The organism is Aromatoleum sp., assembly GCF_036675785.1.
In the GTDB taxonomy this organism is placed as follows: domain Bacteria; phylum Pseudomonadota; class Gammaproteobacteria; order Burkholderiales; family Rhodocyclaceae; genus Aromatoleum.
The window spans coordinates 1-52,945 of record NZ_JAKFEF010000002.1 but is presented as its reverse complement, the minus strand read 5'-3'; the positions used below and the strand labels follow the sequence as shown (position 1 = coordinate 52,945).

Here is a 52,945-nt window from a genome sequence, read left to right as displayed (position 1 = left end):
GTATCGGTCATCGTGCCGCCGGCATCGATGCCCATCACCTGTACCTGTGATGCCTGTAGGACTTCCATGGTTATCTCCATCTCCTCTTGATTAGCGAGTCGCCGTTTGCCGGCCCCCGCATGTCCTATTGCACCGGTCATGCCAGCGCGCGGACGCTGCAACGCAGCAGCCACGAGACCCGCGACTCAAAAAGGGGATGGAAAAATTCATTCTGCGCCGCACAAGGGGCGTGCGACCGATCGGGCCGGACGGAAAACGGAGGCGCGTTCGGAAGTCGAACGTTCGCGGATGGGCGAGCGCGGCGCGGGGAGGCGGCGGGCGGACGGGGTCCCCCCCCAGGGCGCCGTTCAGCGAATCAGCCGCGCAGCAGGAACAGCAACGCGGACAGCGTGACGATCGACACGACCGTCGACAGGAACACGGCCGACGCAGAGGTTTCGAGGCTCACGCCGTAGCGCTGCGCGAACAGGTACGGCGTGACGCCGGTAGGAAGCGCGGCGAGCGTCACCGCGACGGTCGCCCACAGCGGCGGCAGGTCGAACACTTGGCTCGCGAGCAGCCACACGAGCAGCGGATGCACGATTGTCTTCAGCACGACCATCAGCATCGGCTCGCGCAGCCTGCCGGCGAGCCGGTAACGCGTCAGCGACGCGCCGAGTGCGAACAGCGCGCACGGGGCCGCCGCGGCACCCATGCTCTTCACGACGGCATCGAGCGGACCTGGAATCACGGCGCCGAGCAGCGCGAACGCGAGCCCCGCGGTCAGTCCCCAGATCACAGGCGTGGTCGCGATGCTGCGCACGAGCCCGAGCAGCAGCTTGCCTGGCGACTGCTTGCCGCCCTGCGCGGTTTCGATCAGCGCCGTCGTCGGCGGCAGCATGATCAGGCTGTGACACGCGATCAGCACGAAGAGCGGCAGCGCCGCGGACGAGCCGTACGCGGTGACGACCAGCGGAATCCCGAGCATCCCGGTGTTCGAGAAGCCGGCGCCCAGCCCGAGCACCCCCTGCTCGTCGAGCCGGCGCCCGAAGAGCACCCGCCCGCCGAGCATCGCGAGGCCGAACACGCCGAACGCGCCGATGAAATACGACAGCAGGTAGCCCCACGGCAGGCTCGCGGGCAGCTCCGTCTGCGCAATCGCGCGGAACAGCATCAGCGGCAGCGCGAAGTTGAACACGAACACCGACAGGCCGCGGTTCGCCGCCTCGTCGAACAGGCCGAAGCGCGCCGCGCCATAGCCGAGCGCGAGCGTGCCGAACACCGGCAGAATGATTCCGAAGATGAGGTCCATGATGCGTTCCGTCCCGCTGCTGCACCGAACGGCGGAACTCGCGGGGCGGCAAGGATGCCATAAGTCCTCGCGGACCGACCGCGTCCCGCCGTTCGAGCGCGTACCATCCCCGAAAACGGGGTCTGTCCCCGGTTTCACGTTTAAAAGCATGGCCTGTCCCCGGTTTCACTGTCCCCGGTTTCACCCCCCGGTTTCACCCCCCGGTTTCACCCCTTTTTCGCCGACTGCCAATGACCCCGAAATCGCTGATCGCCCGCCTCGCGCTGCTCGCCGGCCTGTTCCCGCTTCACGCCGCCGCGGACCCATCGTTCGACGCGTGTCTGGTCGGCCTGCGCGACCAAGCGCAGGGCCGCGGCGTCGGGACGGAGACCTTCGACCTGCACACCCACGGACTCGAGCCGGATCTCGCCGTCGTCGGGTTTCTCGACTACCAGCCGGAGTTCCGCACACCGATCTGGGACTATCTCGCCGGCGCGGTCGACGAGGAGCGGGTCGCCGACGGGAAGGGGCTGCTGCGCGAATGGGCGCCGACGCTGCAGGCGATCGAGGCGCAGTTCGGCGTCGATCCCGCGACGGTCGTCGCCGTGTGGGGCGTCGAGAGCAACTTCGGCCACAACTTCGGCAAGCGCCCGCTCGTGACCTCTCTCGCGACGCTGTCGTGCTTCGGCCGGCGCCAGGACTTTTTCCGCGGCGAGTTCTTCACGGCGCTGAAGATCCTCGAAGAAGGCCACGTCGACGCCGCGCGCCTCGCCGGCTCGTGGGCCGGCGCCTTCGGCCATACGCAGTTCATGCCTTCGACCTTCACGCGGGTCGCAGTCGACTTCGACGGCGACGGCCGGCGCGACCTGATCGGCAGCATCCCCGACGCCCTCGCATCGACGGCGAACTTCCTGGCGAAGGCTGGCTGGAATCCGGACCAGGTCTGGGGCTACGAGGTCGCGATCCCGGACGGTCTCGATGCGGCGCTTATCGGCCGGCGCAACAAGCGGCCGGTGTCCGAGTGGGCCGCGCTCGGCGTCACCCGCCTCGACGGCAGCCCCCTGGGCGACAACGCAGCGCCGGCCGGGCTGCTGCTGCCGGCGGGCGACCCGGGCCCCGCCTTCCTCGTCTTGCGCAACTTCGATGCGCTGCACTCGTACAACGCGTCCGAAAGCTACGCGCTCGCGATCGCGCACCTTTCCGACCGCCTGCGCGGCGCCGGCAACTTTGTCACGCCGTGGCCGACCGACGACCCGCCGCTGTCGCGCGCCGAGCGTCGCGAACTGCAGACGCTGCTCGCCGGACGCGGCTATCGGATCGGCGAGATCGACGGCATCATCGGGTCGGCGACGCGCGAAGCGGTCCTCGACGTGCAGCAGCGCTATGGCTTCGAAGCCGACGGCCGTGCGGGCGCGAAGCTGCTCGAACAACTGCGGCACGACGCCATCCCGTCGGCCCCGTCGCCCGACACCGCTTCGCCCGACACCACATCCCCCGCGACCGCCCCCGCGACCGCGTCACCCTAGCCGATCGTCTCCGATCGCATCGCGCGCAATCGGCCTCGTCCAACCCGCAGCGCGCTCGACTTCCGTCCGTGCCGGCGACGGCGAAGCCGATCGGCGGCCGGCTGCACCGCTGCATGCGACCTCGACCTCGCCTGCGAAGGCGGGCCGGCCTTCGTCCGGTCACCGCGGCCGATTGGCCGTTTGTCGAGTTTTTTTACAGGTTTTCGCGGGGAATCTTTGCGTGGATTGCCCGCCCGACGATGAGCGCCCGTCCGGCGGCTGCGGCCCGGCGGGAAGATTCCGACGCGGTGCGTCATCGGCTGAAGCGGGTACGCTCTTTACGCTCTCGCCGCTGCGCCTGGCGAACGGACGGTAGCCGCACGCGCTGTGCGTCGCGCGCAATTCGGGGCTCGACGCGCCGGTTTTCGCGCCTGATTCCTGTCGGTGTTTTTGACAGCCTCGCACCCGCTAGCCCATTCGGACTCACCCGCCGGCTCCGCGCCGCGATTTGCGTCCCACCGCTTTGCTCGATTTCCACGGACGTAGTGCGTGTCCGATTTCCGGCGCCGACCCGCACCGGTTCCGTCTTCACCGCGAGGGCCGGGCCGAGTTTTTTGCGCGCTAGACGCTGACGGGCGCGGATCCGCCGAGAAAAACCGCCCATTCAACGCGGGAATCCCCGGCAAAGCCCCCCGTTACGGGGAATTTCGCCAGCAACAGGCGTTCGTCGCCATCGCTCGCCGCGCAGTCAGGATGACCCCGCTACCGCAGGGCACTCGCCAGAGCACGGTCACATCCGAGGATTCCGCTGAATCTCCGCAGCGCGCGTCGGCCGACAGTCCGACCGACGCCGAAGCGGCCCCGGAATATTTCCGCTTCGGCGGTTTTCCGTTCGAATTGGCACGTTCGTTGCGGACGAATGTTCTCGCCCTCCCACGCGCGGCGACTCCCGCACGTGCGCACCCGGAAGAGAGAGGAATCAGTCGATGGCGAAACGCAAGGGCTTGCTCCTGGATCAGACCGGCGACGTCGGCAAGGCGCTCAAGGCGCTCGACCTCTCCGATTGGGAATTCCAGGCGATCAGGACCATCGACGAAGCAAGGAAGACCCTCGCCGCCGACTCGCCGCTCGTCGGGCTCGTCGCCTTCGATTCCGCGCATCCGTGGCCCGCGCGCGAGATGGAGTCGCTGGTGTCGAGCTACGACGTCGAATGGATCGCGGTGCTCGGCGCCGACCTGCTCCGCAACCAGAGCCACGGCCCGATGATCCTGCGCAGTTTTCACGATTTCCACACGCTGCCGCTGGACCGGCAGCGCCTCGACGTGACACTCGGCCACGCGTACGGCAAGGCTGCGATCTTCAAGGCCCTCGACGACAAGAGCGTCACCCACGACGAAGGCCGTTTCGGCATGACCGGCCAAGACCCGAAGATGGCCGAGCTGTATCGGCAGATCGAGAAGATCGTCACCGTCGACGCGCCGGTGCTGATCGGCGGCGAGTCGGGAACCGGGAAGGAACTCGTCGCCGCGGCGATCCACCGCCATTCCGAGCGCGCAAAGCGTCCGTTCGTGACGATGAACTGCGGCGCGATTCCGCCGAACCTGATCCAGTCCGAGCTCTTCGGCTACGAGCGGGGCGCGTTCACCGGCGCCAACCAGCGCAAGATCGGCAACATCGAGGCGGCCAACGAGGGCGTGCTCTTCCTCGACGAAATCGGCGACCTGCCGCTCGACCTGCAGGCGAACCTGCTGCGCTTCCTGCAGGAAAAGACGATCGTCCGCGTCGGATCGACCGAGCGGGTGCGGGTGAATGTGCGCGTGATCGCGGCGACCCACGTCGATCTCGCCCGCGCGGTCGAAGCGGCGCAGTTCCGCGAGGACCTTTACTACCGGCTCAACGTGCTGCACCTGAAGGTGCCGCCGCTGCGCGATCGCGCGAGCGACATTCCGCTGCTGGCGGACCACATTTTCCACGAGCGGCAGCACCAGAAGAGCCCGCAGGTGCGCGGCTTCAGCTCCGAGGCGCTGCACGCGATGCGCGAATACACGTGGCCGGGCAACGTGCGCGAACTGATCAACCGCGTGCAGTACGCAATGATCATGACGGAGCACAAGCTGATCGGCGCGGCGGATCTCGGCATCCCCGCGCCCGAAGTCGCCGCCGGCAACCCGACGCTGGACGAGGCGCGCGCGACCGTCGAGAAGGAGATCATCGTCCGCAACATGCACAAGTACCAGAACAACGTTTCCGAAGTCGCGCGCCAGCTCGGGATCTCGCGCGTGACGCTGTACCGGATGATCGACCGCCTGAAGATCGATCTCTAGCACGTCGAAGAACGGCCGTTTCGTGCCGCACGGACACAGAGGGGAGGTAGCGATGAAGATGCGAACGTCGCGGCGACGGGCCGCGTTCGGCAACGGCCTTGCGGGGATCGTGCTCGCCACGTCGGGCGGTTTCGCCCACGCCGAGCCGGACGCGACCCCGGCTTCAGTCGATTCGTTGAAACAACGCGTCGAGGAGCAGAGCCAGCAGATCGAGCTGTTGAAGCGCAGCCTCGCCGAGCAGCAGGCGGTCCTCGACCAGATGCGCCGCTCGCTCGACATCGGCAGCCTTTCGGGCCGCGGCCCGTCGCCCACCGCGACGGCACCGTCGAGTCCTGCCGCCACCGGCACGCCAGCCGCTCTCACGAGTGCGCCGTCGATTCCGGCCGCGTTCGCGAATGCACCCTCCAATCCGGGCGGCCCGGCGGCGTCCCCCCCGCAGCAGGTCGCGCAGGCGTCCAATCCCATCGGCCGGACCCCCGGGCGCCGCGAAGTGAACCGTCCGCCCCCCGTCGCACCGATCTTCGAACAGCCGGGCGTACTGACCCCGCGGGACCAGTGGATCTTCGAACCTTCACTGCAGTACGCATACTCGTCGAGCAACCGCATCGCGCTGATCGGCTACACCATCATCCCGGCGCTGCTGATCGGCCTGATCGACATCCGCGAGGTCAAGAGCAATTCGCTTGTTGCGGCGGTGACGATGCGGCGCGGCATCACGAACCGATTTGAGCTCGAAGCGAAGATTCCGTACGTCCATCGCTGGGATTCGAGTCTCAGCCGCGAGGTTGCGTCCGGAAGCGCGAACCCCGAGGTCTTCGACACCGACGGCACCGGCATCGGCGACGTGGAACTGACCGGCCGCTATCAGCTCAACGACGGCGGTGCCGACAAACCGTATTACATCGCATCGTTGCGGTTCAAGACGCGAACCGGCAAAGACCCGTTCGAAGTGGAGATCGACCGGACCATACGGTCCACGACCGGCGGGACCGGCCTGCAAACGGAAATTCCGACCGGCTCCGGGTTCTATTCGCTGCAACCCGGCCTCACGGTGCTGGTTCCGTCCGACCCGGTCGTGTTCTTCGGCGGTATCAGCTACCAGTACAGCTTCAAGCGCGACGACGTGAAGCAGAAGACCAACGAAGGGAGCGTGCCGCTGGGTGAGGTGCAACCCGGCGGGGCCTTCGGCTTCAACTTCGGCATGGGTCTGGCGCTGAACGAGCGTTCGTCGTTCAGCATCGGCTACGACCACCTGTCGGTCGGGAAAGTCAAACTGAACGGGAGCACCGCAGCGACTTCCGTGCGCATCCAGCTCGGCACCTTGTTGCTAGGGTATTCGTACCGGCTCGACCCGACGCGGACATTGAACCTGTCGCTCGGCGCCGGCCTGACGGAGGACACCCCCGACCTCCAACTCACCTTGCGGATGCCGATCACGCTCTGACCGCTTCGCCGGCCCGGCTTCGCGAGTGGCCTTCGCCCGCAAGGGCCGCGCGGTTGCCTTCCCGCTCGTGGCTGCGGCCGCGACGCGGGGCTCTATCTCAGTAGCGATGAATTCACTGCATTCCTCAACGATTCCCCGAAGCGGCTCGCCTGCAGCATCTGCAGGCTGTTGACCTGCGCGTTGATCGTCGTGACAGTCTGGATCTTCTGGTTGTCAAGGCTGTTCTGAATGACTGTTGCGAACGCCCCGGATGCGAGCGCACCCGCGTCGAAGGTGTTGTTCGGCCCGTTCTGGATCACCGCGATGCTCGTCCCGACTGGCAGCGGCTGCACCCCGGCCGCCCCGCCGACAAGCTGGCCGAGGTCCGCAACATTCAGCGTCGTCGTACTCGACAGCTCGCCGTTGACATAGACAAGCCGTTCGATCCCAAACGAAAGCGCCAAGCCGCCGGGCGTCTCGAACCCGCCCCGCAATTCGCCCAGCGTATCGTCCGCGACGAGTTGGCCGGCAAACATTGGGAGCTCCACGCCCGTACCGGCGCCCGCGGGTGCCGTCAAGGGCAGGCCCGCGAACGGTTCAGGTGCGACGCGCGTCGGATCGACGGGCAGTGTCCTCTGCAAGTCCGGAAGGCGCGAGCCCGCGTTTTCGCCCGACCCCAGAACCTCCGGTTCCAGGTTCGGCACGGCGAACACTTTCGCCACGGCCGCGCGATCCGGCGTCAGAGGCGCTGGAAAGGTCCGCGTCCGCCCAACAGCTGTCTCCCCGGCAGTACCGGCGCCGGCCAGGGCGGACTTCGCCGCGTTCGCGTCGGGAACCGGCTCGAGCGACAGCACGTACTCGGCGAGCACGCGCGATATCGCACCCGGTCGTTCGCCGGCAGTGGACGTGGCCGCTACCGCATCGAACACTCCCGGGTGCGGCCGACAGCCGATTCCTTTCGCATCGAGCGGCCAGTTCGCGAGGGCCAGTAATTCGGCCGGCGGCATGTCGCCCTCGCACAGCGCCGGAAAGAAGCCCTCGACGACATCGTCGGCGCCCTGCGCATGCTCGAAGACACGCAGCGCAGGCACCGAAAGCCCCGCTCCGGTCACCGCGAGGGCGACCAGACCGACGATGTGATTTTTTTGCAAGATGATCATCGGATGGGCTCAAAAATCCATCGGGCCGCGGCGCAGCAGCAAGACGTCGACGCCGCCGCTCGCACCGATCGCATTACCGATCGGCGCCTTCGGTCTCACGCTCCAGTCGCGATCGTTGTTGAATTGCGCGAGATCGACCCGGTTGTTGATCACGAGCAGGATGCCGTTGGCCCAGTGTTTCTCGAAATCGCTTCGCGCGAGCACCCGCGTTCCCATCGCCGGGTCCCCGATGACGACTCGGCCCTCGCGTACGCCCTTGATCACGACAAAGTGCGAATAACCGTTCTCCCTGACGAGTGCGATCGCCGGCACCTTGGCTGCCGCCAGTTGATCCAGGTCGACCTTCACCCCTTCGGCGCGGAATCCCATCCCGTCGAGGTACAGCTTCATGTCGAGCATCGAAAAACCCTCGCGGCGGATCTTCGCCTGATCGCCGCGCTCGTACATGTGTTTGAAAACCGCGATTTCATCAACTTTCTTTCCGTATTGGTGCGTCAGCAGGGTCGCCACGGCGGCCGAACCGCAACTGAAGTCGTATTGCTGGCGAATCGTAGAAAGGAAGCGCGTGCCCTTGAGACTCGTGATCGGCACGGTGTAGCTTCCGCCTCCCGGGGCAAGCATCTGCGGCGCCCCTCCGAAAGCGGTCGCGCAGAGACAATGCGCAAGGGCGATCGATGAGAGCAGACGGCGGACATGCATCGCATCCTCGTCAATTCATATCGAGATTCACGATCGTGGCGTTCTGGATCAACACGCCGTTGCCGCTGTTCTGGATCACCATCGGCAGTCCGCTGGCGCCGGCGAGGGCACCTTCGGTGATGGTGTTGTGGCCGGTAGCGGTGTTCCACACGCTGACATCGTTCACCGTACCCACGGCGCGGATATCACTGAGATGCATGTCCGCTCCGCCTCGGTTCTCCGCCAGTTCCGCGTCATCCAGCACGGGGCCCGCGAACAGAACTTCCGTCGTCCTCGACGTGAGCGCATCGACGGGGGCGTCGTGAGGCACGGCTTCTTCCGCCCACGCCCGGCCCGTTCCGCCCAACGCGGCAACCGCGATTCCCAACGTCAGCAGGGGCAGTACCTGTTTCATGGCTCCTCCTCAGCTGCACCACTGGGCCGGAGGGACGCCCGTCCCGCCGGCCCGATGGCTGTCGCTTACTGAACCGTCAGGTTCGCCTGGACATTCACGCTTTGCTGCACGAGCGAGCCCATCCCGCTGTTCTGGGAAACGGCATTGATGCCGGCGCTGTTCGCGAGGCTGCTGCCGCTGATCGTGTTCGACAGGTCGAACGTGCCCGCGTCGACCATCATCGAGCCGCCTGCTCCGCCCGCACCGCCGGTGCCACCTTCGCCCGTTCCGCCATTGCCGGCGGCCGCGGTGTTCGTGCCACCGTCGCCGCCCGCGCCCGCGGTGTTCGAGCCGCCGTTGCCGCCGTTACCGCCGTTACCGCCGGTCGCGTTGCCGCCGGTCGCGTTCCCGGCCGTCGCGCTGCCCGAGGTGCCGCTGCCGCCGGTCGCATCACCCGCGGTCGCCGCACCTCCGGTCGCGTCGCCGACCGTCCCGCTGCCCGCCGTGCCGGCGCCGGCCGTCCCGGTCCCGGCAGTCGCGTTGCCCGCGGTCGTCGTACCACTGGTCGCCGATCCGCCTGCGCCGCCCGCACCGGCGGTGTTCGTCGAGGTGCCGCCGGCTCCGCCCGTGCCGCTACCGTCGCTGTTGCCGGCTGTCGCATCACCCGCGGTGCCGGATCCGCCCGTCGCGCCCGCGGTCGGGTCGGGGGTCGCGCCCGAAGTCGCGCTGCCGCCGTTGCCGCCGTTGCTCGCGGTGGACGCCCCGCCTGTCCCGGCGCCCGAGCCACCGTTCGAGTTCGCATCGCCAGCCGCTCCGCCTTCCGCGCCGGTCGAAGCATTGGCCGCGCCGCCAGTCGCGCCGCCGGCATTCGCCGCACCTACCATCGACTCACCACCCGTCCCGGCGCCACCAGTCGCGGCGCCGCCGCTGCCTGCGCCCGCGGTCGCGGTGCTGCCCGTCGCGCCACCACCGGTGCCGGCACCGCTTGCAGCCGCGCCGCCGGTTGCACCGCCGGCATTCGCCGCGCCGCCTGCCGCGCCGTTACCGCCGTCGGCACCCGATGCACTACCACCGGTGCCGCCCGCTCCGTTCGCCGAGCCGCCGAAGCCGTCGCCGCCGATCCCACCGTTGCCGGTCCCGCCCGCGGCACCGTTCGCATTGCCGTTGATCGTCGCGATGTTGCCGAGGCTATTGACCGTGATCCCGCTAACGGTACCCGACAGCGACGACATGGCCGTCACGGTCGTCGTGTTGAAGGCGTTCGTGAAGGTGGCGGTGGACGTGCCGCCGTTGTTCGCTGCTGCGGTCCCAGTTCCGCTCGCCGAGGCGGAGGAGTTGTCCGAGTTGTCGGAGTTGTCCGAGTTGTCGGAATTGTCCGAGTTGTCGGAATTGTCGGAATTATCGGAATTATTCGAGTTGTCCGAATTGTTCGAATTATCGGAATTATCGGAGTTATCGGAATTGTTCGAGTTGTCGGTCGAGGAATTGTCCGAACTGTCCGTTAGGGTGGCCGTGGAAAATTCGTTCGCCTGCGGGGCCGCGTCACCCCCCTGAGCCGCAGTGGCACTCGCCGTCTGCGTGTTGTCCTCACCGACGTCGTTTACATTGTTCGTCGGGTTCGCCCAGACCTGGCCGGCCACACCAAAGGCAAGCCCGATCGCCGCGGAAATCAATGTTTTTCTCATTGCACGTTCCCCTTGCTGAGCCAAAGCCGGCACCATGCCAAGCCCGGTACCGGAGGTGTCAGCAAGATCTGATCCAAGTCAAAAACAACGCGCAGACAGCTGTTTTAACTCGTTTTTTTTGTTTGGCGTTGCGAATCGAAGCGGGATCGAGGCGAAAACTGTTCAGCTTCTGTACAAGGATGCGGGGCAGCAATTCCGGCCCCCTTGAAGATTCCGGCGTTAAGCGTTGATTTCCGGCCGTTTTATCGATCTTCGCCCACCGGTGGGGTGTTTCGCGGGTGAAACACCGTAGCGGAATGGCGGGTGCGGCAGCCGCCGGAATGGGGGGGCGCGAACTGCCGCGGGAAGAGCCGGAAGAACGGCCTCGCGGGCTCGAAACCCGGTCCCGCCGGCTTTCGGGGGAACGGCCGCCCTTCGCGCCTGTGGTCAGGGTCGCCCTCTCGCGGGCGCCACGCTGGTCGCCCCCGCTGCACAGGGGCCGACGACAGCGATCAGCGGCAGATCAGAACTTCGCTGCCCCGCGTTCCCGCCCGGACTTCGAGCCGCACGTCCATCCGCTCCTTGAGCTCGGCGACGTGCGAGATCACGCCGACGAGCCGGCCGGCCTGTTGCAGATCGATCAGCGTGCGCAGCGCGAAGTCGAGGCTCTCGGGGTCGAGCGTGCCGAAGCCCTCGTCGATGAAGAGCGTCTCCATCTGGATGCCGCCGGCCCGCGATTGCACGACGTCGGCTAGCCCGAGCGCGAGCGACAGCGACGCGAGGAAGCCCTCGCCGCCGGACAGCGTGTTCGCCGGACGGGCCGTGCCGGTGAAGTGGTCGAATACTTCGAGTTCGAGGCCGCCGGCGGTGCGCTGGTCGAGCACGCCGATGACGCGGCGCAACTCGAAGCGGTTGCGGCTCATCCGCGTCAGGCGCAGCGACGCGGCTTCGAGCACCTCGTCGAGCAGCGTCGCGAGGACGAAGCGCTGGAAGGTCATGCGCAGCGGATTGGCGCCGTTTGCGACTTCGGCGAGGCGGCCGAGCACCGCGTAGCGGGCATCGACGTCCTGCCCTTCGGCGGCGAGTGCTGCGAGGGCGGCGAGCGCACGGTCGATGACGCCGATCTGCGCCGATAGTTGCTGGAGGCGTGCGAGCAGCCCTTCGAGCACCGCCGCGGATTCGGCGCACTCGCGTTCGAGCGCGACGAGATCGGGCGCGGCGAGCCCTTCGGCGGCGGCGCGCGCCCGCGCGAGGCGGTCGTGCGCGGCGGCGGCGGCCTGATCGTACGCGGTAACGTCGCGTTCCAGCGCCTGGAGCGCGTCCTGCGCGCGCAGCGCGACGCGATAGTCGCGCTCGCCCCGGAAATCCTCGGCGGCGAGCGCGGCGGCGAAGCGTTCCCGGGCGAGTTCGAACGCGTCGCCGGCCCGGGCGCGTTCGCCGGCGGCGCCCTTGTCCGCGGCTTCCGCCGCCGCGAGGCGCGCGGCGGCCTGCTGTTCACGCCGCCGCGCGGCGTCGAGCGCCAATTCGAGCGCCGCGCGCTGGGCCTGCGCGGTGTCGATCGCCTTGCGAAGCGCCGCCGGCGAGCGCAACGCTTCCGGCACGCTGTCGCGCAGCAGCCGGACCTCGCTTTCCGCCGCGGCCGCCTGCGTCGCCGCGTCGACGCGCGTCGCCTCGCGGCTCGCGAGCAGCGCTTCGCCACGCGCGATCGCGGCCTTGAGCTGCGCGACTTGTTCGTCCAGCGCCTTGGCCGCGCCGGAGGCCGCCTCCGCCTCGGCAAGTTCGCGCCGGAGCCGGGCGAGCCACGTATCGACGACGTCCGCCGTCTCCGGCGCGTCTTGCAGCGCGTGCTCGAGATCCGCGAGCCGTGTGCGCGCCTGCACGCACGGCCCTTCCGCCTCCTGCCGTTTCCGCTGCGCCGCGTCGCGGGCGGACTCGGCTCGCCGTGCGGCGTCGCGGGCGGCGTTCAGCGCCGGCTCATCGATAATCGCCTCCGAGCCCGGCGCAGCATGGGCAGGCGCAGGATGATCGCGGCTGCCGCATACCGGGCACGGCGCGTCGGCAACGAGCGCGGCCGCAAGCTGCGCGGCCCGGCCCGCGACCCAGCGAAGCTCGAGGTCCTCCCGCGCAGCGCGGGCAGCGACGAACTCGCGCTCGACGGCGGTCGCGCGCGCCTGCGCCGCCACGAAAGCGCGCTCGGCCCGTCCGGCCGCGGTGCGGATCTCGACGAGCCGCGCGAGCTGTTCGCGCTTCGATTCGGCGAGCCGGATCTGCAGGCCGAGCGCTTCGAGACGGTTCGCGGTCTGCCGCAGCGCGTCGCCGCCGCGGCTTCGATCAGCCAACAGTTCCCGCTGCCGCTCGAGATCGACGGCGAGACTCTTCACCCCGGTAGTCAGTTGGTCGCGCTGCCGATCGGCCGCCTGCTGACGCTCGACCGCCGCGGAGAGTCGCGTGACCGGATCCGCAAGCCCGGCGAGTTCCGTCGCCCGGCGCGCAGCCGCTTCCCGCTCCGGTTCGCGGACGAGTTCGGCACTGAGCGAGGCGGCGGCGAGCGCACGCGCCTCGCTTGCCGCCCGAAGCTCGATCCGCGCATCGCGCTCGCGTCCGGCCGCTGCCTCCTGCGCGCGGCCCGCTTCGGCAAGCGCGAGATCGAGCGGGCGCACCCGCTCCGCATGGCGCGCGGCATCGATCTCGCCGCGCCGCCGGTCGATGTCCGTGCGACGGCTCTCGACCTGCGCCGCGGCGGCGGTCGCGTCCGCTGCCTCCTTCAGCGCGGCCTGCGCGAGGCGTCCGCCCTCGAGCCGTTCGCGCACCGCTTTCGCCCGCTCGCGCGCGGCCCGCTCCTGCGGCTGCAGCGCGCCGCGGTCGGCATCGAGACGCTCGCGCCGCTCGCCGAGCGCCTCGGTCGATTCGGCGTCCGCCTGCTGCAGCACCGCCTGGCGTTTCGCGGCAATCGTCTTCGCCTGCTCCTCGACGGCGCGCGCCTCGCGTTTGAGCGCGTCGCCGAGGTCGCGGTAGCGCTCGGTGCGGAACAGCGCCTGCAGGATCGCCTCGCGCTGGTCCGAGCGCGCGCTCAGGAGTTCGCGGAAACGTCCCTGCGGCAGCACGATCACTTGCCGGAACTGGACGCTGTCGAAGCCCAGCCGGCTTTCGATCGCGGCGGTGACCTTGCCCGGCTGCGTCGCGACGCTCGTCCAGTTTTCGCCGTCGAGGCGATCGAGCTGGGCCGTCGCCGGCGCTTCGGTTTGGCCCGAGCCCCGCTGCTTCGGGCGCCGCTGGGCCGGCTGCCGCGTCACGCGGAAACGCTCCTCGCCGAGCGCGAACGTGAAACACACTTCCGTCGGCAGCGCGGGCGGCGCGTGGTCGCTGCGCATCGCCCGCGGATCGCGCTCGCCGCCGGACGTGTCGCCGTACAACGCGAAGCACAGCGCGTCGAGCAGCGTCGTCTTGCCGGCGCCCGTGGGGCCGTGGATCAGGAACAGCGCGCGCTCGCCGAGCGCAGTGAAATCGACCGTCTGGCGCTCGGCGAACGGGCCGAACGCCTGCATCGTGAGGACGAGCGGCTTCATTGCGCCTCCCGCCCGGCGACTTCGAGCCGGTCGATGAGCGCGAGCAGCGCGTCGCGTGCCGGGTCGGCGAGCGGCTCGCCGGTGACTTCGCGGAAGAAGTCGCCGAAGAGTTCGCCGGTGTCGAGTTCGCGCTGCCGTTGCGCCGTGCTTCGCGCCGCGCCGGCCTGACCGAGAACGACGCGCTCGCAGCCGAGCACGTTCGGGTAGAGCTCGCGCAGGCGCGCGACCGGGTCGAGCAGCGCGCCGCTGTCGGTCAGCGACGCGAACACGTAGTCGTCGCGGGCGGCGTCGTCCCGCCCGGCCGCGATCAGCGCCGCGAGGTCGCCGCGGATCACGCGCAAATCGCGCCGCGGCTTCAGCCCGATGCGCTCGACGCGCACGTCCCCGCCGGCGCCGAGTTCGACGAGCGACACGCTCTTGTCGTGGTCCGCCTCCGACAGCGAATACTTCAGCAGCGACCCCGAGTAGCCGATGTTCTCCGCCCCGAGTCGCTGCGGCCGGTGCAGATGGCCGAGCGCGACGAAGTCGAAGCCGGCGAAGCGCGTGCTGGCGACCGCGCCGCTGCCGCCGATCGACAGCGGACGCTCGGACTCGCTCGACGCCGCGCCGGCGACGAATGCGTGGGCGAGCACGACCGAGCGGTCGCCCACGCGATGGCACGACCGGATCGCGTCGAGCTGGCGGCCGAGTGCGACGTCGTGATCGGCGGTATCGAGCGCGAACGCGTCGCGCACGACCGCGGGCTCCGAGTACGGCAGCGGATAGACGACGACGCGGCCGTCCGCATCGTCGAATGCGACGCCCTCGACGTCCGCCCGCGGCCGGCTCGCGATCGTCAGCCGCCGCGCGGCGAGGAGCCGCGAGCCGAAGCCGAGCCGGTCCGGGCTGTCGTGGTTGCCGGCGATCAGCACCACCGGCACGCCTTCGCCGATGACGATCCGCGACAGCGTCTCGTCGAGCAGATTCACCGCCTCGGGCGACGGCACCGCGCGGTCGTAGACATCGCCGGCGACGAGCACGGCGTCCGGTCGGGTGTCGCGGACGAGCGCGACGAACTGTTCGAGCACGTGCGCCTGGTCGTCGACCAGCGAACGCGCGTGAAAGAGACGGCCGAGATGCCAGTCGGCGGTATGCAGGAAACGCAAGGGAGAAGCTCCGGACGGGGGGCAGGCGCGGATCATCGGCTGTCGCGGGCGTCCTTGGCAACCCCGCCCGGCCCCTCGACGCGACGAGACCCAACCGCGTCCTGCCTAAAGCGCGAAGTCCGGCGCAGCCGGAACTGCCGTTGCCGGCGTCGCCTCCAATGGCCCATAGCCACGACAGACGTTTCCCTCGCACAGCGCGCCGGCTCGCGTTTTCCCGGATGGCCGATCGGCCGAATGTCGGCGATGCTGACTCTCGACTCGCACACTCCGCAGGGTGCTTGCAAGATGAAAGACGACGTCGACTCCCCTTCCACAGAAATCGCCCGGCTGGAGGCCGAACTCGCGCGGAGCCGCGAAATCGAGCAGCGCGCGTGGGTGCTCATCGAGACCGCGCCGGACGGTATCGTGGTCGTCGATCAGGCCGGCAATATCGTCCTCGTGAATGCGCAGACCGAGAAGCTTTTCGGCTACCGACGGGACGAGTTGGTCGGCAAGGCGATCGAGATTCTCGTGCCCGCCCGTGTCCAGGCGGCCCATATCGGGATGCGCGGCGGTTTCATTGCCAATCCGGCGGTCCGCCCGATGGGCAGCGGCCTCGATCTCACCGCGCGGCGCAAGGACGGCAGCGAGCTGCCGGTCGAAATCAGCCTCAGTCCGCTGCACACCGACGACGGGGTTCTGGTGTCGGCGTCGATCCGCGACATCACCGAGCGCCGCGAAGTGCAGCGCGCGCTGCGCGAGGCGCGCAACGAGCTTGAACAGCGCGTGCAGCAGCGCACTGGCGAGCTCGAACGCGCGAACCTCGCGCTGCAGACCGAAACGGCCGACCGCAACGAGGCCGAGAGCAAGCTGCACCAGGCGCAGAAGATGGAAGCGGTCGGCCAGCTCACCGGCGGCGTCGCGCACGACTTCAACAATCTGCTCACGGTCGTCATGGGCAACCTGCAACTGCTCGCGCGCCACCTCCGGAACGACCCGCTCGCGGACGAGCTGATCAGGGGTGCGCTGAAAGCCGCGCGCCGCGGCGCCGATCTCAACCGGACCCTGCTCGCGTTCTCGCGCAAGCAGCGGCTCGCGCCGGTCCCCGTCGACTTCAACGAGATGATTTCGAGCATGGCGCCGCTGCTGCGCCGCTCGCTCGGCGAGCAGGTGCAGATCAACGTCGTCGAGGCGCCGAACCTGCCGCTGGCGATGGCCGACGTCACACAGCTCGAAACCGCGTTGCTGAACCTCGCCGTCAATTCGCGCGACGCGATGCCCAACGGCGGCACCTTGACGATCGAGACCACGGCGACCCAGCTCGACGAGCACTACGCGTCGCTCGAGGTTGACGTCACGCCGGGCCGTTACGTGATGCTCGCGGTCTCCGACACGGGGACCGGCATGAGCGACGACGTCGCGAGCCACGCGTTCGAGCCGTTTTTCACGACCAAGGAGACCGGCAAAGGCAGCGGCCTCGGGCTCGCAATGGTGTATGGCTTCGTCAAGCAGTCCGGCGGGCACGTGAAGATCTACAGCGAACCCGGGATCGGCACCACGGTGAAGCTCTTCCTGCCGGAAATCGTAGAGCCCGCCGAGGCGGGCGCGGAATCGGGCGAGGCCGAATCGCCCCAGCCGGTCGGGCGCGAGACCATCCTCGTCGTCGAGGACGAGGAGGACGTGCGCGATCTCGTCTGCCGCCTGCTCACCGCGCTGGGCTACCGCGTGCTGCCGGCGGCGGAGGGCCAGACAGCGCTCGCGCTGCTCGACGCGGAGCCCGGCGTCGCGCTGCTGTTCACCGACGTCGTGCTGCCCGGCGGAATGAACGGCCCGGACATCGCGCGGGCTGCGCAATCGAAACGCCCGGACCTGAAAGTGATCTACACCTCCGGCTACACGGGCAACGCGATCCAGCAAATGGAGGCGCTCGGCGCCGACGTCAAGCTGCTCAGCAAGCCCTATGCGATCGAGGATCTGGCGCAGACGGTGCGCGACACGCTGGATGGATGAGCGCGGCCAGGCCCATGCGCTCGAACACAGGAAACCCGAATGCCGATTCTGCAAACCATCGAAGGACGCGAAGTGCCGGTCAAGGTGTGGACCGGCGAAATCGAGGCGAGCGCGCGCCAGCAGCTCGCGAACATCGCCCAGTTGCCGATCGTCCATCACCACGTCGCGGCGATGCCCGACGTGCATACCGGCATCGGCGCGACCGTCGGCAGCGTGATCGCGACGAAGAAGGCGATCATCCCGGCCGCCGTCGGCGTCGACATCGGCTGCGGGATGATCGCTGCGCGCACGTCGATCAGCGCGGACGCTTTGAACGAAAAGCTGCTGCGCCAGATCTTCGACCAGATCAGCCGCGACGTGCCGGTCGGGCGCGACCAGTACAGCGGGCGCGACGTGCCGACCGAAGCGGCGAGGCCGTTCGCGCCGGGACTCGAGCGCATCTACGCGAAGCATCCCGGCCTGCGCAAGGGTGTCGCGAACGCGAACGCGTGGGTCTGCCAGCTCGGCACGCTCGGCGGCGGCAACCACTTCATCGAGCTGTGCCTCGACGAGGCCGACCGCGTCTGGGTGATGCTGCATTCGGGGAGCCGCGGCATCGGCAACCGCATCGGCAGCTATTTCATCGCGCTCGCCCGCGAGGACATGGCGCGGCTCGACGCGCACCTGCCCGACAACGACCTCGCGTACCTCTCCGAAGGCACGCGGCATTTCGACGACTACGTCGAGGCGGTGTCGTGGGCGCAGGGCTACGCGCGCGAGAACCGCAACGAGATGATGCGCCGCGTGCTCGCCGCGCTCGCTCGCCACCTCCCGCCATTCGAAGTCACGACCGAAGCGGTGAACTGCCACCACAACTACGTCGCACGCGAACGCCACTACGGCACCGACGTCTGGGTCACGCGCAAGGGCGCGATCCGCGCCGGCCGCGGCGAACTCGGCATCATCCCGGGCAGCATGGGCGCGAAAAGCTACATCGTGCGCGGCAAGGGCAACCCGGAGAGTTTCGAATCGTGCGCCCACGGCGCCGGCCGCCGCATGAGCCGCACCGAGGCGAAGAAGACCTTCACTAGCGCCGACCTCGCGCAGCAGACCCGCGGCGTCGTCTGCCGCAAGGACGTCGGCGTCGTGGACGAAATCCCGGGCGCGTACAAGGACATCGACGAGGTCATGGCGAACCAGACTGACCTCGTCGAGGTCGTGCATACGCTGCGGCAGGTGCTGTGCGTGAAAGGCTGATGGCGCGGCGGCGCCGTGAGAATTTCTCCGGCCGCAGGATCTCGATCCCATGCAGGAACGCGACCATCGCGTAGTTCGCGTAGTAGCGTTCCTGCACGTGTGCGAGCAGCGTCTCGGCGAGCGGCCGAGCGCAGATCACTTCGATGCGGACGACGTCGATCACCGGCGCTTCCGGAAGGGGATTTCAGGAGCGGATACGTCCGTTGCGCCGCGTCGCGATCACGCTCGCGACGACGCTCGCGCCGATGAGCACCGACACGGTCGCGAGCGACGCGCCAACCGGCACGTGGTACCACGGGGCGACCAGCATCTTCACGCCGATGAAGGTCAGCACCATCGCAAGGCCGTACTTCAGCAGGTGGAAGCGGTTCGCGACGTCGGCGAGCAGGAAATACAGCGCGCGCAGGCCGAGAATCGCGAAGATGTTCGACGTGAAGACGATGAACGGGTCGGTCGTGATCGCGAAGATCGCCGGGATCGAATCGACCGCGAACATCAGGTCCGACGCCTCGACGAGGATCAGCACCAGGAAGAGCGGTGTGACGTGGCGGACGCCATCGCGCACTACGAAGAAGTCCTCGCGGTGCTCGCCTTCCGAGACGCGCAAGTGCCGCCGCGCGAAGCGCAGCACCGGGTTGCGCCCGAGGTCCGGCTCCTCGTCGGCGGCGGCGAGCATCCTGAGGCCGGTGACGACGAGGAACGCACCGAACACGTACAGCACCCAGTCGAACTCGCGCACGAGCCACGCGCCGCCGAGGATCATCACCGCGCGCATCACGATCGCGCCGAGCACGCCGTACAACAGCACGCGGCGCTGGAATTCGGGCACGACCTTGAACGCCGAGAAGATCAGCAGGAACACGAACACGTTGTCGACCGACAGCGATTTCTCGATCAGGTAGCCGGTCAGGAACTCGAGCGCCTTTGTGTCGGCGATGTCCCGGCCGAGCGTCGCGTCGAGGTGCCACCACAGGCCGGCGCTGAACAGCAATGCCAGCGAGAACCACGCGAACGACCAGGCCGCGGCCTCCTTCACACTCACGCGATGCACCTTGCGGCCGCCGAACACGAAGAGGTCCAGCGCGAGCATCACCAGCACGAAGCCGACGAACGCCGCCCACATCCACGGCTCGCCGACCGACACATCGGAATTCATGGGGGAAAAGAGGAATTTGTTTGCGGGAAGCCGCCGGGCAAGGCGCGCAGGCGCGACGCCACGCCCGGGGCAGCGGAAAGACGGTCAGTAGGCGACCGCGGCGCCGCGACCGTCCTCGTTGTCGGCGAACAGCGGCCAGCCTTCCTCGTCATCCGCGCTCTCGCCGATCCGCGGGTCGAAGCTCGGGCGGGCTCGCTGGAGTTTGCGCCGCAGCGTGCGGGCGACGCGCTCGGTCGCGCGGTTCACGGCGGCGTACAGATCGGCCTCGGTGTCCTCGACGACGATGTCCGGCAGGCCGCCGACGCGCACGCGGATCGCGCAGTGCTTGTCCTCGCCGCCGCGCGGCCCGTTGATGTCCGACAGCCGCACCGTCACACGCAAAGGCCGCTCGTCGAACCGCCCGAGCGCGAAGCGAAGCCGCCGCTCGACCGCCTCGCGGCGGCCGTCGGTCAGCACGAAGCCACGCGCATGGATTTCGATCTGCATGGCAATCTCCCTTGAAAATTCCCACATGGGACGACCCCATGATGGCTTCGCTTCACCATCAAGAAAAGCAGATAATTCTTGTCGCTTTGTTCGTCACAGACTGATAGCAGAATCCCCCGGACATGCTGAACTACAAGCAGCTCTACTACTTCTGGAACGTCGCCCGCCACGGCAGCATCACGCGCGCGGCCGAGCGCCTCCACCTGACGCCGCAGACGATCAGCGGCCAGCTCGCCGAGCTGGAGCGCTCGCTCGGCGCCGACCTCTTCCGCCGCGTCGGACGCCGGCTGGACCTCACGTCCGCCGGCAAGCTCGCGCTGTCGCACGCCGACGAGATCTTCCAGATCGGCAACGAGCTCGAGCAGTCCCTGCGCAGCGGCTCCGCGGGCGGCGATCTGCTGTTCCGGGTCGGCATCGCCGATGCGGTGCCGAAGTCGATCGCGCATCGCCTTCTCGCGCCGGCGCTCGATCTCCCTGAGCGTGTCTGCCTCGTCTGCCATGAGGAGAAGCTCGACCGGCTGTTCGGCGAACTCGCGATCCACAAGCTCGATCTCGTGATCGCGGACCGGCAGCTGCCGTCGGAACTGGGGGTGCGTGGCTACAGCCATGCGCTCGGGCAGAGCGCGGTCGCGTTCTTCGGCGTGCCCGCGCTCGCCGCGCGCTATCGCCCGGCCTTTCCCGCCTCGCTCGACGGCGCGCCGATGCTGCTGCCGGGCGATCGCGCCGCGGTGCAGGCCCCAGTCGCGCGCTGGCTCCACGACAACCGCATCCACCCGCAGATCGTCGGCAAGTTCGACGACACGGCACTGATGAAGGCTTTCGGAAAAGCCGGCGCGGGCGTCTTTCCGGCGCCGGCGATCCTAGAGGAGGAGCTGCGCACGCAGTACGGGACGGAGCCGATCGGCCTCGCCCGCGACGTCGTCGTCCGCTTCTACGCGATCTCGGTCGAACGCCGGCTGACCCACCCCGCCGTCGTCGCGCTGCGCAATGCCGCGCAGGAGTCGATGTTCGGGGAGGCGCCAGCGGCCGACGGGCGATGACCTCGCATCGGCGAGCCCTGGATCATTGCGGCTACCCGCCTGCTTTCCGCAACCACGCCAGCCGCTGCTCGATCTTCTCGCGCCAGCGCGCACCGATGCCGGACATCCGCGCGAGCCGCTCGAGCGCGGCAAGCGGCGGGCGATGTTCCTGCCACAGCAGCATCGCGTCCCGCAACGTCGGCGCGTCGAGTGCCGGCGTCAGCAAGTCGAGCGTATCGCCGGGTGACACCCGGCCGGGTTCGAGAACGCGCCAGTACCAGCCCGTCAGGAGGTGTTCCGCGACGAATGCGGTCATGCCTTCACAGCCGAAACGTTCGTCGATCTTCCAGCACGGCGTGCGCGGCTGGGACACCTGCAACCGGGCCGAACCGAGGCGCCAGATGTCCCCGACGCGAACGTCGCGCTCGTCGAGATCGGGCGACGAGAGATTTTCGCCTATCGATCCCGGCCGCAGCTCGTCGCGGGCCTTGGGAAAGCGCGCGGCGAGCGCCTCGTAATGACGGGCCGGATAAAAATGGACGGCCTTGTCGGGCCCGCCGTGAACCCGCCGGTCCGCCTGCTGGTCGCCGACGAATCCTTCGCGCCCGACATCGACGGGACCGTTCGGCGGCGACTTGTACATCCCGGTCGGACGCCCCGATTCGGGCAGCGGACGGATGCCGCCGATGAAGACGGATACCTGAGCCATCAGCGAATCCTCCGATGTCGCGGCAACTCAGCCGGGGAAGGCGCGCAGCTTCGGCGTCATCGAGCCGCTCGGCCCGGGCGTGCGCGCGACGTTCATGATCCAGCACACCATCACGAAATAACCGACGAGGGCGGTGAGTTCGACCGCGCCGGGCTCGCCGAAGCGCGCGGTCGCGTCGGCGAAAGTCGCATCGCTGACGCCATGCCGTTGCATCAATTCGGTGACGAAATCGCACACGCACGCATCCTCGGCGGCGAGGTTCCGGGGCGTGCGTCCCGCGGCCAGCGCATCGATCGCCGAAGCCTCGACGCCCGCCTTCACCGCGAGCGGCGCGTGCGTCTGCCATTCGAACTGGTTGCCCGTCTCCCTCGCGACGATGCAGACCGCGAGCTCGCGCACGCGTTCCGGCAGGATGCCTTCGAAGCGCAGCGCTTCGCCGGTTTTGCCGATGCGCTCCATCAGCGCCGGCGTCTGCAGCAACGGCACGAACGGGCCGAAGATCGCCTTGCGCGGACCGTTGATGATCGCGTCGGCCGCGGCGCGCTGCGCCTCGTTCATCACGCTGCGTTCGGGAATCGGCAAGCGCTCGGCGTTCGATTCGCCGAAGCCTTGCGGAGTGGGACGTCGAGTTTCGCGATCAGGCATGGCAGGAGTCCTCCAGACGATGTTGATGGACTTCGTAGCGGAGATAGAGCGCGCTAGCGATGAGACCACACGCCGCCGCGAGCAGCGCAAGATTCAGCGCGGTCGAGAAATCGGTCGTCACGCGGGCGAGCGCGGCCGACACGACCGGCCCCATCAGCTGCCCGAACGCGAATCCGGCTGTCATCCGCGCGAGGATCGCGGTCGCGTTGTGTTCGGCCCGCGCACGCGCTTCCTGCATCGCGACCATCGTGATGACCATGAAAGTGCCGCCGACGCACAGCGCCGCGACGAGGATGCTCGCGAGCGACGCCCAGACGGCCGGCAGCAGCACCCCGACCGCCATCACCGCATGGCTGGTCGCCCAGACGTTGCGCCGGTCGAACCGCCGCAGGCCCCACGCCGCGATCAGCGTCGAGATGGCCGCGGCAGCGCCGAACACCGGCCACGCCCAGCCGAAGATCTGCGGATCGTCGATCAACTGGCGCGCCTGCGCGGGGAGGTAGGTCGCAGGCAGGATGTAGCCGAAACCGAACAGCGTGTAGGCGAACACGATCCCGCCGGTGCCGGCCGGAGGGGGACGGTTCGGCCTGCCGGTCGTGCCCGCCTCGGCGGATGCGGCGGGCGCCAAATACCGGCGGCTCGCCGCCAGCGGCAAGACGATCGCGACGGCGGCGAGCGCGGCGAGCTCGATCCACATGCGTTGCGCACTCACGTCCGGCCGCGCGGCGAGCGCGCAATACACGCCGGCGGCCACGATACCGACACCGACGCCGGCGAAGACGGCACCGGCGAGTTGCGGCCGGCCGTGCGCGGCGAGCCACGCGAGCGCCCAGGCCGAAGTCGCGACGAGAGTCCAGGCGCTCAGCACGCCGGCGACGAAACGCAGCAGAGCCCACGCGGGCAGCGACGACGTCCACCCGATCGCGCCGGTCACCGCGACGGTGCCGACAAGCCCGAGCGCGAGCAGGCTCGCCGCCCGCAGGCGCACGCGCGCGGCAAGCAAAGCGCCGGCGAGATAGCCCAGATAATTGGCGGCGGCGAGCCACGCGCCGCTCTCGTTGCCGAGCAGCCCGTCGCGGACCATCAGCGGGAAGAGCGGCGTAAAGGCAAAGCGGCCAACGCCCATCGCGACCGCGAGCGACAACATCGCCGCGACGACGACCGCCGCAATCGCGCGCACGGCGGCAGCGTCGGAGTGCATTTCCGGAATTTTCGGGTTCATGCCTTCATTAGGCCACGGGACGATGCGTGCTGACTAATGAATAAATGTGAACTAACATTCACAAAATGAGAACAGTCGACCTCGAATCCCTTGCGATTTTCAGAACCGTCGTCGAGGAAGGCGGCGTCGTGCGGGCCGCCGAAAAGCTCCACCGCGTCCCGTCCAACGTCACGACGCGGGTGCGGCAGCTCGAGGAATTCCTCGGCGTGCGCCTGTTCCGCCGGGAGGGCCGGACGCTGGCCCTGTCAGCCGAAGGGCACACGCTGCTGAACTACGCGGTGCGCCTGCTGCGGCTTGCCGACGAGGCAGTCAACGAGATGCGCAGCCGCAAGCCGCAGGGGATCTTCCGTCTCGGCTCGCTCGAAAGCACCGCCGGCAGCCGCCTCGCACCGATCCTGTCGCGCTACCACGCGGACAACCCCGGCGTCGTCGTCGAACTCGTCACCGGCACCACCGGCGCACTGATCAGCCGCGTCAACAACTTCGACCTCGAGGCCGCCTTCGTATCCGAACCCTTCACTGCGCCGGACCTCGCGGCGACGCCCGTGTTCCGCGAGGAACTCGTGCTGATCACCGCGAAGGCCGTCGATCGCATCCGGTCGGCGAAGGACCTCGGACACAGCACGATGATCGCGTTCGCGCACGGCTGCTCCTACCGCAAGCGCCTCGAAGACTGGCTGAGCGCCGACAACGTGATGCCCGAGCGCGCGCTCGAATTCGCCTCCTACCAAGGCATGATCGCCTGCGTCGCCGCGGGCACCGGTTTCGCGATCGTCCCGAAATCGGTGCTCGCCGCGCTGCACGCGGCCGACAAGGTCAATCAGCACGGCTTGCCGGAACATGTCGCGACGAACCGGACCCACCTCGTCTGGCGCGGGCAGCCTTCGCTGGCGCTGGAGAGCCTCGTCGGGCTGCTGACCGCAGCGGAATGATCCCGGCGGACCCATCCGGGAAGTTGCGCAAAACGCGAGCGAACACGCGGCATCGGAAGTCCGCCCGCGACAACCTGCGGACGGCGGGGAATTCCCGCCGTCATTCCGCCCGACGGCACGCCGAACCCCGTCGTCGCGCTGCCCGAAGTCAAGCGCCGAGCGCAGTCCGCCGCGATCGTCGGGAACCGCCCCGGCCTTCGGCGGCGTCAGCCGAGCGAGTCCGCCAGGTAGCGCATGTCGCCCCGGACGAAGCCCGGTCCGCTGAAAGCTCCCAGCCAGTCGAGGTCGTCGGCCAGCGCATCCTCGCCACGCTCCCACGCACGGAATGCGACGCCGCCCTCCCAGCGCGGGAAGCCATACCCGTTGGTCAGGACAACGTCCACGTCGCTCGGGCGCTGCGCCACGCCTTCCGCTAGCAGCAGCGCCGCTTCGTTGGTCATCGCGAGCAGCGCGCGGCGGCGGATTTCCTCGTCATCGAACGGACGGCGTGCGATGCCCTTGGCGGCGCTCGCGTCGTCGATCAGCCGGCGCACTTCGGGGTCGGCCTTGCGGCGTCCGTCGGGGCCATAGGCGTAGTAGCCGCCGCCGGCCTTGCGCCCCAGTCGCCCCGCCTCGCAGAGCATGTCGGGAATGCGCACATAGCGATGTGCGGGGTCGCGGGTGGACGCCGTGTTCTGTCGCATACGCCACGCGATGTCGAGCCCGGAAAGGTCGGCGACCGCGAACGGGCCCATCGCGAAGCCGAAGGCTTCCAACGCGGCGTCGACCTGTTCGGGATAGGCGCCTTCCTCGATCATGAACTCGCACTGCTTGCGATAGGCGGAGTAGATGCGGTTGCCGATGAAACCGAAAGCGTTGCCGGCGAGGACGCAGGTCTTGCGCAGACGTTTTCCCACTCCGAGCGCGGCGGCGAGCACCTCGGGCGCCGTCGCGGCACCGCTGACGACTTCCAGCAGCCGCATCACGTGCGCGGGGCTGAAGAAGTGCAGGCCGACGACATCCTGCGGCCGCGACGTGACGTTCGCGATGGCGTCGAGATCGAGATAGGACGTGTTCGTCGCGAGGATCGCGCCGGCGCGCGCGACACGGTCGAGGCGGCGGAAGATGTCCTGCTTGACCGCAAGGTCCTCGTACACGGCCTCGATGACGAGGTCCGCCGTGGCGACCCGGTCCCAGTCGATGCTGCTGTCGAGGCGCGCCAGCGTGGCGTCGGCGCGGCGCGCATCGAGCTTGCCGGCGCTCACGCGGCTGCGGTAGTGCTCGGTGATGCGTGCCGTGCCGCGATCGAGCGCGGCCTGATCCTGTTCGAGCAGGAGGACGTCGTAGCCGCCTTCGAGCGCGGCGATCGCGATGCCCGAGCCCATCGTGCCTGCGCCGATGATCGCGACGCGAGCGACGGGACGGGGAGCGAGGCCCTTGAGTTTCGGGTGACGCGCGGCGTCGCGCTCGGCGAAAAACTGGTAACGCAGCGCGTGCGCTTCCCGCGACAGGCGCAGGCTTTCGAAAGAGGCGCGTTCCTTTGCCAGCGCTTCTTCGATCGGCAGGGTCGCCGCGGATTTCACCGCTTCGATCGCGGCGATCGCGGCGGGACGGTTCTTTGCGGCGCGCAGCGCGTCGCGGGTTGCGGCTTCGATTTCCGCTGATTCCGCCGGCGGCGGCGCCACCGCACGCAGCGGCGATTTTCCCTTCAGGCCGCGGGCGTGCGCGATCGCCGCGGCCGCGAGCTTGCCGGCGGCGACTTCGTCCACGAGTCCCGCGGCCAACGCCGCCTCACCCGAAATCCGTTCGCCGCTGCAGATCATGCGGATCGCGCGCGGGATGCCGACGACGCGAGGCAGCCGCTGGGTGCCGCCCGCCCCCGGGATGATGCCGAGCGTGACCTCGGGAAGGCCGACGACGACGCGCGCGGTCGCGACCCGGGCATCGCAGCCGAGCGCGAGTTCGAGGCCGCCGCCGAGCGCGGCACCGTCGAGCGCCGCCACCACCGGCTTGCCGCAGTTCTCGATCGCCGCGATCACGGCGGGCAGCTGGGGATGTTCGAGCGGCTGGCCGAACTCCTTCAGGTCCGAACCCGCGATGAAGGTGTCGCCGGCGCCGATGATCACGGCCGCCGCGAGCGCGTCGTCGCGCTTGAGCAGTTCGATGCCTTCGAGCAGGCCGCGACGAACCGCGGCGGAGCCCGCATTGATGGGCGGATTGTCGATCACGAGCACGACGACGTCGCCGTGCCGTTCGATGGATACTGCTTGTGTCACTTCGATCTCCCGTTTTCCCGATTCGCCGCGGCTCAGCAATGCGTGAAGCTCGCGCGGCGCTTGGCGACGAAGGCCGCCATGCCTTCCTTCTGGTCCTGCAGGCCGAAGCTCGCGTGGAACGTGCGTCGCTCGAACAGCAGCCCCTCCGACAGTCCCGATTCGAAGGCGCGGTTCACCGATTCCTTGATCATGATCGCGACCGGCAGCGAGAAGCCGGCAATCCGCGCGGCCGCTTCGAGGGCCTCGTCGAGCAGGCTCTCGACCGGGACGACGCGCGACACGAGCCCGGCGCGCTCGGCTTCCTGCGCATCCATCATGCGTGCGGTCAGGCACAGGTCCATCGCCTTCGCCTTGCCCAGCGCCCGCGGCAGTCGTTGCGTGCCTCCTGCGCCCGGCAGCACGCCGAGGCGGATTTCAGGCTGGCCGAATCGCGCGTCTTCGGCGGCGATGATCATGTCGCAGGTCATCGCCAGCTCGCACCCGCCCCCGAGCGCGAAGCCGCGAACCGCCGCGATGACGGGTTTGCGGACGCGGGCGAGGCGGTCCCAGTTCCGCGACACGTAGTTCGTCTTGTAGACGTCCATGTAGCTCCATTGCGCCATCGCGCCGATGTCGGCGCCGGCCGCGAAGGCCTTGCCGGCACCGACGATGACGATCGCGCCGATCGACTCGTCGGCGTCCATCGCCTCGAGCTCGTCGCCGAGCAGGTCGATGACGGCATCGCTCAGCGCGTTGAGGTGGTCGGGGCGGTTCAGCGTGAGCAGGCCGACACGGCCCCGGCGCTCGGCCAGGACCAGCGGTTCGGCAAGCTTGTCCTTTGAATCGTGGAGATCGGACACGGTATTTCTCCCATTTTTGGTGACGGGCATCACATGCCCAGATAAGCCTTCTTCACCTGTTCGTCGTGCAGCAGCTCGGGGCCCGGGCCGCTGAGGATCGTGTGGCCGGTCTCGACGACGTAGCCGATGTCGGCGATCGCGAGCGCGGCGTGCGCGTTCTGCTCGACGAGGAAAATCGTGATGCCTTCGGCCTTGAGGCGCCGGATGACGCGGAAGATCTCCTCCACGAGCAGCGGAGCGAGACCCATCGAAGGTTCGTCGAGGAGCAGCAGCTTCGGCCGTCCCATCAGCGCGCGCGCCATCGCGAGCATCTGCTGCTGGCCGCCGGAGAGCGTCCCCGCCGGCAGCGCGCGCTTCTCCTTCAGGATCGGGAAGATGCCGAACATGCGCTCGATGTCCTGCTCGATCTCGCGGTCGCGGCGCGAGTAGGAGCCGAGGCGCAGGTTGTCCTCGATGCTCATCGGGCCGAACACCTGCCGCCCTTCGGGTACCTGGCAGATGCCCGCGCGCACGCGCTTTTCCGGCGCGACGCGGGTGATGTCCTCACCGCCGAAGCGCACCACCCCGCCCGACGCCGGCTGCACGCCGGAAATCGTGCGCAGCAGCGTCGTCTTGCCGGCGCCATTCGCGCCGACCAGCGCGACGAGCTGGCCCTGCTTCACGTCGAGGTCGATGCCGTGCAGCGCCTGGATGCGGCCGTAGTGCGAAGTCAGGCCGCGGATTTCGAGGATGGTCTCGCGCACCGGCTTCGGCGCGGGCACGAAGGACGTGCTCTCGCGCCGCCCGCCGAGGCCCATCGGCTCGGGCGCGAGCGCGATGATGCGTGCCTTCAGCGCGTCGAGGTCGCCGCGCGAACGGACGCCGAACAGCGGGTCCTCGTCGGCGGCGAAAGCCGCGTCGATCCGCTCCCAGTCCTCGGGCGCCAGCGCACGTCGCGCGGCGGGGATGACGGCCGTCTCCTCCAGGCGCATGTGCTGGCGCAGATGCTCGGCGAACTCGCGCAACGTGTCGAGGAAGGTTTGCTGCTCGCCACGCTGCCCGTCGCGGAACGCCACCGCGAGCGCATGCACACCGTCGCGGTGGGCCGGCCCGTCGCGGTGCTCGGCCTCGAGCCGCGCGATGGCGGCCGCGGCGGCGGGGTCGCGCCGGCTCAGGGCCGGGAACAGGAACTCGTCTTCCTTGCGGTGGTGGATGCGGTCGATGTACGCATCCAGGTATTCCAGCAGTTCCACCGTCGTCTCTGCGGCGGCCTGCACCTCGCGTCCTTCGCCCATCGCCTCGGCGAGCGCATCGATGGCTGTGGCGACGCGCCACATGCCGCGATGCTCGGCCTGGATGATGTCGAGAGCGAGCATCCGCGATTCAAGAACTTCCATGGTCGTCTCCTTCAGGCCGATGCGCCGAGGTAGGCGGCGATGACGTCGGGGTTGTCGCGGATCTCGGCGGCCGTGCCTTCGGCGAGCTTGCGGCCGTAGTCGAGCACGAGGATGTGGTCCGACAGGTTCATGACGAGCTTCATGTCGTGTTCGACGAGGACGACCGTGATGCCCGAGTCGGCGATCTTGCGGATCAGCGCCTCGATCTCGCCCGTCTCGGTGTGGTTGAGGCCGGCGGCCGGCTCGTCGAGCAGCAGCAGCTTCGGTTTCGCCGCCAGCGCTCGGGCAATCTCCAGGCGCTTCAGCGCGCCGTAGGACATCTGGCTCGCATGGGTGTCGCGATACTGGCCGACGCCGACGAAGTCCATCAGGCGCGCGGCTTCGTCGCGGCATTCGGCGTCCGCCTTCGCCAGCCCCGGCAAGCGGAACAAGCCGGCGAGCAGGCTCGAACCGAGCCGCAGGTGCGCGCCGACCATGACGTTCTCGATCGCGCTCATGTTCATGCACACCTGCAGGTTCTGGAACGTCCGGCTCATACCGCGGCGCGCGAGGCGGTCGGGGCTCTCACCGCCCGCGGGCGCGTCGTCGAACAGGATCTCGCCGCTGGTCGGCGTGTAGATGCCGGTGATGAGGTTGAAGAGCGTCGTCTTGCCGGCGCCGTTGGGGCCGATCACCGCATGGATCGTCCCCGCCCGCACGGTGAAGGACACGTCCTGCACCGCCTTCACGCCGCCGAAGGTCTTCGAGAGATTGCGCACTTGCAGCATCACGCGGCCCTCCCCGCGAACTTCAGGCGCAGCGTCGGGACGATGCCGCGCGGCAGGAAGATCATCGTCAGCATCAGGATCAGGCCGAAGACCACCGTCTCCCAGCCCTCGAACGCCGACAGCAGCTGCGGCAGCAGCGTCAGCACGACCGCGCCGAGGATCGAGCCGAACACCGACGCCATGCCGCCGAGCACGACCATCGTGACGAGCTCGATCGAATGGAAGAAGCCCGCCGCGCCCGGCGTCAGGAAGCCGACGTAATGGGCGGTGACGCTGCCCATCACGCTCGCGACGACGGCCGAGAGGACGAAGACGCGCACCTTGAACGAGGTGGTGTCGATGCCGGCGACGCGCGCCGCGATCTCCGAGCCATGGATCGCCTGCAGCGCGCGTCCGGCCGGTGCGTCGATCAGGTTCAGCGCCGCGCGCGTGACCAGCAGCAGCATCACCGCGACGACCGCATACCAGGTCTGCTCGCCGGTGATCTGCCAGCCGAACAAGCTGAAGGCGTCGACCGGCATGCCGTCCGGCCCCCCGGTGAAGTCGGTCTCGTTGACGATCAGCATCGACAGGATGATGCCGAGCCCGAGCGTCGCCATCGCAAGGTAATGCCCTTTCAGCTTCAGGATCGGACGCGCGACGGCAAATGCGAGGAGCGCGGTCGCCGCCGCTCCGGCGATCAGCGCAACTCCCGACGGCCAGCCGTAGCGGCTCGTCAGGATCGCCGACGCGTAGGCGCCGATGCCGAAGAAGCCGGCGTGTCCGAGGCTGATCTGGCCCGTGTAGCCGATCAGCAGGTTGAGGCCGACGGCGATGCTGGCGTTGATCGCGATGCGGATCGCGAGGTCGTAGTAATACGCGTTCGGCAGCGCCAACGGCAGCACCGCCAGCACGAACGCGAGGAACAGGAATCCACGTGTGGTCGGTTTCATGGTCATACCCGGTCGGTGGTCTTCTTCCCGAACAGGCCCTGCGGCAGGAAGAAGAGGATGAGAAGGATCAGCACGAAGGGCATCGCGTCCTTGTAGGCGGACGAGATGTAGCCGGCGGTCATCGCCTCGACGACGCCCAGCAAGAGGCCGCCGACGATCGCGCCGACGCCGCTGCCGAGACCGCCGAGGGTCGCCGCGACGAAGCCCTTGAGGCCCATCATGATGCCGACGTCGTAGCTGGTGTAGGTCATCGGCGCGACGAGGATGCCGCCCAAGGCGCCGAGCGCCCCGGACAGGCCGAACGCGAGCAGCAGGATGAAGCGCGTGTTGATGCCGACGAGCTGCGCGGCGAGCTTGTTGCACGAGGTCGCGAGCACCGCCTTGCCGAGGGTCGTGCGGCCGAAGAAGAGCGCGAGCGCGACGACCACGACGAGCGTCACACCCATCACCCACAAGCTCTGCGGCATCAGCGTCGCGCCCAGGATCGCGATCGGTTCCTCGCCCGAGAACGCCGGCAGCGCGTGGTTGCCCTTGCCGAGGAACACTTCAGCGAGCCCGCGCAGCGTGAGCGATGCGCCGATCGTGATGATGACCAGCGTGACGACTTCGGAATTGCCGGCCGGCTCGATCGCGAGCTTCTCGACGATCAGCCCGGCCACCGCCGCGGCCAGCACCGCGAGCGCGATTGCCAGCGGCAGCGGGACGCCCGCCTGCACGAGCAGCGCCGCGGACATGCCGCCGAGCATGATGAACTCGCCCTGCGCGAAGTTGATCACGCCCGAGGCGCTGTAGATGAGTGAGAAACCGACCGCGGCCAGCGCATACATCGCGCCGACGGTAAGTCCGGAAAAGAGGAACTGCAGCAGTTCGGACAGCACGGAATACTCCTTCGGAATTCGGGACGAACGGGTTCCCGCCGCCCCCGGGGAAGCCCGGGGGCGTTTCGATGCACAGGCAGCGGGAGGCGGCCGCCGAAGCGCCCGCCGTGGGGAATCGCGGCGCTTAGTTCAGCAGCGTCCAGTCACCGTTACGGATCTCGAGCATGCGGAAGGCCGAGAGGCTCAGGCCCATGTGATCCGACGCGGACATGTTGAAGGCCCCGCTCGTCGCGACGAAGTTCGTCGTCGCCTCGAGCGCGTCGCGTACCTTCGCCTTGTCGGTGGAACCGGCCCGGCGGATCGCATCGGCGGCGAGCATCAGGCCGTCATAGGCATAACCGCCGAAGGTCGAAGGCTCGGACTTCCAGCGCTCGGAGAAGGATTTCGCGTAGTCGCTGACGACCTTCTTCTGCGGATCGGTGGCCGGCAGCTTGGCCGCGATCGGCAGCGCGGGCGACGGCAGGCGCACGCCTTCCGCGGCGGGGCCGGCGAGGCGGATGTACTCGCCCGAGGCCACGCCGTGCGACTGGTATAGCGGCAGCTTGATGCCGAGCTGCGCGAAGTTCTTCGTCACGACCGCCGGACCCTGGCCGAGGCCGAACACGAAGACCGCCTGCACGCCCGGCGCGCCCTTGATCTTCGTGAGCTGCGCCGTCATGTCCGTGTCCTTGGGACCGTAGGTCTCGTCGGCGACCAGCGTGATGCCGTACTTGCCGGCGACCGCCTGCGCTTCCTTGCGTCCCGACTGGCCGAAGCCGCTGTTCTCGGACAGCAGCGCGACTTTCGTCAGGCCGGCCTTCTTCATGTCGTCGAAGACCCGCTCGGCCGCCATGCGGTCCGTGTGCGGCGTCTTGAACATCCACTTCTTCGTCGGCTCGACGATGACCACCGCGCCGGCGAGCGAGATGAACGGCACTTGTGCCCGATCGACCAGCGGCGCGATCGCCATCGTCGCCCCGCTCGTCGTGCCGCCGATGATGAGATCGACCTTGTCATTCTCGATCAGTCGCTTCGCGAAACCGTTCGCCTTGCCCGATTCGCTGCCGTCGTCGTAATGCACGAGTTCGAGCGGACGACCCAGCACGCCGCCGTTCTTGTTCAGCGTTTCGACGTACATCTGCAGCGTCTTCAGCTCGGGGTCGCCGAGGTAGGCCGCCGGGCCGGTGACCGACAGCACCGCGCCGATGCGGATCGGGTCCGCGGCGTAAGCCGTGCCGAGGGCGGCGCAGGCCGCCGCAGCGAGTGTGAACTTGATGAAAGTGCGCTTTTCCATTGGGAGTCTCCTTCAATATCTTTCTTGTTACCCCGTCAACGAAATCCCGTCCGTGCCGGGCCCCTGGAAGCCCGGCCGCAGCCTTTCGACACGCTTGTCTCAAACCGTGTCGAAGGGCCCGCAGCGAACGGAGATCGTTGCCTCGGTATGTTTGCGGCCTATGTGGCCCGTCGCTGGGTCACACGCGCTCGATGATCAGCGCGATGCCCTGCCCCACGCCGATGCACATCGTGCACAAGGCGTAGCGGCCGCCCGTGCGTTCGAGCTGGTTCAACGCCGTGGTGACGAGGCGTGCGCCGGAGGCGCCGAGCGGATGGCCCATCGCGATCGCGCCGCCGTTCGGATTCACGTGCGCGGCATCGTCCGGCAGGCCGAGGTCGCGCGTGACCGCGAGCGCCTGCGCGGCGAACGCTTCGTTGAGCTCGATCACGTCCATGTCGGCGAGCGTCAGGCCGGCCTTCGCGAGCACCTTCTTCGACGCCGGCGACGGGCCGAAGCCCATGATGCGCGGCGCGAGTCCCGCCGCGGCCATCGCGACGACTCGGGCGCGCGGCTTCAGGCGGTAGCGATCGACCGCGGCTTCGGACGCGAGCAGCACCGCGCACGCACCGTCATTGACGCCCGAGGCGTTCCCCGCGGTGACCGTGCCGTCCGGGCGCACCACGCCCTTCAGCTTCGCCAGCGTCTCTAGCGTCGTTTCCGGCCGCGGATGCTCGTCCGTCGTGACAAGCTTCGGATCGCCCTTCTTCTGCGGAATCTGCACCGGCACGATCTCGTTCGCGAAGAGCCCCGCCTCGTTCGCGGCCGCCCAACGCTGTTGCGAACGCAGCGCCAGCGCGTCCTGGTCGGCGCGGCTGATGTTGAACTCGGTCGCGACGTTCTCGGCGGTTTCAGGCATCGAGTCGATGCCGTACTTCGCCTTCATCAAGGGATTCACGAAGCGCCACCCGATCGTGGTGTCCTCGATCTTCGCGCTGCGCGAGAACGCCGTCTCGGCCTTGCCCATCACGAACGGGGCGCGGCTCATGCTCTCGACGCCGCCGGCGATCAGCAGGTCGGCTTCGCCGGACTTGATCGCCCGCGCGGCCATGCCGACCGCGTCGAGGCTGGAACCGCACAGGCGGTTCAGCGTCGTGCCGGGGACGTCCTGCGGCAGCCCCGCCAGCAGCGCCGCCATGCGCGCGACGTTGCGGTTGTCCTCGCCCGCCTGGTTCGCGCAACCGTAGATCACGTCATCCACCGCGGACCAGTCGACGCCGGGGTTGCGCTCGACCAGCGCACGGATCGGCAGTGCCGCGAGGTCGTCCGCGCGGACCGCGGACAGCGCGCCGCCGTAGCGGCCGAAGGGGGTGCGGATGGCGTCGCAGATGTAGGCGTTGTTCATCGTCTCCACCTCCTCAGGCCGTCACGTTGCGCTTGTCGATCAGGCGCTTGGCCTTGCCGACCGAGCGGAACAGCGAACCGGGCTGGGCCATCGTCGTCTTCGTGCTGATGCCGATGTAGGACTTGATGTTGTGCTGCAGCAGCTTCGCGAGCTCCTGCTGGCGCAGCGGACCGAGGTCGGCCGCTTCGGTCGAGAGTTCGACGACGACTTCCATCTTGTCCATGTGGCCGTCGCGGGTCAGCTCGATCTGGTAGTGCGGCGACAGCTCCTTCTGCTTCAGGATCAGCTCCTCGATCTGGCTCGGGAACACGTTCACGCCGCGGATGATCAGCATGTCGTCCGAGCGGCCGGTGATCTTGCCGATGCGGCGCATCGAGCGCGAAGTCGGCGGCAGCAGGCGCGTGAGGTCGCGGGTGCGGTAGCGGATGACCGGCAGCGCCTCCTTCGACAGCGAGGTGAAGACCAGCTCGCCCTCCTCGCCGTCGGGCAGCACTTCGCCGGTCTCGGGGTCGATGATCTCGGGGTAGAAGTGATCTTCCCAGATCACCGGGCCGTCCTTGCTCTCGATGCACTCGCTCGCGACCCCCGGTCCCATCACTTCGGACAGGCCGTAGATGTCGACCGCGTCGATGCCGGCGCGCGCTTCGATCTCGTGGCGCATCGCCTCGGTCCAGGGCTCCGCGCCGAAGATGCCGATCTTCAGCGACGACTCGGCCGGGTCGAGCCCCTGGCGCACGAACTGCTCGAGGATGTTGAGCATATAGGACGGCGTCACCATGATGGCCTTCGGCTTGAAGTCCTGGATCAGCTGGACCTGGCGCTCGGTCTGGCCGCCGGACATCGGCACGACGGTGCAGCCGAGGCGCTCGGCGCCGTAATGCGCGCCCATGCCGCCGGTGAAGAGGCCATAGCCGTAGGAGATATGCACGACGTCGCCCTTGCGCACGCCCGCCGCGTAGATCGAACGCGCGACGAGGTTCGCCCAGTTGTTGATGTCGTTCTGCGTGTAGCCGACGACGGTCGGCTTGCCGGTCGTGCCGCTCGACGCATGCACGCGGACGACTTCTTCACGCGGGACGGCGAAAAGGCCGAAGGGATAGTTGTCGCGGAAGTCCTGCTTCACCGTGAAGGGGAATTTGGAAAGGTCTTCCAGCGTCTTCAGGTCCGACGGATGGACGCCGGCCGCCTCGAAGCTGCGGCGATAGTGCGGGACGTTGTCGTAGGCGTGCTGCACCGTCTTCTTCAGGCGCTCGAGCTGCAGGGCGCGCAGTTCGTCGCGGCTGGCCGTCTCGATCGGGTCGAACCCGATGCCATGTTCCATGCGTGCGTTCATTCCAGTACTCCTCTCTCTGTGGGGTTGGGACGGCGGCGGACCTTCCTGTCCGGGTCCGCTTCGCCGTCCTGTCTGCTAGGTATGTTGTGGTTATGTTGTCGCTTACGCGGTGAAGCGATGCTGGATCACACGGAAGCGGTTCGCGACGAAGGCGCTGTCCGAATAGCTCGCGTTGGCCGACGGATTGGCGCCGGTGCCGTGGTAGTCCGAGTACGCCGCCGACTGGTTCACATAGACGCTGCCGGTCAGGTTCAGCGACAGCGCCACGCCCGCGCGCTGGGTCGCCGCGACGACCTGCTGCACGAATTCCGGCTTGCTGCTGTAGGCGCCCACGGTCAGCGCGCCGTGCTCGGTCGTGATGCGCTCCGACAGCGCGACGGCTGCCGCAGCGTCCGCGGTGCGCACGACGAAGGCGATCGGACCGAAGCGCTCTTCCATGTAGACCGCCTCGTCCGCAGCGTCGCACTTCAGCAGCACCGGCGTGCGCACGGTCGCTTCTGCGAAATCGGGATGCGCGACCGGCTTCGACGCCAGCACCACCTCGCCCCAGCTCGCCGCCTCGTCGAGGCGGCCCAGCGTGTCGGACGACTGGATGCAGCCGAGCACCGCCGCGGCGACGGCCGGATCGGCGAGCAGCTTGTCGATCGACCGGCCCAGGTCGGCCGCGACCTCATCGAAGCTCTTGTGGCCCTGGTCGGTGTCGATGCCGCCGGCCGGCACGAGGATCGCCTGCGTCGTCGTGCACATCTGCCCCGAGTACAGCGACAGCGTGAAGGCGAGGTTGCGCAGCATGCCCTTGTAGTCGTCGGTCGATTCGATGACGACGTTGTTCACGCCAGCGAGCTCCGCATACACCTGCGCCTGCCGGCAGTTCTCGATCAGCCAGTTGCCGAAGGTGTTGCTGCCGGTGAAGTCGATCGACTTCACCGCCTTGTGCGTCGCGAGGAAGCGCGTCAGTTCGCGCGAGTCATCGACGGCGAGCAGCACGGCGTTGGGGTCCGCGCCTGCTTCCGCGAGCACTTCGCGCAGCACGCGCACGGTGATCGCGGCGGGCAGGATCGCGTTGCGGTGCGGCTTCACGATGACCGGGTTGCCGGTCGCGAGCGCCGCAAAGAGGCCCGGATAGGTGTTCCAGGTCGGGAAGGTGCCGCAGCCGATCACCAGCGCGACGCCGCGGCCGACGATCTCGTAGCGCTTCTTCAGCACCAGCGCCGGATTCTTGCCTTGCGGCTTTTCCCAGTGCGCCTCGGCGGGAATCGCCGACATCTCGCGCCAGGCGTAGGCGACGGCTTCGAGCGCGCGGTCCTGCGCATGCGCAGCGCCCGCCTGGAAGGCCATCATCCACCCCTGGCCGGTCGTGAACATCACCGCATGGGCGATCTCGAAGCTGCGCTGGTTGAGGCGCATGAGCGCTTCGAGCAGCGCACCGACGCGTCCTTCCGCGCCGAGGGCCTGCAGCGACGCACGCGCCGCCTGCGAGGCCTCGATCAGCGCCTCGCCGCTGCAGCGCGGATAACGGATGTTCATCGGCACGCCGTAGGGCGAGCGCTCGCTGCCCGCGGTGCCGGTGCAGCCGGGCTGGTCGAGCTCGAAGTCGGTGCCGCAATAGGCGTCCAAGGCGGCGCGGCCGTCGGCCATCGCGGTTTCGCCATACACCTTCGGGCTCGGCATTTCGGAGAACGGGCTCCAGTAGCCGCGGTCGGCGACGGCCTGGACCGCGCGGTCGAGCATCGCCTGACGGCGATCAAACATCGGGTGGGTCATTTCGATTCTCTCTATGGGCTGGGTGCCGGCGCGGCCTCTTTTCGGGCCGCTGCCGGGGGTGCGTCGGGTGAGGGCTCAGGTTTCCTGGTCGAAGTCGATGACCAGCTTGTCAGTGACCGGATAGCTCTGGCACGACAGGCGGAAGCCGCGCGCGACCTCGTAGTCCTCGAGCGCGAAGTTGGTGTCGTGGTCCACCTCGCCGTCGATCACTTTGCAGCGGCAGGTCGAGCACACGCCGCCCTTGCACGAATACGGCATCTCGATGCCCTGCGCGAGGCCGGCGTCGAGCACGGATTCGCGGTTCTTCGGCATCATGAATTGACGCACGCGGCCGTCCTGGATCACGGTGACTTCGCAGTCCTCCGTCCCCTTGACCGGATGCGAATGCGCCGGCCGCGGCCCCTTCGGCAGGCTGGTCGCGAAGAGTTCCATCTTGATCGCCGACTTGGGCACGCCGTGCTCCTGCAGCGAGGCCGATACCGCTTCCATCATGTCCATCGGGCCGCAGATGAAGGCGACGTCGATGCGCTTCGGGTCGATCCAGCGCTTGAGCAGCGCGTCGCAGCGCTCGCGGTCGATGCGGCCGTTGAAGAGGTCGATGTCCTGCTGCTCACGCGACAGCACATGCACTAGGTTGAGGCGCTCGCCGTACTGGTCCTTCAGGTCCGCCAGCTCTTCGCGGAACATCACGCTCGACGACGAGCGGTTGCCGTACACCAGCGTGAAGCGGCTGCCCCGCTCGGCGGCGAGGATCGTCGTGACCAGCGACAGGATCGGGGTGATGCCGCTGCCCGCCGCGAACGCCGCGTAGCTGCGGTGCTGGTGCGCGTCCGGCGCGACGCCGAAATGGCCCGAGGGCGGCATCACTTCGACGCTCACGCCCGGCTTCAGGAAGTCGTTCGCCCAGTTCGAGAACAGGCCCCCATGCACGCGCTTGATCGCGATGCGCAGCGCGCGCTCGTCGGCGCCCGAACAGATCGAGTAGGACCGGCGTACGTCCTCGCCGCCGATCTCGGTGCGCAGCGTCAGGTGCTGGCCGGGGGCGTAGTGGAACGCCTCCGCGAGCGAGGGCGGCACGTCGAAGGTGACGACGATCGCGTCGCGGGTCTCGGGGCGCACGCTGGCGACCCGCATATCGTGAAACTTGCTCATCTCTCTTGCTCCTCTCGGCGTGCCTTTCTCAGTGGCACTTGAAGTAGTCGAACGGTTCGAGGCAGTCGAGGCAGCGGTGGAGCGCCTTGCACGGGGTCGAACCATGACGGCTGATCGGCGCGGTGTTCGCCGAGCCGCAGTGCGGACATGCGGCGGGCGCGTCCTCGACGGCATGCCGGCGCAGCCTGCTGATGTCGATCACCTGGCGCCCGTCGGCGCGACGGGCAGGCGGCGCGATGCCGTATTCCTGCAGTTTCCGGCGTCCCTCGCTGGTCAGCCAGTCCGTCGTCCAGGCCGGCGCGATGCGGCTTTCGAGCCGCACGCGCTCCACCCCCCGCTCGCGCAGCGCCTCCTCGATGGAGCGGCCGATGACTTCCGTCGCCGGACAACCCGAATAGGTCGGCGTGATCACCACCTCGCACACCGCCCCGGCCGGCTCGTTGTGCCAGTTCACCTCCCTCACGATCCCCAGATCGACGATGGAAATGGCCGGAATTTCGGGATCGGGCACATCGGCCAGCCAGCCCCACACTCTGTCGCTGCGTTCGCGCAAGTCGGCCATCGCCGGCACGCTCACCAAGTCGCGCCGGGATAGGCGCGCTGCAGGAACTGCATCTCGGCGAGCAGCAGGCCCAGGTTTTCCCCGTGCCGCCCCTGCTTGCCGCCCTTCTGCATCCATTCGCCTGCGGGAATCTCGAGCGTCGCCTCGGCGAAGACTTCGCTCACGATCGCGAGCCACGCGCCCTTCAGCGTCGAGGGATCGCACGCCAGGCCCTGCGCGCCGAGCAGTTCCTCGGTCTCGTCGGCGTTGAACATCTCGCCGGTGAACATCCACAGCTCATCCACCGCGGCCTGCACGCGGCGGCGGCTCTCGGCGCTGCCGTCACCCAGGCGCACCACCAGGTCGCTGCTGCGGCGCAGGTGGTAGGCCACTTCCTTGATCGCCTTCGAGGCGATGTCGGCGATGCGGTCGTCGGACGAGCGCATCAGCGCCTCCAGCACGAGCTGATGCCACGCGTCGAAGAAGAACTGGCGCACCAGCGTCTGGGCGTAATCGCCGTTCGGCTGCTCCACCAGCAGCAGGTTCGTGAACTCGTGCGAGTCGCGGCGGAAGGCCAGCGCGTCCTCGTCGCGGCCGCGTCCCTCGACCTCGCCGGCGTAGGACAGCCACATCCGCGCCTGGCCGATCAGGTCGAGCGCAATGTTGGTCAGCGCCATGTCCTCCTCGAAGGCCGGGCCCTTGCCGCACCACTCCGAAAGGCGCTGCGACAGCACCAGCGCGTTGTCGCCGAGGCGCATCAGATAAACGGACTTGTCATCGAGCAGCATGTCTGTCTCCGGTCCTGGTCATCACATGTGCTTCACTTCTTCCGGCACCGGGAAGAAAGTCGGGTGACGATAGATCTTGTTGTTCGCGGGCTCGAACAGCGCTTCCTTGTCGGCCGGACTGCTCGCGGTCACTTCGGACGCGGGCACGACCCAGATCGACAGGCCTTCGTTGCGGCGCGTGTAGACGTCGCGGGCGTTGTTGATCGCCATCTCGGCATCCGGCGCATGGAGGCTGCCGACGTGCTTGTGCGCAAGGCCGTGCTGGCTGCGGATGAACACTTCCCAAAGGGGCCATTCCTTCATTTCTCTTCTCCTCTCGATCTCGTTATTACGCGCGGGCCACGAAATACCGTTCGGCTGTGCCTGTCGAAGCCCTGCTATTGCCCTTCGACGGGCTCAGGGCGAACGGAAGCAGTCGGTGACCGTGCTGATGTCAGGCGGCCTTGGCTGCCGCAACCTGTCTTTCGGATTTCTTTTCGGCGTGGGCGAGCAGCGCGTCGCGGAACCACGCACCGTCGTCCCAGGCCTTCACGCGGGTGCGCAGGCGGTCGCGGTTACAGGGGCCGTTGCCGGCGACGACCTGGCGGAATTCCTCCCAGTCGATCTGGCCGAAGTCGTAGTGGCCGGTGTCCTCGTTCCACTTCAGCTCGGGATCGGGCACGGTGAGGCCCAGGTATTCGGCCTGCGGCACGGTCTGGTCGACGAACTTCTGGCGCAGCTCGTCGTTCGACAGGATCTTGATCTTCCACTGCATCGACTGCGCGCTATGCACCGAGTCGCTGTCCGGGGGCCCGAACATCATCAGGGCCGGCCACCACCAGCGGTTCAGCGCGTCCTGCGCCATCTGCTTCTGTTCGGGCGTGCCGCGCGCCATCGTCATCACGAGGTCGTAGCCCTGGCGCTGGTGGAAGGACTCCTCCTTGCACACACGCACCATCGCGCGCGAATACGGGCCGTAGGAGCAGCGGCACAACGGGATCTGGTTCATGATCGCCGCGCCGTCGACGAGCCAGCCGACCGTGCCGATGTCGGCCCAGTTCGTGGTCGGGTAGTTGAAGATGCTGGAATATTTCACTTTGCCCGACAGCAGGTCCGCATAGACCTGGTCGCGCGTCACGCCGAGCGTCTCGGCCGCGCTGTAGAGGTACAGCCCGTGGCCGGCCTCGTCCTGGATCTTGGCCAGCAGGATCGCCTTGCGCTTCAGCGTCGGCGCGCGCGTGACCCAGTTGCCTTCGGGCAGCTGGCCGACGATTTCCGAGTGCGCGTGCTGCGAGATCTGGCGGATCAGCGTGCGACGGTAGCCCTCGGGCATCCAGTCCTTCGCCTCGATCTTGATGCCGGCGTCGATCTTTTCCTGAAACGCGCGCTCCTCGGGCGACATCTCGTCCAGGCCCTGCACCCGCTTCATCCCCGTGTCCACCATCTGGGCGTACATGTTCTTTCTCCTCTCTTCGGGTTCGTGCATCCGTCGTCAGACGTGATACGTATCCTCGCGTTAGATCTGTCTCTGATGACTCATGACAATCGCGCGTTGATCGAATACTAGGGGAGGGCCCGAGGTCGGACTGTCGGCGTGTTCCCGACCTCTTGTAGGAAATTTCCGATTGCGGACGGGGGAAGGACGGTAGGCGCCGAGTGCCTTATGCAGCAAGCACGCGAAGACAATGCGGGGGTTATCGCGATACAGACTCGTCCGTCTTCATGAATCGCCTTGAATCATGACCCGGATTCCGCGACGCGACGCGCGGAGAATCCGTGCAGGCGAAGCAGGGGGAGCGGCGGCCCGCGGCTCAGTCCAGCAGCCCGTTGCGCATCGCGTATTGCACCAGCTCGGCGTTGCTCGTGAGGCCGAGCTTCTCGAGGATGCGGTTGCGGTAGGTGCTCACCGTCTTCACCGACAGGCACATTTGCACGCCCACGTCGGTCAGCGACATGCCGCGCACGATCTTCATCATCACCTGCATCTCGCGCGCGGTGAGCTTCTCATGGGGAGCGCCCTCGCGCGTCCGATCCATCTGCATCAGGAGATTCGCGGCACTGCGCGGCGACACATAGCGCCCTCCCCCGACTACGTGACGGATCGCGCTCAGCAGTTCCTGCGCCTCCACATCCTTCGAAAGGTAGGCGTTCGCCCGCGCGCGCAACGCGAGCACCGCGTACTGCTCCTCCGGATACATGGACAACATGATCACCGGCAGGTCCGGTCGCTCGATGCGGATCGACTCCAGCGTGTCGAGACCGCTGCGCCCCGCCATGTTGATGTCCATGATCACGACGTCGAACTCGCCAGCGCGGATCTTCGCGAGCGCGCTCGCCCCGTCGCTCGCCTCGTCCGCGACGTGGATGTCCGCCTCGTCCGAGAGCATGCGCCTCAGCCCGGAGCGGAAGATTGTGTGGTCATCGACGATCAGCAGCTCGATCATTACTCCGTCGCCCCGAGTGGCCCGGCACAGCCAGGAGCACGACGGTTCCCCCGCCAGCACGCGCATGTACATACAAGGAGCCGCCGATGCTACGCGCGCGTTCGGCCATGCTCAACATCCCGATCGACCCTTCCCGCATCGACGGCCGGTCGATGCCTTTCCCGTCGTCGCGAACCTGCATCTCGAAGCAACCGTCCCGGCTGCGCACGCGCACCTCGACCGTTTCTGCCTCCGCGTGCCGCCCGATATTCGTCAAGGCCTCCTGCAACACCCTGAAGCATTGGGTGGCCGTCTCCACGGACAAGTCGGGCTCGCCCCCCTCCACCGTGAATCCGACCGGGATTTCGTTGCGGCGCCCGAAGGCTTCGAGCTCACTGCGAATGGTGGCAACCAGCCCGAGCGTATCCAGCATGCCCGGCCGCAACTCGTCCGAAATCTGTCGGACGGTATCGATCGTGTCCTGGACGAGCGGCAGGAGTTCTTCCGTAATCTCACGGATCTCCGCCAGCGCAGGATCGGAAGTCCGCCGCTGGATGCGAAAGACATCGAGCTTGATCGAACTGAGCATTCCGCCGAGGACATCGTGCAACTCGCGCGCGAGCTGACTGCGCAACTCCTCGCGCGCACTGTTGAGATACGACGCCAGTTCGCGCAACCGCCGCCGCGAGCGCTGGAGATCCTGATCGCGGCGAACCCGCTCGGTGACGTCGATTACGACCCCCGCCAGCGCGGGATGGCCGCGGTAGTCAACTCGCGAACCGTGCACCTCGATATGAACGACATGGCCGTCGCGATGCCGACAGCGGGTGAAATAGCGGATCGACGCCACCCCTTCGTACACGCGAAGACGGTAATTCTTCATCGCCTCCCCGAGAAAATCCGGGAGAACGAGGTCTACGATCGACGTCCCGACGAACTCCTTCTGCGTGTATCCGAACATCTCGGCGAAGGTCGAGTTCACATACTGGAACCGCTCGTCGAAAACGAGGTATACGCCCGCCAGCGACTGCTCGATGATCCCCTGGAAAGGAATGTCGTGGAATTCGATTTCCGGACGTTCAGCTTGCGGACCGGTCGCGTCGGCGGGAGCTGCAGGATTGGCCATGAGCTATCGAAACATTCCTGGCGATCGACGTCAATGATGCGCGCCTTCCGGTTGTTTCGACCCGACCGGCCCTCGGTTCTCCAGTGACGCCGAGAGTACGAACTTCACTCAGCCGGACACCGAGGGGGAACCTGCCTTCATCGGCAGCGGCGCACCGAGCGTCAACAACGGGTCGGACTCGGTCAATGAGGGCTCCCGCGCACCGCCCGTTCGAGCCGGCGCCTAGCCCTTCGACACTGGCGCGCAAGCGACCGTGGCGCCGGATGACGGACGTGGAGCATGGGTATGACCGACGTGCGCTCCAAGCCCATTCCTGCCCTTCGCCCCTGCGACGGCGAAACCGGAAGTTTCGTCCAAAACGCAAAAAGGCCAGTCTTTCGACTGGCCTAAGTGCTTGATATTCTGGCGCGCCCGGAGAGATTCGAACTCCCTACCCCTTGGTTCGTAGCCAAGTACTCTATCCAGATGAGCTACGGGCGCTTTGCAAAGAAGCGAGATTTTATACATTCTCGCGCTTGCGTCAACTACCTTTGCGAAACTTTCTCGAGCTACCGACAACTCCCGAATACCTTGAAGCAGGCGTCCGTGACGATTTTTGCCGTTTTTACCGCTCTCGCTCGTTCGCAGAGCCGGCATTATGGCGATCGGACTTCGACTTTGCAAGTTTCGTTTCGATTTTTCGTTCGGGCGATCGAAATTGGCCTGCGGTCAGGCCCCTTCGGCCTCGACCTCATCCCAATCGCTCAGCGTTGCGAGGCCGCGGTGCCCAAGCGGGAGGCTTCGGAAAGGCGCAACAGATGGCAAAGGGCCGCGTGCGTCGGCACTTCGGCGCGATGGCGCGCGGCCAATGAGAGAAATGCGACGGTGAGCGCATCGATTTCGGTCGGGCGACCGGCGAGGACGTCCTGCAACATGCTCGACCGGTTCTCCGCGGTACCCGCGATCACGTCGAAGACCCGCGTTTTCGCGGCCGCCTCGTTCAGGACGAGGCCTTCGGCGCGCAGGACCGGCCAGGCTTCGCGAACCAAGGCTTCGACGCAGATGCGGTAAGGCGGATCGGCGAGCGCACCGTTCGGCACGCGGAAGAGCGCGGTGACCGGATTGATTGCGAGATTGACGAGCAGCTTCGCAAGCCGCGCGGCGTAGATTTCGCGCTCGACGCGTGCCGGCAGTCCCGCCCGGGACAACTGCTCCGCGACGGGCTCGAAGCCGGGCGGAACGAGCGTCTCGCCGAGCCCGGCGGGAACGACGCGCTCTCCATCCCGCCACGCACCGGCGGTCGTGACGCCCTGCCCGCACGGCAGCGCGCCGAGCACCTCGCGAAGGCGCTCCTCGACGAGTCCGTTCTGCAGCGACAGCACTGCTTTCGGGCGCATCGCGAGCGCACAGCGCGCGGCGGCCTCGGTGTCGCCAGCCTTGACGAGAATGATCACGTAATCGGCGCGGGGCGCGTCGGCGGCGGTAAACGCCGCGATGCGGATCGGCTGACCGCCGACTTCGATTCCGCTGCGCAATGCCCGTGCGCGCGCCTCGTTACGCGCGACGACGGCAATCGGACCGACGCCGGCGAGGCGTGCCGCGAAGCTCAGTCCGAGAGCGCCGGCACCGACGATCGCAATCGGGTAGCGGCCAGGAGTTTCCTCAGGATGATCGGTGGACAAGATGCGGACTCCGCTTCCGCCGGCAAATCCGCATCATCCGACGTTCGGCGGCGTCCTCGCGGCACGGGCGCGGGCTCGCCTCGGCGCCGGATGCGGCGCGTCGTGCTTTGCGAGGTACAGCAGCTCCCGCTGCGGCGCCTCGAGAACTTCGGCGAGCGATACGCGGTCAAGCGAGTGCAGAAAGGCCTCCAGCGCCGTCGCGAGGACGCCCTTCAGCTTGCAGTTCGGCGTCAGCAGGCAGTTGCTGTCGTGGCCGAAGCATTCGACGAGTTCCATGCCGCGCTCCATGCGGCGGACGACGGCGCCGATCGCGATCTGCGCCGCAGGACGCGCTAGCCGCAGGCCGCCGCCCTTGCCTCTGAGTCCGTCGACGAACCCTTCGCGGACGAGCTGGTTCGCGACCTTCATCAGATGGCTGCGGGAGATATCGAAGCGCTGCGAGACTTCGGCGATCGTGACCAGCCGGTCGGTGTTCGCAGCGAGATAGATCAGTACGCGCAAGGCGTAGTCCGTGTGCTGCGTGATGTGCATGGATTTCTCCGATCCGTCACTGGTTTCGAGTCAGGAATTATACGAGAGGGCGTGGAAACATTCCTTGCGGTTGACTCTTCTAAAGGGTCCTCTTCATTCTCCAACGGGCGCCCGTCCCGCCTTGCGCGGACGAGCGGACGAACCGGGTTAAGGGGAGCGCGCCGATACCTGACGGCGAGCACCGCAGCGTCCCGGACGGTTGTCAGCGAGGCGCTGCGGGCGCCCTTCGCCGCCACCGGCCCCGCTTTCGGTGCCGCAGCAAAGGACTGTCGGTTACGCCCTCGTCGGGGCCGTCAGCGGATGTAGTAGCCGACGCCGACGAGCATGCCGTCGACCTTGCGGAAGTAGCTGTGCTTCGATTCGAGCTTTTCGGTGACGGGGTTGCGCCACGCGTAGTCGAGTTCGCCCTCGCCCTTGCGGTCCGCGATGTTGATCATGTCGGCGACGATCGACTTGCCTTTCGGATCGCGTAGCGACACCGCGTCGCGGCCGACGAGGACCGGGGTGGCGCCGTGAGCGACGAAACGCCGGCTCGCGAGATCGACGGCGAACACGTAGAGGTCGTCCTGCATGAAGCCGCCATCCACGCGGTTGAACGCGTCGACCGCGCGTACCTGGCCGTCCTTGACCGCTGCGACCGCCCGCTCGAGCAGCGCCTTGGCCTCCTCCGGCGACGCGCGCTGGAGGTAGTAGCCGACGGCGAGAATACGGCCGTCGACCTTTTCGAACAGCGTAACCTTCCGCTCCATGCGATTCGTCGCGCGGTTTTCCCAGCGATACTCGACGCGCCCGCTGCCCTTAGTCGCAGCCGCATCGAGCAACTCGCGAAAGAACGGCTTGCCGGTGACGTCCTCCATGTCGGCAACGTTGCGGCCGACGAGGTTCACCGACGGGCCGCCGCTCGCGAGCATCATTCCGTCGGGGTCGACGACGTAGACATACAGCTCCTTGTCGGCGAACTCCGGCGAGCGGTTGAATTCGGGCAGCGCCGCGTCGCCCACCTCGCGGTAACGCGCGACGGCCTTTTCGAGCAGCCGTGCGCTGCGGTTTTCGTCGGCCAGCTGCACGAGGCTGGTCGCCGCCGGGCGGGTCGTCGTGGACGCCGGAGCGGCCGATTCCGCAGAACCGGCCGCGTGCAGCGGCGAAAGGGCGATGCCGAGCAGACAGGCCGAAGCCAGGCGAAGCGCGTTCATGTGTGAATGACGTCCTGTAGTTGTTTGATTCGGAAAAATTATCGGAAGTGGCGGCGCTTAGCAATGATGGAGCGCAAACATTCCAGCGTCGGCCCCGCGGACGGTGCCGCCAGTCGGCGTTCGGCCGCGCTGCCGTGTGCCTCCGCCACGAAGCTCGGGTAAAGTCGCCGCACGATCCGCGATACCCAAGAGGCGCGGGGCGGACGGAATTCGAAAACTTCGGAGAGCGCATGAGTCGCGAGATCGAGCTGAAGCTGGTCAGTCTGCCGCAGGATGTCCACGACGTATGGGCGGACGTGCTGCGGGTGAGCTATCCGCGGCTGCGTCTGCGCGGGCGTCCGAGTTCGCCGTGGAAAGTGCATGAAGTCGTCGAAACGCGCGCGCGGATTCTCGAAAGCGGCGACCTCGAGTTGTTCGCCGAGACCGGCTTCGGCGCTCCTGTGACCCTCCTCGTGCCATCGCGCGAATGGTCGTGGCGCTCGCGGTGAGCGGTCGTGTTCGTGACCCGGTCCATCGTCGCCCGACGATGAACCCGATCTTCCTTCTCGCCTCCAAACCGTCATGGACACTTTGACCCACGCCCTGTCCGGTGCCCTGGTCGGCCGCCTGTTGGCGCCGAGTCGCCGCATACCGACCGCGGCTGCCGGACAGGCGGCCGTCCCGCCCGCCTGGCAGCTCGTCGCCGCCGGCACCGTCGCCGCGGCCTTCCCGGACATCGACTTTCTGCTCGGCTACGTTTCGGACATCGCGTACCTGCGCGGCCATCGCGGCGTGACGCATTCGCTGTTGCTGCTGCCGCTGTGGGCGATGCTGCTGTCGTGGCTCGCGACGCGCGTGTTCGCCCCGGCAGCGGGGATGACGTCGCGCTGGCGGGCGTTCTACCCGGTGGCGGCGGCGGCGCTCCTGATCCACATCGTCGGCGATCTGATCACGCAGTTCGGGACGATGATCTTCGCGCCGCTCTCGGACCGGCGCTTCGGCTGGGGCACGACCTTCATCATCGACCTCGTCCTCAGCGGCCTCCTTGTCGCGGGCCTCGGCGCGAGCGCGATCTGGCGACGCAGCAGGATCCCGGCGGAAGCGGCGCTCCTCCTCGTCGCGGGATGGGTCGGCGTCGGCGCCACGGGGCGCAGCGAGGCGCTCGCGTTCGCGCGCGCGTACGCGGCAGCGAACGATATCCATCCGGTCGCCGTCGATGCGGCGCCCCGCCCGGCTTCGCCGTTCAACTGGACCGCGATCGTGTTCGACGGCGAGCGCTACCATTACGCGCACGTCAACACGCGCCGCAGCGAAGTACGCCGCGCGGATCCCGACGACAACTTCATCCGCCGCCTGTCGGCACCCTATCGGCCGTTTGCGCAGGCCGAATGGCAGACGCGGGCGAAGTTCGGCAACGGCGCAACGCAGGAGCTCGCGCGCGAAGTCTGGACCGCGCAGGACTTTGCGTTCTATCGCTGGTTTGCGATGTTCCCCGTGCTCGATCATGCCGAGGGCCGCGACGACGGAAGTCGCTGCGCGACGTTCCGCGACCTGCGCTTCGAGCTGCCCGGACGCGATGAGTTGCCGTTCCGTTATGGTCTCTGCGAACGCGCCGGTCCGCGAACGACGGCACAAGCGAGCCCGTGGCAGGCGTACGAATTCGTCGCCGGCGCCAGGCGCTGGATCGCGGTGAATTGATTTCTTCGGACCGGCGACGAGCGGGATCGCCCCGTCACCGGTCCCTTCCAAGCGCAGAGCGTGCGCTATCGCAGCAGCGCGTTCAGCGCATCGAGCGCCTTGCTGCCGGGACACAGGTACGCGTCGCCGAGCTGATTCAGCGGTTTTTCGACCGTGTTCAGGTGCGCGTGCATGTCCTGCCCGCTGCTGTCGACGTACAGCAGCCCGGTGACGATCTCGCCGAGCGCGTGGCGTTCCTGCAGATGGTTCATCGCACCGATGCGGTCCGACGGGTCGTAGTCGACCGCGAGCTTGCGCAGATGGAGGATCGAGCCGTCGTGCTGCACGATGCGGCGCAACGAACCGGCCGGGTACGAGGTTTCGATCGGATCGCGCGGCAGGATCACTTCGACGCGGTTCACTGCCTCGTTGTGTTCGCGCACGTAGTCGTAGCTCTTCGTCGATCCGCTGTGGTTGTTGAACGTCACGCACGGGCTGATGACGTCGATGAAGGCCGGGCCGTTGTGGCGCAGCGCGCCTTTGATCAGCGGCACGAGCTGCTCCTTGTCGCCCGAGAAGCTGCGCGCGACGTAGGTCGCACCGAGCTGCAGCGCGAGCGCGACGAGGTCGATCGGGTTGTCGCTGTTGATGACGCCCTTCTTGCTTTTCGAGCCCTTGTCCGCGGTCGCGGAGAACTGACCTTTCGTCAGACCATACACGCCGTTGTTCTCGACGATGTAGGTCATGTTCACGCCGCGCCGCATCGCGTGCGCGAACTGCCCGATGCCGATCGACGCCGAGTCGCCGTCGCCCGACACACCGAGGTAGATCAGGTTGCGGTTCGCGAGCGCGGCGCCGGTCAGCACCGACGGCATCCGGCCATGCACGCTGTTGAAGCCGTGCGAGTTGCCGAGGAAGTAATCCGGCGTCTTCGACGAGCAGCCGATGCCGGAGAGCTTCGCGACCTTGTGCGGCTCGACGTCGAGGTCGAAGCACGCCTGCACGACCGATGCACTGATGGAGTCGTGGCCGCAGCCGGCGCACAGGGTCGAGATCGCGCCCTCGTAGTCGCGCCTGGTGTAGCCGAGTGCATTGCGTGGCGCGTCGGCGGCGAGGAGTTTCGGTTTGGCGAGATACGTCATAGGGCCACCTTGCGCAGCGGGCTGATCTTGCGGTCGGACAGGGCATCGGCGATCCGGCCGGCGATGAAGCGCGCGGTGATCGGCGAGCCGTCGTAATGGAGCACGCGGATCAACCTCTTCGGATCGATTTCGCCTTCGTTGATCAACATTGAGCGGAGCTGGCCGCTCTCGTTCTGCTCGACGACGAAGACCTGCTCATGGTCCGCGATGAACTGCAGGATCTCATCGCAAAACGGGAAACCGCGCACGCGCAGCGTGTCGACGTGGATGCCGTCGGCTTCGAGCAGCGCGCTCGCCTCGGCCATCGCCGGGGCGGTCGAGCCGAAGTGGATCGCGCCGTAGCGGGTCGGCTGCGACGCGGATTGCAGCACCGGCGCCGGCACGAGCGTCTTCGCGCTATCGAACTTCCGCCGCAGCCGCTCCATGTTGTAGACGTAGTCGGCGCCCGACTCGCTGTATTTCGCGTACGGATTGCGCGTCGTGCCGCGCGTGAAGAACGCGCCACGCGTCGGGTGCGTGCCCGGGATGGTCCGATACGGGATGCCGTCGCCGTCGACGTCGAGGTAGCGGCCGAAGTCCTTGCCGGCTTCGAGTTCGTCGTGCGTCATCAGCTTGCCGCGGTCGTAGCGACGCTCGTCGTTCCAGTCGAACGGCGCACACAGGCGCTCGTTCATCCCGATGTCGAGGTCCGACAGCACGAACACCGGCGTCTGCAGCCGCTCGGCGAGATCGAATGCGAGTGCGCTGAACGTGAAGCACTCGTACGGATCTTCGGGGAACAGCAGCACGTGGCGCGTGTCGCCGTGCGACGCGTACGCGCACGACAGCAGGTCCGACTGCTGCGTCTTCGTCGGCATTCCGGTCGACGGGCTGCCACGCTGGATGTCGACAATCACCGCCGGGATTTCCGCGAAGTACGCGAGCCCGAAGAACTCCTGCATCAGCGAGATGCCCGGGCCGGACGTCGCGGTGAAGGCGCGCGCGCCGTTCCACCCGGCGCCAATGACCATGCCGATCGACGCGAGCTCGTCCTCGGCCTGCACGATCGCATAGCGCGCGCGGCCGTTGTCCGGGTCGGTCCGGTACTTGCGGCAATAGCTCGAGAACGACTCGATGACCGAGGTCGACGGAGTGATCGGATACCAGCCGGCGACAGTCGCGCCCCCATAGACGGCACCGAGCCCGCAGGCGCTGTTGCCGTCGATGAAAATGCGATCGCCGACCCCGTCGGCGGGCGCGATGGTCAGTCCGATGGGGCACGGCAGGTTCGTCCGCGCATAGTCGTAACCGAGGCGCAGCGCATTGATGTTCGCCTGGATCAGCTGGTCCTTGCCGCGATAACGGTCGGTGATCAGCGTCTCGACGACGGTGAAATCCATGTCGAGCAGCGCGATCAGCGCGCCGATGTACATCACGTTCTTGAACAGCTGGCGCTGGCGCGCGTCCGTATATTCGTTGTTGCAGATCGCCGTGAGCGGCACGCCGACGACCGTGATGTCGTCGCGGAACTTCGAGGGCGGGAGCAGCTTCGTCGAGTCATAGAAGAGATAGCCGCCGGGGTCGATGCTCGCGACGTCGCGGTCCCAGGTCTGCGGATTCATCGCGACCATCATGTCGCAGCCGCCGCGCGCACCGAGCCAGCCCGCTTCGGACACGCGGACCTCGTACCAGGTCGGCAGCCCCTGGATGTTCGACGGGAAGATGTTTCGCGGCGCGACCGGCACTCCCATGCGCATCACCGCCCGCGCGAAGAGTTCGTTCGCCGACGACGAGCCCGAGCCGTTGACGTTCGCGAACTTGATGACGAAATCGTTGCACCGCTGGATGGATTTTGCGTTCGTCATTTTCATTCCCCCTTCACGCCGGCCTGTGCGACGTCGATCCGGAATTTCTGCATGTCCCACGCGCCGGTCGGACAGCGCTCGGCGCACATGCCGCAATGCAGACAGACATTCTCGTCCTTGACCATCACGCGGCCGGTCTTGAGTCCTTCGGCGAGATACAGCGCCTGTTCGAGGTTCCTCGCGGGCGCATTCAGCCGGCCGCGCAGCTCTTCGTCGTCGCCGTTTCCGGTGAACGTGATGCACTGGGTCGGACAGATGTCGACACAGGCGTCACATTCGATACAGAGCTTCGGCTTGAAGACGGTCGCGATGTCACAGTTGAGGCAGCGCTCCGCTTCCGCCCACGCGAGCGCGGGGTCGTAGCCGAGTTCGAATTCGAGCTTGATGTCCTTCAGCGCGAGTTCGAGCGTCTTCACCGGCACCTTGCGGCGCGCCTCCTCCGACACCTGGTTGTCGTAGCTCCACTCGTGGATGCCCATCTTCTGGCTCACGAGGTTCACCGTCGGCGGCGGGCGCTTCGTCAGCGGCTCGCCGCGACAGAAGAGGTCGATCGAGATCGCCGCGTCGTGGCCTTGCGCGACCGCGGTGATGATGTTCTTCGGCCCGAGCGCCGCGTCGCCGCCGAAGAACACGCGCGGCAGCGTCGATTGCAGCGTCTTCGCGTCGAGCACCGGCATGCCGTAGCGGTCGAACTCGATGCCGATGTCGCGCTCGATCCACGGGAACGCGTTCTCCTGGCCGATCGCGAGCAGCACCTCGTCGCATTCCATCAGTACGTCGGGCTCGCCGGTCGGCACCAGCGAACGCCGGCCGCTATCGTCGTATTCGGCGCGCACCTTCTCGAACAGCACGCCGGTGAGGCGCCCGTTGTCGTGCGTGAATTCCTTCTGCACCAGAAAGTTGTGGATCGGGATGCCCTCGTGCAGCGCGTCTTCCTTCTCCCACGGCGACGCCTTCATCTCGTCGAAGCCGCTGCGGACGACGACCCGCACGTCCTCACCGCCGAGCCGGCGCGCGGAGCGGCAACAGTCCATCGCGGTATTGCCCCCGCCGAGGACGATAACGCGCTTCGCGATGCTCGTGACGTGGCCGAAGGCGACGTTCGACAGCCAGTCGATGCCGACGTGGATGTGTGCCGCGGCTTCCTTGCGTCCGGGCAGGTCTGCGTCGCGCCCGCGCGGTGCGCCGGTGCCGACGAACACCGCGTCCCAGCTGCCGGCGAGGAGTTCGCGCAGGCTCGCGATCCAGGTGTTCTGCCGCATCTCGACGTCGAGCCCGGCGATGTAGCCGCACTCCTCGTCGATCACGCTATCAGGCAGGCGGAACTTCGGGATCTGGCTGCGCATCATGCCGCCGGCCGACGTGCCGCTGTCGAACACGGTGACCTGGTAGCCGAGCACCGCGAGGTCGCGCGCGACCGTCAGCGAAGCCGGTCCAGCGCCGACACAGGCGATGCGCTTGCCATTCTTCGCAGCCGGCGCCTTCGGCAGCAGATCCTCGATGTCGTCCTTGAAGTCGGCCGCGACGCGCTTGAGGCGGCAGATCGCCACCGGCTCCGTATCGACGCGTCCGCGCCGGCACGCCG

44 protein-coding genes and 1 tRNA gene are annotated in these 52,945 nt (G+C 67.7%); 9 read left to right on the top strand and 36 right to left on the bottom strand.

Annotated features, from left to right (window positions below; translation table 11 throughout):
* Nucleotides 1–355: 355 nt before the first annotated feature.
* Nucleotides 356–1,291 carry an AEC family transporter gene (locus V6M37_RS00590; RefSeq protein ID WP_332670006.1) on the bottom strand — a complete coding sequence of 312 codons (936 nt, stop codon included), beginning with the start codon at nucleotides 1,289–1,291 and terminating at the stop codon, nucleotides 356–358.
* Between the two features lie 230 nt (nucleotides 1,292–1,521).
* Between V6M37_RS00590 and V6M37_RS00585 the strand changes: the two genes are divergently transcribed.
* The 3 genes from V6M37_RS00585 to V6M37_RS00575 all read left to right on the top strand — a co-directional run bounded on the left by V6M37_RS00585 (nucleotide 1,522) and on the right by V6M37_RS00575 (nucleotide 6,543).
* Nucleotides 1,522–2,796, top strand: a complete 1,275-nt coding sequence (locus V6M37_RS00585; protein WP_332670004.1) for a lytic murein transglycosylase — start codon at nucleotides 1,522–1,524, stop codon at nucleotides 2,794–2,796.
* A gap of 965 nt (nucleotides 2,797–3,761) precedes the next feature.
* The gene (locus V6M37_RS00580) at nucleotides 3,762–5,099 is read left to right on the top strand and encodes a sigma-54 dependent transcriptional regulator (protein WP_332670002.1); all 1,338 of its coding nucleotides are present in this window, start codon (nucleotides 3,762–3,764) and stop codon (nucleotides 5,097–5,099) included.
* A 52-nt stretch (nucleotides 5,100–5,151) separates the two neighbouring features.
* Nucleotides 5,152–6,543, top strand: coding sequence for an acetate kinase (locus V6M37_RS00575; protein ID WP_332669999.1), 1,392 nt, complete (start codon nucleotides 5,152–5,154; stop codon nucleotides 6,541–6,543).
* A 92-nt stretch (nucleotides 6,544–6,635) separates the two neighbouring features.
* Here the strand turns inward: V6M37_RS00575 and V6M37_RS00570 are convergent, their stop codons facing one another.
* From V6M37_RS00570 to V6M37_RS00545, 6 genes are all read right to left on the bottom strand, one after another.
* Nucleotides 6,636–7,682, bottom strand: a complete 1,047-nt coding sequence (locus tag V6M37_RS00570; protein ID WP_332669997.1) for a hypothetical protein — start codon at nucleotides 7,680–7,682, stop codon at nucleotides 6,636–6,638.
* A gap of 9 nt (nucleotides 7,683–7,691) precedes the next feature.
* Nucleotides 7,692–8,303: a C39 family peptidase gene (locus V6M37_RS00565; RefSeq protein ID WP_332669995.1), complete on the bottom strand. Its 612-nt coding sequence runs from the start codon at nucleotides 8,301–8,303 to the stop codon at nucleotides 7,692–7,694.
* Between the two features lie 88 nt (nucleotides 8,304–8,391).
* Nucleotides 8,392–8,775 (bottom strand): hypothetical protein, encoded by a 384-nt coding sequence (locus tag V6M37_RS00560; protein WP_332669993.1) that lies wholly within the window; start codon nucleotides 8,773–8,775, stop codon nucleotides 8,392–8,394.
* A gap of 65 nt (nucleotides 8,776–8,840) precedes the next feature.
* Nucleotides 8,841–10,427 carry a hypothetical protein gene (locus tag V6M37_RS00555; protein WP_332669991.1) on the bottom strand — a complete coding sequence of 529 codons (1,587 nt, stop codon included), beginning with the start codon at nucleotides 10,425–10,427 and terminating at the stop codon, nucleotides 8,841–8,843.
* Between the two features lie 503 nt (nucleotides 10,428–10,930).
* Nucleotides 10,931–13,984, bottom strand: coding sequence for an SMC family ATPase (locus V6M37_RS00550; protein WP_332669990.1), 3,054 nt, complete (start codon nucleotides 13,982–13,984; stop codon nucleotides 10,931–10,933).
* Nucleotides 13,981–15,129 carry an exonuclease SbcCD subunit D gene (locus V6M37_RS00545; RefSeq protein ID WP_332669987.1) on the bottom strand — a complete coding sequence of 383 codons (1,149 nt, stop codon included), beginning with the start codon at nucleotides 15,127–15,129 and terminating at the stop codon, nucleotides 13,981–13,983. The genes V6M37_RS00550 and V6M37_RS00545 overlap by 4 nt, the downstream gene beginning before the upstream one ends.
* A gap of 285 nt (nucleotides 15,130–15,414) precedes the next feature.
* Here V6M37_RS00545 and V6M37_RS00540 point away from each other — a divergent pair, with 285 nt between their 5' ends.
* A complete protein-coding gene (locus V6M37_RS00540) occupies nucleotides 15,415–17,118 on the top strand; it encodes a PAS domain S-box protein (RefSeq protein WP_332669985.1) in 1,704 nt (567 codons plus the stop codon).
* A gap of 39 nt (nucleotides 17,119–17,157) precedes the next feature.
* Nucleotides 17,158–18,354 carry an RtcB family protein gene (locus V6M37_RS00535; protein ID WP_332669983.1) on the top strand — a complete coding sequence of 399 codons (1,197 nt, stop codon included), beginning with the start codon at nucleotides 17,158–17,160 and terminating at the stop codon, nucleotides 18,352–18,354.
* A gap of 184 nt (nucleotides 18,355–18,538) precedes the next feature.
* Here the strand turns inward: V6M37_RS00535 and V6M37_RS00530 are convergent, their stop codons facing one another.
* Nucleotides 18,539–19,510, bottom strand: a complete 972-nt coding sequence (locus tag V6M37_RS00530) for a TerC family protein (RefSeq protein ID WP_332669980.1) — start codon at nucleotides 19,508–19,510, stop codon at nucleotides 18,539–18,541.
* 84 nt (nucleotides 19,511–19,594) lie between these two features.
* Nucleotides 19,595–19,996, bottom strand: a complete 402-nt coding sequence (locus V6M37_RS00525; RefSeq protein ID WP_332669978.1) for an HPF/RaiA family ribosome-associated protein — start codon at nucleotides 19,994–19,996, stop codon at nucleotides 19,595–19,597.
* A 122-nt stretch (nucleotides 19,997–20,118) separates the two neighbouring features.
* On the opposite strand from V6M37_RS00525, the gene nhaR reads away from it, so the two are divergent.
* Nucleotides 20,119–21,036 carry a transcriptional activator NhaR gene (gene nhaR / locus V6M37_RS00520; protein WP_332669975.1) on the top strand — a complete coding sequence of 306 codons (918 nt, stop codon included), beginning with the start codon at nucleotides 20,119–20,121 and terminating at the stop codon, nucleotides 21,034–21,036.
* Between the two features lie 31 nt (nucleotides 21,037–21,067).
* Here the strand turns inward: nhaR and V6M37_RS00515 are convergent, their stop codons facing one another.
* Genes V6M37_RS00515 through V6M37_RS00505 form a run of 3 tightly spaced genes read right to left on the bottom strand, consistent with a single transcriptional unit; the run spans nucleotide 21,068 to nucleotide 23,570 of the window.
* The gene (locus tag V6M37_RS00515) at nucleotides 21,068–21,724 is read right to left on the bottom strand and encodes an MOSC domain-containing protein (RefSeq protein ID WP_332669973.1); all 657 of its coding nucleotides are present in this window, start codon (nucleotides 21,722–21,724) and stop codon (nucleotides 21,068–21,070) included.
* 27 nt (nucleotides 21,725–21,751) lie between these two features.
* Nucleotides 21,752–22,369: a carboxymuconolactone decarboxylase family protein gene (locus tag V6M37_RS00510; RefSeq protein ID WP_332669971.1), complete on the bottom strand. Its 618-nt coding sequence runs from the start codon at nucleotides 22,367–22,369 to the stop codon at nucleotides 21,752–21,754.
* The gene (locus V6M37_RS00505; protein ID WP_332669968.1) at nucleotides 22,362–23,570 is read right to left on the bottom strand and encodes a YbfB/YjiJ family MFS transporter; all 1,209 of its coding nucleotides are present in this window, start codon (nucleotides 23,568–23,570) and stop codon (nucleotides 22,362–22,364) included. The genes V6M37_RS00510 and V6M37_RS00505 overlap by 8 nt, the downstream gene beginning before the upstream one ends.
* Before the next feature lie 86 nt (nucleotides 23,571–23,656).
* Between V6M37_RS00505 and V6M37_RS00500 the strand changes: the two genes are divergently transcribed.
* Nucleotides 23,657–24,523, top strand: coding sequence for a LysR family transcriptional regulator (locus tag V6M37_RS00500; protein ID WP_332669966.1), 867 nt, complete (start codon nucleotides 23,657–23,659; stop codon nucleotides 24,521–24,523).
* 206 nt (nucleotides 24,524–24,729) lie between these two features.
* On the opposite strand, the gene V6M37_RS00495 is transcribed toward V6M37_RS00500, so the two are convergent.
* The 21 genes from V6M37_RS00495 to V6M37_RS00390 all read right to left on the bottom strand — a co-directional run bounded on the left by V6M37_RS00495 (nucleotide 24,730) and on the right by V6M37_RS00390 (nucleotide 46,718).
* Nucleotides 24,730–26,778 carry a 3-hydroxyacyl-CoA dehydrogenase NAD-binding domain-containing protein gene (locus tag V6M37_RS00495; RefSeq protein ID WP_332669963.1) on the bottom strand — a complete coding sequence of 683 codons (2,049 nt, stop codon included), beginning with the start codon at nucleotides 26,776–26,778 and terminating at the stop codon, nucleotides 24,730–24,732.
* Between the two features lie 32 nt (nucleotides 26,779–26,810).
* Nucleotides 26,811–27,617: an enoyl-CoA hydratase gene (locus tag V6M37_RS00490; RefSeq protein ID WP_332669961.1), complete on the bottom strand. Its 807-nt coding sequence runs from the start codon at nucleotides 27,615–27,617 to the stop codon at nucleotides 26,811–26,813.
* A 29-nt stretch (nucleotides 27,618–27,646) separates the two neighbouring features.
* Nucleotides 27,647–28,993, bottom strand: a complete 1,347-nt coding sequence (locus tag V6M37_RS18695) for an ATP-binding cassette domain-containing protein (protein ID WP_442880960.1) — start codon at nucleotides 28,991–28,993, stop codon at nucleotides 27,647–27,649.
* Between the two features lie 11 nt (nucleotides 28,994–29,004).
* A complete protein-coding gene (locus V6M37_RS00475) occupies nucleotides 29,005–29,760 on the bottom strand; it encodes an ABC transporter ATP-binding protein (RefSeq protein ID WP_332670011.1) in 756 nt (251 codons plus the stop codon).
* Nucleotides 29,760–30,692: a branched-chain amino acid ABC transporter permease gene (locus tag V6M37_RS00470; protein ID WP_332669959.1), complete on the bottom strand. Its 933-nt coding sequence runs from the start codon at nucleotides 30,690–30,692 to the stop codon at nucleotides 29,760–29,762. The genes V6M37_RS00475 and V6M37_RS00470 overlap by 1 nt, the downstream gene beginning before the upstream one ends.
* A 2-nt stretch (nucleotides 30,693–30,694) precedes the next feature.
* Nucleotides 30,695–31,570, bottom strand: a complete 876-nt coding sequence (locus tag V6M37_RS00465; RefSeq protein WP_332669956.1) for a branched-chain amino acid ABC transporter permease — start codon at nucleotides 31,568–31,570, stop codon at nucleotides 30,695–30,697.
* Nucleotides 31,571–31,694: 124 nt separating this feature from the next.
* Entirely contained in the window at nucleotides 31,695–32,843 is a 1,149-nt protein-coding gene (locus V6M37_RS00460) for an ABC transporter substrate-binding protein (protein WP_332669954.1), read from the bottom strand.
* 178 nt (nucleotides 32,844–33,021) lie between these two features.
* Nucleotides 33,022–34,227 carry a 3-oxoadipyl-CoA thiolase gene (gene pcaF, locus V6M37_RS00455; protein WP_332669952.1) on the bottom strand — a complete coding sequence of 402 codons (1,206 nt, stop codon included), beginning with the start codon at nucleotides 34,225–34,227 and terminating at the stop codon, nucleotides 33,022–33,024.
* A 13-nt stretch (nucleotides 34,228–34,240) separates the two neighbouring features.
* Nucleotides 34,241–35,560, bottom strand: coding sequence for a phenylacetate--CoA ligase PaaK (gene paaK / locus V6M37_RS00450; protein ID WP_332669950.1), 1,320 nt, complete (start codon nucleotides 35,558–35,560; stop codon nucleotides 34,241–34,243).
* Nucleotides 35,561–35,662: 102 nt separating this feature from the next.
* A complete protein-coding gene (gene paaN / locus V6M37_RS00445) occupies nucleotides 35,663–37,324 on the bottom strand; it encodes a phenylacetic acid degradation protein PaaN (RefSeq protein ID WP_332669948.1) in 1,662 nt (553 codons plus the stop codon).
* Between the two features lie 75 nt (nucleotides 37,325–37,399).
* The gene (gene paaE / locus V6M37_RS00440) at nucleotides 37,400–38,476 is read right to left on the bottom strand and encodes a 1,2-phenylacetyl-CoA epoxidase subunit PaaE (RefSeq protein WP_332669946.1); all 1,077 of its coding nucleotides are present in this window, start codon (nucleotides 38,474–38,476) and stop codon (nucleotides 37,400–37,402) included.
* Nucleotides 38,477–38,504: 28 nt separating this feature from the next.
* Nucleotides 38,505–39,038, bottom strand: coding sequence for a 1,2-phenylacetyl-CoA epoxidase subunit PaaD (gene paaD, locus V6M37_RS00435; RefSeq protein WP_332670009.1), 534 nt, complete (start codon nucleotides 39,036–39,038; stop codon nucleotides 38,505–38,507).
* Nucleotides 39,039–39,049: 11 nt separating this feature from the next.
* Nucleotides 39,050–39,805, bottom strand: coding sequence for a 1,2-phenylacetyl-CoA epoxidase subunit PaaC (gene paaC / locus V6M37_RS00430; RefSeq protein WP_332669944.1), 756 nt, complete (start codon nucleotides 39,803–39,805; stop codon nucleotides 39,050–39,052).
* Between the two features lie 21 nt (nucleotides 39,806–39,826).
* Entirely contained in the window at nucleotides 39,827–40,108 is a 282-nt protein-coding gene (paaB, locus tag V6M37_RS00425; RefSeq protein WP_053419311.1) for a 1,2-phenylacetyl-CoA epoxidase subunit PaaB, read from the bottom strand.
* 130 nt (nucleotides 40,109–40,238) lie between these two features.
* Complete coding sequence (gene paaA, locus V6M37_RS00420; RefSeq protein WP_332669937.1) at nucleotides 40,239–41,240, bottom strand: 1,2-phenylacetyl-CoA epoxidase subunit PaaA; 1,002 nt, start codon at nucleotides 41,238–41,240, stop codon at nucleotides 40,239–40,241.
* A gap of 355 nt (nucleotides 41,241–41,595) precedes the next feature.
* Nucleotides 41,596–42,228 (bottom strand): response regulator transcription factor, encoded by a 633-nt coding sequence (locus tag V6M37_RS00415; RefSeq protein ID WP_332669935.1) that lies wholly within the window; start codon nucleotides 42,226–42,228, stop codon nucleotides 41,596–41,598.
* Complete coding sequence (locus V6M37_RS00410) at nucleotides 42,203–43,333, bottom strand: PAS domain-containing sensor histidine kinase (protein ID WP_332669933.1); 1,131 nt, start codon at nucleotides 43,331–43,333, stop codon at nucleotides 42,203–42,205. The genes V6M37_RS00415 and V6M37_RS00410 overlap by 26 nt, the downstream gene beginning before the upstream one ends.
* 403 nt (nucleotides 43,334–43,736) lie before the next feature.
* Nucleotides 43,737–43,813 (bottom strand) — tRNA-Arg (locus V6M37_RS00405).
* Nucleotides 43,814–44,076: 263 nt separating this feature from the next.
* Nucleotides 44,077–44,994 (bottom strand): ketopantoate reductase family protein, encoded by a 918-nt coding sequence (locus tag V6M37_RS00400; protein WP_332669931.1) that lies wholly within the window; start codon nucleotides 44,992–44,994, stop codon nucleotides 44,077–44,079.
* Between the two features lie 33 nt (nucleotides 44,995–45,027).
* Nucleotides 45,028–45,525 (bottom strand): Rrf2 family transcriptional regulator, encoded by a 498-nt coding sequence (locus V6M37_RS00395; RefSeq protein ID WP_332669929.1) that lies wholly within the window; start codon nucleotides 45,523–45,525, stop codon nucleotides 45,028–45,030.
* Between the two features lie 293 nt (nucleotides 45,526–45,818).
* Nucleotides 45,819–46,718 (bottom strand): cache domain-containing protein, encoded by a 900-nt coding sequence (locus V6M37_RS00390; RefSeq protein WP_332669927.1) that lies wholly within the window; start codon nucleotides 46,716–46,718, stop codon nucleotides 45,819–45,821.
* Between the two features lie 230 nt (nucleotides 46,719–46,948).
* On the opposite strand from V6M37_RS00390, the gene V6M37_RS00385 reads away from it, so the two are divergent.
* Together V6M37_RS00385 and V6M37_RS00380 are read left to right on the top strand one after the other, a co-directional pair.
* Nucleotides 46,949–47,206: a hypothetical protein gene (locus V6M37_RS00385; protein WP_332669924.1), complete on the top strand. Its 258-nt coding sequence runs from the start codon at nucleotides 46,949–46,951 to the stop codon at nucleotides 47,204–47,206.
* A gap of 73 nt (nucleotides 47,207–47,279) precedes the next feature.
* Nucleotides 47,280–48,395: a metal-dependent hydrolase gene (locus V6M37_RS00380; RefSeq protein WP_332669922.1), complete on the top strand. Its 1,116-nt coding sequence runs from the start codon at nucleotides 47,280–47,282 to the stop codon at nucleotides 48,393–48,395.
* 65 nt (nucleotides 48,396–48,460) lie between these two features.
* On the opposite strand, the gene V6M37_RS00375 is transcribed toward V6M37_RS00380, so the two are convergent.
* The 3 genes from V6M37_RS00375 to V6M37_RS00365 all read right to left on the bottom strand — a co-directional run.
* Nucleotides 48,461–49,516, bottom strand: coding sequence for a 2-oxoacid:ferredoxin oxidoreductase subunit beta (locus V6M37_RS00375; protein ID WP_332669920.1), 1,056 nt, complete (start codon nucleotides 49,514–49,516; stop codon nucleotides 48,461–48,463).
* Nucleotides 49,513–51,360 (bottom strand): 2-oxoacid:acceptor oxidoreductase subunit alpha, encoded by a 1,848-nt coding sequence (locus V6M37_RS00370; RefSeq protein ID WP_332669917.1) that lies wholly within the window; start codon nucleotides 51,358–51,360, stop codon nucleotides 49,513–49,515. Before V6M37_RS00370 ends, V6M37_RS00375 begins: the two co-directional genes overlap by 4 nt.
* A gap of 2 nt (nucleotides 51,361–51,362) precedes the next feature.
* Nucleotides 51,363–52,945 (bottom strand): FAD-dependent oxidoreductase (locus V6M37_RS00365; protein ID WP_332669913.1); only part of this gene is annotated, 1,583 nt, incomplete at its 5' end.

What these genes read in the sequence shown, in the direction of transcription:
- V6M37_RS00500 (WP_332669966.1), top strand. Translation starts at nt 23,657, where the DNA reads ATGAGAACAGTCGACCTCGAATCCCTTGCGATTTTCAGAACCGTCGTC.
- V6M37_RS00560 (WP_332669993.1), bottom strand. Translation starts at nt 8,775, where the DNA reads ATGAAACAGGTACTGCCCCTGCTGACGTTGGGAATCGCGGTTGCCGCG.
- paaE (WP_332669946.1), bottom strand. Translation starts at nt 38,476, where the DNA reads ATGAGCAAGTTTCACGATATGCGGGTCGCCAGCGTGCGCCCCGAGACC.
- V6M37_RS00570 (WP_332669997.1), bottom strand. Translation starts at nt 7,682, where the DNA reads ATGATCATCTTGCAAAAAAATCACATCGTCGGTCTGGTCGCCCTCGCG.
- V6M37_RS00575 (WP_332669999.1), top strand. Translation starts at nt 5,152, where the DNA reads ATGAAGATGCGAACGTCGCGGCGACGGGCCGCGTTCGGCAACGGCCTT.
- paaN (WP_332669948.1), bottom strand. Translation starts at nt 37,324, where the DNA reads ATGACCCACCCGATGTTTGATCGCCGTCAGGCGATGCTCGACCGCGCG.
- paaA (WP_332669937.1), bottom strand. Translation starts at nt 41,240, where the DNA reads ATGTACGCCCAGATGGTGGACACGGGGATGAAGCGGGTGCAGGGCCTG.
- V6M37_RS00380 (WP_332669922.1), top strand. Translation starts at nt 47,280, where the DNA reads ATGGACACTTTGACCCACGCCCTGTCCGGTGCCCTGGTCGGCCGCCTG.
- V6M37_RS00505 (WP_332669968.1), bottom strand. Translation starts at nt 23,570, where the DNA reads ATGCACTCCGACGCTGCCGCCGTGCGCGCGATTGCGGCGGTCGTCGTC.
- V6M37_RS00385 (WP_332669924.1), top strand. Translation starts at nt 46,949, where the DNA reads ATGAGTCGCGAGATCGAGCTGAAGCTGGTCAGTCTGCCGCAGGATGTC.
- V6M37_RS00395 (WP_332669929.1), bottom strand. Translation starts at nt 45,525, where the DNA reads ATGCACATCACGCAGCACACGGACTACGCCTTGCGCGTACTGATCTAT.
- paaC (WP_332669944.1), bottom strand. Translation starts at nt 39,805, where the DNA reads ATGCTGCTCGATGACAAGTCCGTTTATCTGATGCGCCTCGGCGACAAC.
- V6M37_RS00535 (WP_332669983.1), top strand. Translation starts at nt 17,158, where the DNA reads ATGCCGATTCTGCAAACCATCGAAGGACGCGAAGTGCCGGTCAAGGTG.
- V6M37_RS00470 (WP_332669959.1), bottom strand. Translation starts at nt 30,692, where the DNA reads ATGAAACCGACCACACGTGGATTCCTGTTCCTCGCGTTCGTGCTGGCG.
- V6M37_RS00565 (WP_332669995.1), bottom strand. Translation starts at nt 8,303, where the DNA reads ATGCTTGCCCCGGGAGGCGGAAGCTACACCGTGCCGATCACGAGTCTC.
- V6M37_RS00540 (WP_332669985.1), top strand. Translation starts at nt 15,415, where the DNA reads ATGAAAGACGACGTCGACTCCCCTTCCACAGAAATCGCCCGGCTGGAG.
- paaB (WP_053419311.1), bottom strand. Translation starts at nt 40,108, where the DNA reads ATGAAGGAATGGCCCCTTTGGGAAGTGTTCATCCGCAGCCAGCACGGC.
- V6M37_RS00530 (WP_332669980.1), bottom strand. Translation starts at nt 19,510, where the DNA reads ATGAATTCCGATGTGTCGGTCGGCGAGCCGTGGATGTGGGCGGCGTTC.
- V6M37_RS00590 (WP_332670006.1), bottom strand. Translation starts at nt 1,291, where the DNA reads ATGGACCTCATCTTCGGAATCATTCTGCCGGTGTTCGGCACGCTCGCG.
- V6M37_RS00515 (WP_332669973.1), bottom strand. Translation starts at nt 21,724, where the DNA reads ATGGCTCAGGTATCCGTCTTCATCGGCGGCATCCGTCCGCTGCCCGAA.
- V6M37_RS00375 (WP_332669920.1), bottom strand. Translation starts at nt 49,516, where the DNA reads ATGACGTATCTCGCCAAACCGAAACTCCTCGCCGCCGACGCGCCACGC.
- V6M37_RS00550 (WP_332669990.1), bottom strand. Translation starts at nt 13,984, where the DNA reads ATGAAGCCGCTCGTCCTCACGATGCAGGCGTTCGGCCCGTTCGCCGAG.
- V6M37_RS00415 (WP_332669935.1), bottom strand. Translation starts at nt 42,228, where the DNA reads ATGATCGAGCTGCTGATCGTCGATGACCACACAATCTTCCGCTCCGGG.
- V6M37_RS00390 (WP_332669927.1), bottom strand. Translation starts at nt 46,718, where the DNA reads ATGAACGCGCTTCGCCTGGCTTCGGCCTGTCTGCTCGGCATCGCCCTT.
- V6M37_RS00585 (WP_332670004.1), top strand. Translation starts at nt 1,522, where the DNA reads ATGACCCCGAAATCGCTGATCGCCCGCCTCGCGCTGCTCGCCGGCCTG.
- V6M37_RS00410 (WP_332669933.1), bottom strand. Translation starts at nt 43,333, where the DNA reads ATGGCCAATCCTGCAGCTCCCGCCGACGCGACCGGTCCGCAAGCTGAA.
- V6M37_RS00475 (WP_332670011.1), bottom strand. Translation starts at nt 29,760, where the DNA reads ATGCTGCAAGTGCGCAATCTCTCGAAGACCTTCGGCGGCGTGAAGGCG.
- V6M37_RS00525 (WP_332669978.1), bottom strand. Translation starts at nt 19,996, where the DNA reads ATGCAGATCGAAATCCATGCGCGTGGCTTCGTGCTGACCGACGGCCGC.
- paaK (WP_332669950.1), bottom strand. Translation starts at nt 35,560, where the DNA reads ATGAACGCACGCATGGAACATGGCATCGGGTTCGACCCGATCGAGACG.
- V6M37_RS00460 (WP_332669954.1), bottom strand. Translation starts at nt 32,843, where the DNA reads ATGGAAAAGCGCACTTTCATCAAGTTCACACTCGCTGCGGCGGCCTGC.
- V6M37_RS18695 (WP_442880960.1), bottom strand. Translation starts at nt 28,993, where the DNA reads ATGGAAGTTCTTGAATCGCGGATGCTCGCTCTCGACATCATCCAGGCC.
- V6M37_RS00580 (WP_332670002.1), top strand. Translation starts at nt 3,762, where the DNA reads ATGGCGAAACGCAAGGGCTTGCTCCTGGATCAGACCGGCGACGTCGGC.
- nhaR (WP_332669975.1), top strand. Translation starts at nt 20,119, where the DNA reads ATGCTGAACTACAAGCAGCTCTACTACTTCTGGAACGTCGCCCGCCAC.
- paaD (WP_332670009.1), bottom strand. Translation starts at nt 39,038, where the DNA reads ATGGCCGACTTGCGCGAACGCAGCGACAGAGTGTGGGGCTGGCTGGCC.
- V6M37_RS00370 (WP_332669917.1), bottom strand. Translation starts at nt 51,360, where the DNA reads ATGACGAACGCAAAATCCATCCAGCGGTGCAACGATTTCGTCATCAAG.
- pcaF (WP_332669952.1), bottom strand. Translation starts at nt 34,227, where the DNA reads ATGAACAACGCCTACATCTGCGACGCCATCCGCACCCCCTTCGGCCGC.
- V6M37_RS00510 (WP_332669971.1), bottom strand. Translation starts at nt 22,369, where the DNA reads ATGCCTGATCGCGAAACTCGACGTCCCACTCCGCAAGGCTTCGGCGAA.